General features: G+C 58.9%; 51 protein-coding genes (1 of these 51 only partly in view). 13 read left to right on the top strand and 38 right to left on the bottom strand.

Annotation, left to right across the window (positions count from 1 at the left end):
- Positions 1–132: 132 nt before the first annotated feature.
- Entirely contained in the window at positions 133–1,143 is a 1,011-nt protein-coding gene (locus V6F78_RS17020) for an MFS transporter (protein WP_332727929.1), read from the top strand.
- A 52-nt stretch (positions 1,144–1,195) separates the two neighbouring features.
- Here the strand turns inward: V6F78_RS17020 and V6F78_RS17015 are convergent, their stop codons facing one another.
- Positions 1,196–3,538, bottom strand: coding sequence for a bifunctional diguanylate cyclase/phosphodiesterase (locus tag V6F78_RS17015; protein ID WP_332727926.1), 2,343 nt, complete (start codon positions 3,536–3,538; stop codon positions 1,196–1,198).
- Positions 3,539–3,953: 415 nt separating this feature from the next.
- On the opposite strand from V6F78_RS17015, the gene lon reads away from it, so the two are divergent.
- From lon to cmoB, 7 genes are all read left to right on the top strand, one after another.
- Positions 3,954–6,383, top strand: coding sequence for an endopeptidase La (lon, locus tag V6F78_RS17010; protein WP_047278778.1), 2,430 nt, complete (start codon positions 3,954–3,956; stop codon positions 6,381–6,383).
- Between the two features lie 263 nt (positions 6,384–6,646).
- Positions 6,647–7,042: a hypothetical protein gene (locus V6F78_RS17005; RefSeq protein ID WP_241485533.1), complete on the top strand. Its 396-nt coding sequence runs from the start codon at positions 6,647–6,649 to the stop codon at positions 7,040–7,042.
- A gap of 89 nt (positions 7,043–7,131) precedes the next feature.
- Positions 7,132–7,524, top strand: a complete 393-nt coding sequence (locus V6F78_RS17000) for a protease inhibitor I42 family protein (protein ID WP_047282267.1) — start codon at positions 7,132–7,134, stop codon at positions 7,522–7,524.
- A 1-nt stretch (position 7,525) separates the two neighbouring features.
- Positions 7,526–8,161, top strand: a complete 636-nt coding sequence (locus tag V6F78_RS16995) for a lysoplasmalogenase (protein ID WP_047295417.1) — start codon at positions 7,526–7,528, stop codon at positions 8,159–8,161.
- An 89-nt stretch (positions 8,162–8,250) separates the two neighbouring features.
- Positions 8,251–8,760 (top strand): hypothetical protein, encoded by a 510-nt coding sequence (locus tag V6F78_RS16990; protein ID WP_047295419.1) that lies wholly within the window; start codon positions 8,251–8,253, stop codon positions 8,758–8,760.
- Between the two features lie 111 nt (positions 8,761–8,871).
- Positions 8,872–9,615, top strand: a complete 744-nt coding sequence (cmoA, locus tag V6F78_RS16985; RefSeq protein ID WP_047273899.1) for a carboxy-S-adenosyl-L-methionine synthase CmoA — start codon at positions 8,872–8,874, stop codon at positions 9,613–9,615.
- Positions 9,612–10,568, top strand: a complete 957-nt coding sequence (gene cmoB, locus V6F78_RS16980; RefSeq protein WP_332727921.1) for a tRNA 5-methoxyuridine(34)/uridine 5-oxyacetic acid(34) synthase CmoB — start codon at positions 9,612–9,614, stop codon at positions 10,566–10,568. Before cmoA ends, cmoB begins: the two co-directional genes overlap by 4 nt.
- Positions 10,569–10,584: 16 nt before the next feature.
- Here the strand turns inward: cmoB and tadA are convergent, their stop codons facing one another.
- The 7 genes from tadA to treP form a co-directional block, all read right to left on the bottom strand.
- On the bottom strand, positions 10,585–11,082 hold the full coding sequence (gene tadA / locus V6F78_RS16975; protein ID WP_047273895.1) for a tRNA adenosine(34) deaminase TadA: 498 nt from the start codon (positions 11,080–11,082) through the stop codon (positions 10,585–10,587).
- Complete coding sequence (locus tag V6F78_RS16970; RefSeq protein WP_094991326.1) at positions 11,082–12,458, bottom strand: multicopper oxidase family protein; 1,377 nt, start codon at positions 12,456–12,458, stop codon at positions 11,082–11,084. The genes tadA and V6F78_RS16970 overlap by 1 nt, the downstream gene beginning before the upstream one ends.
- Before the next feature lie 140 nt (positions 12,459–12,598).
- Positions 12,599–12,865: a PTS transporter subunit EIIB gene (locus V6F78_RS16965; protein ID WP_048374567.1), complete on the bottom strand. Its 267-nt coding sequence runs from the start codon at positions 12,863–12,865 to the stop codon at positions 12,599–12,601.
- Positions 12,866–12,867: 2 nt separating this feature from the next.
- Entirely contained in the window at positions 12,868–15,390 is a 2,523-nt protein-coding gene (gene ptsP / locus V6F78_RS16960; RefSeq protein ID WP_332727918.1) for a phosphoenolpyruvate--protein phosphotransferase, read from the bottom strand.
- A gap of 59 nt (positions 15,391–15,449) precedes the next feature.
- Entirely contained in the window at positions 15,450–16,673 is a 1,224-nt protein-coding gene (locus tag V6F78_RS16955) for a maltoporin (protein ID WP_332727916.1), read from the bottom strand.
- A 69-nt stretch (positions 16,674–16,742) separates the two neighbouring features.
- On the bottom strand, positions 16,743–18,389 hold the full coding sequence (gene treC / locus V6F78_RS16950) for an alpha,alpha-phosphotrehalase (RefSeq protein WP_332727914.1): 1,647 nt from the start codon (positions 18,387–18,389) through the stop codon (positions 16,743–16,745).
- Between the two features lie 85 nt (positions 18,390–18,474).
- A complete protein-coding gene (gene treP, locus V6F78_RS16945; RefSeq protein ID WP_332727912.1) occupies positions 18,475–19,917 on the bottom strand; it encodes a PTS system trehalose-specific EIIBC component in 1,443 nt (480 codons plus the stop codon).
- A 267-nt stretch (positions 19,918–20,184) separates the two neighbouring features.
- Between treP and treR the strand changes: the two genes are divergently transcribed.
- Positions 20,185–20,889 carry a trehalose operon repressor gene (gene treR, locus V6F78_RS16940; RefSeq protein ID WP_047295429.1) on the top strand — a complete coding sequence of 235 codons (705 nt, stop codon included), beginning with the start codon at positions 20,185–20,187 and terminating at the stop codon, positions 20,887–20,889.
- 143 nt (positions 20,890–21,032) lie between these two features.
- Here treR and guaA read toward each other — a convergent pair whose 3' ends face one another.
- The 4 genes from guaA to V6F78_RS16920 all read right to left on the bottom strand — a co-directional run bounded on the left by guaA (position 21,033) and on the right by V6F78_RS16920 (position 25,731).
- On the bottom strand, positions 21,033–22,610 hold the full coding sequence (gene guaA, locus V6F78_RS16935; RefSeq protein ID WP_047273880.1) for a glutamine-hydrolyzing GMP synthase: 1,578 nt from the start codon (positions 22,608–22,610) through the stop codon (positions 21,033–21,035).
- A 102-nt stretch (positions 22,611–22,712) separates the two neighbouring features.
- Positions 22,713–24,182 carry an IMP dehydrogenase gene (gene guaB / locus V6F78_RS16930; protein WP_047273879.1) on the bottom strand — a complete coding sequence of 490 codons (1,470 nt, stop codon included), beginning with the start codon at positions 24,180–24,182 and terminating at the stop codon, positions 22,713–22,715.
- Positions 24,183–24,333: 151 nt separating this feature from the next.
- Positions 24,334–24,882, bottom strand: a complete 549-nt coding sequence (locus V6F78_RS16925) for a hypothetical protein (RefSeq protein ID WP_047273877.1) — start codon at positions 24,880–24,882, stop codon at positions 24,334–24,336.
- 102 nt (positions 24,883–24,984) lie between these two features.
- Positions 24,985–25,731 carry a sulfite exporter TauE/SafE family protein gene (locus tag V6F78_RS16920; RefSeq protein ID WP_048374539.1) on the bottom strand — a complete coding sequence of 249 codons (747 nt, stop codon included), beginning with the start codon at positions 25,729–25,731 and terminating at the stop codon, positions 24,985–24,987.
- Between the two features lie 80 nt (positions 25,732–25,811).
- Here V6F78_RS16920 and xseA point away from each other — a divergent pair, with 80 nt between their 5' ends.
- From xseA to leuA, 3 genes are all read left to right on the top strand, one after another.
- A complete protein-coding gene (xseA, locus tag V6F78_RS16915) occupies positions 25,812–27,191 on the top strand; it encodes an exodeoxyribonuclease VII large subunit (protein WP_095008715.1) in 1,380 nt (459 codons plus the stop codon).
- A 3-nt stretch (positions 27,192–27,194) separates the two neighbouring features.
- Positions 27,195–28,019 carry a M23 family metallopeptidase gene (locus V6F78_RS16910; protein WP_047295432.1) on the top strand — a complete coding sequence of 275 codons (825 nt, stop codon included), beginning with the start codon at positions 27,195–27,197 and terminating at the stop codon, positions 28,017–28,019.
- Between the two features lie 330 nt (positions 28,020–28,349).
- Complete coding sequence (gene leuA, locus V6F78_RS16905; RefSeq protein ID WP_047273871.1) at positions 28,350–30,029, top strand: 2-isopropylmalate synthase; 1,680 nt, start codon at positions 28,350–28,352, stop codon at positions 30,027–30,029.
- Positions 30,030–30,130: 101 nt separating this feature from the next.
- On the opposite strand, the gene V6F78_RS16900 is transcribed toward leuA, so the two are convergent.
- From V6F78_RS16900 to trmJ, 21 genes are all read right to left on the bottom strand, one after another.
- Complete coding sequence (locus tag V6F78_RS16900) at positions 30,131–30,925, bottom strand: amidohydrolase (RefSeq protein ID WP_332727907.1); 795 nt, start codon at positions 30,923–30,925, stop codon at positions 30,131–30,133.
- Positions 30,913–32,061, bottom strand: coding sequence for a pyridoxal phosphate-dependent aminotransferase (locus V6F78_RS16895; protein WP_169838916.1), 1,149 nt, complete (start codon positions 32,059–32,061; stop codon positions 30,913–30,915). The genes V6F78_RS16900 and V6F78_RS16895 overlap by 13 nt, the downstream gene beginning before the upstream one ends.
- Before the next feature lie 123 nt (positions 32,062–32,184).
- Positions 32,185–33,654 (bottom strand): ribosome biogenesis GTPase Der, encoded by a 1,470-nt coding sequence (der, locus tag V6F78_RS16890; RefSeq protein ID WP_047273868.1) that lies wholly within the window; start codon positions 33,652–33,654, stop codon positions 32,185–32,187.
- Between the two features lie 140 nt (positions 33,655–33,794).
- The gene (gene bamB / locus V6F78_RS16885; protein ID WP_047273865.1) at positions 33,795–34,946 is read right to left on the bottom strand and encodes an outer membrane protein assembly factor BamB; all 1,152 of its coding nucleotides are present in this window, start codon (positions 34,944–34,946) and stop codon (positions 33,795–33,797) included.
- On the bottom strand, positions 34,939–35,580 hold the full coding sequence (locus V6F78_RS16880) for a tetratricopeptide repeat protein (RefSeq protein ID WP_047295434.1): 642 nt from the start codon (positions 35,578–35,580) through the stop codon (positions 34,939–34,941). Before V6F78_RS16880 ends, bamB begins: the two co-directional genes overlap by 8 nt.
- Before the next feature lie 41 nt (positions 35,581–35,621).
- Positions 35,622–36,911 carry a histidine--tRNA ligase gene (gene hisS / locus V6F78_RS16875; RefSeq protein WP_047295436.1) on the bottom strand — a complete coding sequence of 430 codons (1,290 nt, stop codon included), beginning with the start codon at positions 36,909–36,911 and terminating at the stop codon, positions 35,622–35,624.
- 22 nt (positions 36,912–36,933) lie between these two features.
- Positions 36,934–38,043, bottom strand: coding sequence for a flavodoxin-dependent (E)-4-hydroxy-3-methylbut-2-enyl-diphosphate synthase (gene ispG, locus V6F78_RS16870; protein ID WP_047273860.1), 1,110 nt, complete (start codon positions 38,041–38,043; stop codon positions 36,934–36,936).
- 3 nt (positions 38,044–38,046) lie between these two features.
- On the bottom strand, positions 38,047–39,042 hold the full coding sequence (locus tag V6F78_RS16865) for a RodZ family helix-turn-helix domain-containing protein (RefSeq protein WP_332727904.1): 996 nt from the start codon (positions 39,040–39,042) through the stop codon (positions 38,047–38,049).
- Positions 39,042–39,800: a type IV pilus biogenesis/stability protein PilW gene (gene pilW, locus V6F78_RS16860; protein WP_094990575.1), complete on the bottom strand. Its 759-nt coding sequence runs from the start codon at positions 39,798–39,800 to the stop codon at positions 39,042–39,044. Before pilW ends, V6F78_RS16865 begins: the two co-directional genes overlap by 1 nt.
- Positions 39,801–39,812: 12 nt before the next feature.
- The gene (gene rlmN, locus V6F78_RS16855; RefSeq protein ID WP_047273855.1) at positions 39,813–40,949 is read right to left on the bottom strand and encodes a 23S rRNA (adenine(2503)-C(2))-methyltransferase RlmN; all 1,137 of its coding nucleotides are present in this window, start codon (positions 40,947–40,949) and stop codon (positions 39,813–39,815) included.
- A gap of 28 nt (positions 40,950–40,977) precedes the next feature.
- Positions 40,978–41,403: a nucleoside-diphosphate kinase gene (gene ndk / locus V6F78_RS16850; protein WP_047273854.1), complete on the bottom strand. Its 426-nt coding sequence runs from the start codon at positions 41,401–41,403 to the stop codon at positions 40,978–40,980.
- Positions 41,404–41,497: 94 nt separating this feature from the next.
- The gene (gene iscX, locus V6F78_RS16845) at positions 41,498–41,698 is read right to left on the bottom strand and encodes a Fe-S cluster assembly protein IscX (protein WP_048374532.1); all 201 of its coding nucleotides are present in this window, start codon (positions 41,696–41,698) and stop codon (positions 41,498–41,500) included.
- 102 nt (positions 41,699–41,800) lie between these two features.
- Complete coding sequence (gene fdx / locus V6F78_RS16840; RefSeq protein WP_047273851.1) at positions 41,801–42,142, bottom strand: ISC system 2Fe-2S type ferredoxin; 342 nt, start codon at positions 42,140–42,142, stop codon at positions 41,801–41,803.
- 3 nt (positions 42,143–42,145) lie between these two features.
- Positions 42,146–44,008, bottom strand: coding sequence for a Fe-S protein assembly chaperone HscA (gene hscA, locus V6F78_RS16835; RefSeq protein WP_332727899.1), 1,863 nt, complete (start codon positions 44,006–44,008; stop codon positions 42,146–42,148).
- Positions 44,009–44,058: 50 nt separating this feature from the next.
- Positions 44,059–44,580, bottom strand: a complete 522-nt coding sequence (gene hscB, locus V6F78_RS16830; protein ID WP_047295442.1) for a co-chaperone HscB — start codon at positions 44,578–44,580, stop codon at positions 44,059–44,061.
- Positions 44,581–44,588: 8 nt separating this feature from the next.
- Complete coding sequence (iscA, locus tag V6F78_RS16825; protein ID WP_047273844.1) at positions 44,589–44,912, bottom strand: iron-sulfur cluster assembly protein IscA; 324 nt, start codon at positions 44,910–44,912, stop codon at positions 44,589–44,591.
- A gap of 62 nt (positions 44,913–44,974) precedes the next feature.
- A complete protein-coding gene (gene iscU / locus V6F78_RS16820) occupies positions 44,975–45,361 on the bottom strand; it encodes a Fe-S cluster assembly scaffold IscU (RefSeq protein ID WP_007929523.1) in 387 nt (128 codons plus the stop codon).
- A gap of 96 nt (positions 45,362–45,457) precedes the next feature.
- A complete protein-coding gene (locus V6F78_RS16815; protein WP_332727896.1) occupies positions 45,458–46,672 on the bottom strand; it encodes an IscS subfamily cysteine desulfurase in 1,215 nt (404 codons plus the stop codon).
- Between the two features lie 49 nt (positions 46,673–46,721).
- Positions 46,722–47,213, bottom strand: a complete 492-nt coding sequence (iscR, locus tag V6F78_RS16810; protein WP_047273839.1) for a Fe-S cluster assembly transcriptional regulator IscR — start codon at positions 47,211–47,213, stop codon at positions 46,722–46,724.
- Positions 47,214–47,471: 258 nt separating this feature from the next.
- Entirely contained in the window at positions 47,472–48,248 is a 777-nt protein-coding gene (cysE, locus tag V6F78_RS16805) for a serine O-acetyltransferase (RefSeq protein ID WP_048374529.1), read from the bottom strand.
- A 2-nt stretch (positions 48,249–48,250) separates the two neighbouring features.
- The gene (trmJ, locus tag V6F78_RS16800) at positions 48,251–49,021 is read right to left on the bottom strand and encodes a tRNA (cytosine(32)/uridine(32)-2'-O)-methyltransferase TrmJ (protein ID WP_048374527.1); all 771 of its coding nucleotides are present in this window, start codon (positions 49,019–49,021) and stop codon (positions 48,251–48,253) included.
- A gap of 143 nt (positions 49,022–49,164) precedes the next feature.
- On the opposite strand from trmJ, the gene suhB reads away from it, so the two are divergent.
- Positions 49,165–49,980, top strand: a complete 816-nt coding sequence (gene suhB, locus V6F78_RS16795; protein WP_047273836.1) for a type III secretion system regulator SuhB — start codon at positions 49,165–49,167, stop codon at positions 49,978–49,980.
- 130 nt (positions 49,981–50,110) lie between these two features.
- Here the strand turns inward: suhB and V6F78_RS16790 are convergent, their stop codons facing one another.
- From V6F78_RS16790 to tgt, 5 genes are all read right to left on the bottom strand, one after another.
- Positions 50,111–50,638: a glycine zipper 2TM domain-containing protein gene (locus tag V6F78_RS16790; RefSeq protein WP_047273835.1), complete on the bottom strand. Its 528-nt coding sequence runs from the start codon at positions 50,636–50,638 to the stop codon at positions 50,111–50,113.
- A 121-nt stretch (positions 50,639–50,759) separates the two neighbouring features.
- Entirely contained in the window at positions 50,760–51,674 is a 915-nt protein-coding gene (gene secF / locus V6F78_RS16785; RefSeq protein WP_047295447.1) for a protein translocase subunit SecF, read from the bottom strand.
- Positions 51,675–51,683: 9 nt separating this feature from the next.
- Entirely contained in the window at positions 51,684–53,552 is a 1,869-nt protein-coding gene (gene secD / locus V6F78_RS16780; protein ID WP_047295449.1) for a protein translocase subunit SecD, read from the bottom strand.
- A gap of 67 nt (positions 53,553–53,619) precedes the next feature.
- Complete coding sequence (yajC, locus tag V6F78_RS16775; RefSeq protein WP_047273832.1) at positions 53,620–53,955, bottom strand: preprotein translocase subunit YajC; 336 nt, start codon at positions 53,953–53,955, stop codon at positions 53,620–53,622.
- Positions 53,956–53,997: 42 nt separating this feature from the next.
- A protein-coding gene (gene tgt / locus V6F78_RS16770) for a tRNA guanosine(34) transglycosylase Tgt (RefSeq protein WP_047281236.1) crosses the window boundary here: on the bottom strand, positions 53,998–54,837 show its 3' portion. It continues 276 nt past the right edge of the window; only the last 840 of its 1,116 coding nucleotides appear in the window; the start codon falls outside the window, past its right edge; its stop codon occupies positions 53,998–54,000.

Raw genomic sequence — 54,837 nt, 5'->3', positions numbered from 1 at the left:
GAGCGTTCAGCGGAAAAAATGGATGGAATAGGCGGCAGACGTGATCGGTTTTGAACGGCTGCCGTTTTTTGAAAGCACCTATGGCTCAGCAGTCGAAAAATAGCGGCCTACTTCAGACCATCCTTAGTGGGCATGGCTGCACCCATGTTGATATGGGGACATTGGGGGGGGCGCTGGGGAACCAAAAAAGTGTTAATGGTTTCACTCCTTCTTTTCAGTCTGTGCAGCGCGTGGCTGGCGCAAAGCAATACGATCGGGACGTTTCTGTTTTTGCGTTTCTTTCAAGGGTTTGCTGCCAGCGGGATGTCAGTCATGGCACGCTCTTTGATCGCTCAGCGTTTCAAAGGTGCTCAACTCGCCAAGGCACTTTCCTGGTTATCCATTGCCTTCGTTATTTCTTTGGGCGTCGGGCAATACATAGGCGCTGTTTTAATCAATGCAGCGGACTGGACTGCCACGTTCTGGCTTCTTGCACTCGGCGCGTTATTTCACACAGGATTATTTTTTTGGTTCATACCGAATTCACAACACCCCGAACGTTCCTCCACTGGCTGGAAGCTGTATCTGACGCTAGTCAGACATGGCCCCTTCCTTACGCCGGCGCTGATGGGAGGATTGGGCTATGGGTTACTGATAGCGTTCAATACTGCCGCGCCCGCTATTTTTCAAACGGTTTATCAGTGGTCCGTCACGGATTACGGCAACTTTGGCTGGGCGATGAGTGTGGCTTATATGTCGGGATCGTTGAGCGTCAATCACTGGGTGATGAGTCTCGGGCAATCACGGTTCAACACTCTGGGCATTCGAATCATGATGGCCGGGAGTGCTGCCATGACGTGCGCAGTCATTGTTGCCCCCACCTATGCCCTGATGATGTGGCTCCCCTACTGTTTTATCGTTTTCGGTCAGGCGATCAACTACCCCGTCAGCTTGTCGCAAGCCTGTGAAAACGCCCCTATTGAAGGGCCTTATACAATGGCTATGTGCGGTTTCATTCATCAATTGCTGGCTGCTTTTATAGGTGTGACTGTCAGTCTGATTGACGCTAGAGAACCTGTGCATCTGGCTTTTATTTTCCTTTTATTAGCCTGTGTGATCGGAAAATTAAACTCGGTGAGTCAACATTGCATCAAGGCGAGTTAATGGGGTGATGCGATGTAACCGATGAGCCCGGCATGTCCACACCCCCCCCATTTCAGGCCGTTTCTTCCAACCGTGACAGCCATGCTTCTAACGCCGACGCCTCCAGCGGGCGGCTGATGAGGTAGCCCTGAGCCGTGTCGCATTGCCAACGCGCCAGCAGGTCAAGGGTGTGCTGGTACTCCACGCCTTCGGCCACGACCTTCAACCCCAGGTTATGGCTCATCTCCAGGGTCGAGCGCACGATGACTGCGTCTTCGCTGGTCTCGTCCAGGTTACGGATAAACGACTGGTCGATTTTCAGCTCTTGCACCGGTAGCCGCTTGAGGTGCGCCAGTGACGAGTAGCCCGTGCCGAAATCGTCCACCGACAGCCCTATGCCACCCTCGCGCAGTTTTTCCAGCACGCTGAGGGAATGCTCCGGGTCGCGCATGACCGCACTTTCGGTGATTTCGAAAATCAATTGCCCGGCCGATACCTGATAGCGCGAGAGCAAGGCGTCGACGCTCAACAGCAGGTCTTCGCCCTGTAAATCCGCCGCCGAGATGTTGAGGGACAGTTGCAGGTGCAGCCCTTTGCGATTCCACTCGGCCAGTTGGCGCACGCCCTCTTCGATGACCCAGTGGGTGAGCAACGGCATGCTGCCGGTGCGTTCGGCCAGCGGGATGAATTCGGCTGGCGACACCACGCCCAATTCGGGGTGACGCCAACGCAGCAGGGCTTCAGCCTGATGCACGTGGCCGCTTCTGATGTCGAGTTTGGGCTGGTACAGCAAAAACAGTTCGCCCTCGCTCGCCGCGCTGCGCACGTCGCGTATCAGCTGGATTTGCCGTTGATGGGCCAGGTCGCGGTCTTGCTGGTACACCTGCAAGTAACCCGGCAGCGCAGCGGCATCGCGTCGGGCAAGGGCGGCGCGGCTGATCAGTTCCTCGACGCTTTGCCCGTTGATCGGGTAGGCCGCAATGCCCATGCAGATTTCCAGCGACACCTCATGCCCATCGATGCTCAGCGGTCGTTTCAACAGCCGGTGGAGCCTGTCGGCCATGACCACCGCGGCATCGATCTGGGTGCTTTCCAGTAGCAATAAAAACTCATTGCCGGTGATGCGCGCGGCGGTGTCCCGTTCGTGCAAGGTGTCGAGCATGACGCGGCTGATTTCGCGCATGATCAATTCCAGGCCGTCCTGGCCGAAGCTTTCGTTGATCACCCGGTAGTTTTCGACGCCCAGATAAATCAGCACCACCTCCCTGCTCGCGCTGATGGCGCTGCCCAGTCGCTCCATGGCCAGCGCGCGGTTGGGCAAGCCGGTCAGCGCGTCGTGCAGCGCGTTATGCGCCAGTTGCTGTTCGCGCAGGGCGATACCGCTTTGCATCGCGTTGATCGCCTTGGCCAAAAAGCCCAGTTCATCCTTGCGCTTGAGTTCGACCGGCACCTGATAATTGCCGCGTCCGATTCGCTGGGCGGCCTCGGCCAGCAAGCTGACCGGGCGCGACACCGCACGCGCCAGCCACAGGGCGCCGAGCAACGACAGCAACAACGCGCCGAGGGATATCCACAAAAACTTGCGATCCAGTGAGTTGAACGCCTGCATCGTCTGGTCCAGCGGGCTTTGCAAGAAAGCCATCACGTGCCCGTTTTGCGGATCGTTTGAGGTGGTCAGTTGCAGCAACTGACCGAGAAAGCGTTTGTCCTGAAACTCGTTGAAATAGACCTGGGTGCCGACCGGGCGGTCCCTCATGAACGCGGCGATGCTGGTGTTCATGGCGTCAGGCAGGGTACTGCTGAGTACGCCACTTTCGCCCTGTTTGAGGGCCATGAATGACACTTCCAGGTTGCTCAACGAGCGCAGTTCGTGGGCAAACACGTCGTCCATCGGCATCCCCGACACCACACGCACGACGGGCAAGGGGGTGAGCACCACGCCCTGGACCATCATGTAGGGTCGATTGTCCAAAACGCCGATCAACATGGATTGCGCGTGGCGGCGTGCGAGCCTCAAGTCTTTGGCGTAAGGAAAGCGCTGTCCGGGCGGCAGGCCTTTGAGGGTGCTGGTGATGATGCGACCGTTGAGGTCCAGTACGAATAACTCACTGCCGCGAATGCTCGGTTCGAATTCTTGCAGGGCGGCTTCGATTTGTGCGGGGCTGCCGTTGAGTGCCGCCTGGCGAAAGCCCGAGTCATTGGTCAGCCAGTTGAGACCGTACTGAATCCGCCGCCAGCGTAAATCCATGAAGCGCTCGAACACTCGCGTGCCTGTGTGCAGCTGCTCTTCGGCCTGGTCTCTGGCAACGGTGATGGTCACGGTTTTAACCGCGAAATACACCACCCCCATGAGCAACAGCAGGAGCAACGCCAGAAACAGGCTGATACGGGCCTGAAAACTGTTGCGCAGCTTCATGGCGCGGCCTCGATCCACTGAGTCAATGCCTGCACCCACCTTGCGATGATTCCCTGAGGCATACGCGCTCCTTGTGCGCCCTGAAGGCAGCCACGCAAGCGGCTGCCCACTCCATCTTTATTGTTATGAATCGTAACTGTCGCCCAACAGAAGATCGCCTAATAATTTCGGGCCGTCTACCGTCAAGTTGTTGGCGACAAAGGCCTAGCGAATACGAGGGTGTACCCAGGTTTTATCAATCACTGGCAGAGGTTTTGCGCTGGCTGCCGGGCCCTTGCAAAAAGCCGTCCGGGCGCCATCGGCTACGCTACCGGCGCAGTCTTCGGCAGCGGCTAGAGGATGAAAAACGTTTCACCATTGAAACCACTGACACCGCGCCCCATCTAACCCCCATACCCCATTGCGCAGGTGCCCCATGAGCGACCAGCAAGATTTCCCGGATAACAGCACTGAATACGCAGACATAGAACACACCGAATCCGTACACAAACCCCACTCGGTCGGGACTGAACTGGCATTGCCGGAGCAGAATCTGCCGGACAAGGTGTACATCATCCCGATTCACAATCGCCCGTTCTTCCCGGCGCAAGTACTGCCGGTCATCGTCAATGAAGAACCGTGGGCCGAAACACTGGAACTGGTCAGCAAATCACCTCATCACTCGCTGGCCCTGTTTTTTGTCGATACGCCACCTGATGACCCTCGCCATTTCGACACCTCCAGCCTCCCGGAATACGGCACGCTGGTGAAAGTGCATCACGCCAGCCGCGAAAACGGCAAATTGCAATTCGTGGCCCAGGGCCTGACCCGTGTGCGCATCAGCATGTGGCTCAAACACCACCGCCCGCCTTATCTGGTGGAAGTCGAATACCCGCAGCAGCCCAAAGAGCCCACCGATGAGGTGAAGGCTTACGGCATGGCGCTGATCAATGCCATCAAGGAGCTGCTGCCGCTCAACCCGCTGTACAGCGAAGAGCTGAAAAACTACCTCAATCGCTTCAGCCCCAACGACCCGTCGCCGCTGACCGATTTCGCGGCCGCGCTGACCTCGGCAACCGGCAACGAGCTGCAAGAAGTGCTCGATTGCGTGCCCATGCTCAAACGCATGGAGAAAGTCCTGCCGATGCTGCGCAAGGAAGTCGAAGTCGCGCGCCTGCAAAAAGAAATTTCCGCCGAAGTGAACCTGAAAATCGGCGAGCATCAACGCGAGTTCTTCCTCAAAGAACAGCTCAAGGTGATCCAGCAGGAACTGGGCCTGACCAAAGACGACCGCAGCGCGGACATCGAGCAGTTCAAGCAGCGCCTTGAAGGCAAAACCCTCACGGCTCAGGCGCAGAAACGCATCGATGAGGAAATGAACAAACTGTCGATCCTGGAAACCGGGTCGCCCGAATACGCGGTCACCCGCAACTACCTGGACTGGGCAACGTCGCTGCCCTGGGGTGTGTTCGGGCAAGACAAACTCGACCTCAAGCATGCCCGCAAGGTGCTGGACGCCCACCATTCGGGGCTCGACGACATCAAAAACCGCATCCTCGAATTTCTGGCAGTCGGCGCCTACAAGGGGTCGGTAAGCGGTTCGATCGTGTTGCTGGTCGGCCCGCCGGGCGTGGGTAAAACCAGCGTCGGCAAGTCGATCGCCGAGTCCCTGGGACGACCGTTCTACCGCTTCAGTGTCGGCGGCATGCGTGACGAAGCCGAGATCAAAGGCCATCGTCGCACGTACATCGGCGCTCAGCCGGGCAAGCTGGTGCAGGCCCTCAAAGACGTCGAAGTGATGAACCCGGTCATCATGCTCGACGAGATCGACAAGATGGGTCAGAGCTTCCAGGGCGACCCTGCCTCTGCCCTGCTCGAAACCCTTGATCCGGAACAGAACGTCGATTTCCTCGACCATTACCTGGATTTGCGCCTGGACCTGTCCAAAGTGCTGTTCGTCTGCACGGCCAACACGCTGGACTCGATTCCGGGGCCGTTGCTCGACCGTATGGAGGTGATTCGCCTCTCGGGTTACATCACCGAAGAAAAGATCGCGATTGCCAAGCGTCACCTGTGGCCTAAGCAGTTGGAGAAAGCCGGGGTGTCCAAAAACAGCCTGAGCATCAGCGACAGTGCATTGCGGGCTGTGATCGATGGCTACGCCCGCGAAGCCGGTGTACGTCAGTTGGAGAAACAACTCGGCAAACTGGTGCGCAAAGCCGTGGTCAAGTTGCTGGAAGACCCCAAGGCGGTGATCAAGATCGGCCCCAAAGACCTCGAAGCGTCATTGGGCATGCCGGTGTTCCGCAATGAACAGGTCATCAGCGGGACAGGCGTGATCACCGGGTTGGCGTGGACCAGCATGGGCGGCGCGACCCTGCCGATTGAGGCAACCCGTATCCACACCCTCAACCGCGGGTTCAAGCTGACCGGGCAATTGGGTGATGTGATGAAGGAGTCTGCCGAGATTGCATACAGCTACGTCAGCTCCAACCTCAAGCAGTTTGGCGGTGATCCCAAGTTCTTCGATGAGGCGTTTGTGCATTTGCACGTGCCCGAAGGCGCCACGCCCAAAGACGGCCCGAGCGCCGGTGTGACCATGGCCAGCGCACTGCTGTCACTGGCGCGCAACCAGCCACCGAAAAAGGGCATCGCCATGACCGGCGAGCTGACCTTGACCGGGCATGTGCTGCCCATTGGCGGCGTCCGTGAGAAAGTCATCGCGGCGCGCAGGCAGAAGATTCACGAGCTGATCCTCCCTGAAGCCAACCGCGGCCACTTTGAAGAACTGCCGGACTATTTGAAAGAAGGCATCACCGTGCACTTTGCCAAACGCTTCAATGACGTGGCCAAAGTGCTGTTCTAAACCGCTGAAAGCCACGGGCTACAGCGCCTCCATGCAAACATGACGGCGCTGTAGTACTGCCCATGCGGGGCTACCCCTGTCATTTCTGTCAGTAGACACAACACCCGTTCCCGACACTAATAGGCCCCAGAACCGTTAGCGTTGGATGGGCTTGGATCATGGCACTACAGCACCCTGCATATGGAAACCCTGCCGTAATATGGCAGACAATTTTGGGTAAGCCTGCGTTCAACCCTAGAACGAAGGGTGAACTGAGAGCAGAGGTGTCCTGTCGGCATCTGTTCGAAGCCCAGGAAATCACTTTTGCCAGCAGCCAAAAAAAGATTGTCATCACCGCTGAGATCGAAGACTTCGGGTCGCCGCAGTATCGCTGCATGTCGCTGACCCTGGACGTCAATATCCAGTCCGGCATTTACCTGTACAAGCGCGGGCAACCCGGCCCGGTACGCGACATGTCTTACACAGAATGCGTCGAGAAGGATGGCGATCTGGTGTATCACCTGACCCAGGCTGATATTGGCACCCTGCACCTGTCCGTCATCGAAAGTTGCTACAGCGCACGCCTGTTCACCTTTGAAGGCACTGATCACCTCAGCGACCCGTTCGAGGTCTGCGGCGAATTCACCGTGACCCCGCCTCACGCCGCAATGAGTTATTGAGCACCACGGGCAACTTTAGCCGCGTGGCATAGCCCGATTGCCGTCTTGGGTTATGCTGCGCGCTTGTTCTTGTCCCGATGGAGCCTTCAATGTCCCCCGCGCGTCTTATCCCCTTGCTCAGCTTGACCTTGCTGGCGGCTTGCGCCCAGCAACCGGCGCACAACGTGATTGTGGAAGAACAGAGTGACTGCCCGATGCAATTGCACACCGGGCAAAATCTGACGCTGACGCTGCCCAGCAACCCCACGACCGGTTACCGCTGGGCCATTCAGGATTCGGCAGGCGGCGTGTTGCGCAGCCTCGGCCCTGAAGTCTACAAAAGCGCCGACAGTGGCCAGTTGCTGGGCAGTGGCGGGCAATCCACCTGGCGCTTTCAGGCCTTTGCACCGGGCACCGGTCGCCTGCGCCTGACCTATCAGCAGCCCTGGGAGCCTGAAGCAGAGCCCGCCCACGTGTTTGACTGCCCTGTCACGGTGAACTGACATGCCGTGGCTGATCCTCGCGGTCATGGGCGCCGCCGCCTACCTGTATGGCGTGCACATGCAGTCCACGCTGTTGTGCCTGCTGAGCAAACCCTTGCCCGTGCTGGCCTTGCTCGGTTGGCTACAAGACGCGCCGCCCAGCCTTTATCGGCGCTGGATCAGTATCGGTTTACTGTTTTCGTTGCTCGGTGACGTGCTCCTGGCCTGGCCCGTAGACCTGTTCGTGTTTGGCCTCGGGGCTTTTCTGCTGGCCCATTTGGCGTACCTCAAGGCCTACCTGGCCGATTGCCGACGCATCGCAGCGCTGCCTCTGCTACTGGCGCTGGCCGCCGGCGGCGGGTTGTTGAGCGTTATGGCCAGCCATGGCCTGGGGGATTTGCTGATCCCGGTCATCGTCTACGCCCTCACGATCAGCGCCATGCTGTGGCGCGCCCTCGCCCGATTGGGGACTGAGGTGCCTGAGCGCTCGGCCTGCCTGGCAGCGGCCGGCGCACTGGCGTTTGTGGTGTCTGACAGCCTGATCGGCATTGACCGCTTCGTGATCAAGTTCGGTGCCGCGCCCTACCTGATCATCCTCAGCTACTGGCTCGGTCAATGGGGCATTGCCGCATCGGTATTTAGCCAGCGCAAACGCTGACCCTCCACTGTCACTTATGACAGTAGACGCCATGCCCGTTGCCATCATTAATACCGTCTCTGCACACTCAAACAGTCAGCGAGGGTTCAATGATGGCCAATCACTTTTCTACGCGTGGCAAAGACAAAGTCAAAGGCACGCTCAAACCAAACCCCAAGCACCCGTCACGCTCCAAACAGGCACTGATCAGCGACGCCTCGGCCACCATTACGGACCGCGCCGATTTCAAGGCCGATGACATCATGTTGGGCAGCGGCCTCAAGACCCTGTCCATTGCGGCCTCGGCTGCAACCTTTGGCTCTTACGAATACCGGGTGATTAATTTCATTTTTGATCTGGGTATTAAAAGCGGTACACACACTTTTGAGCAGGGTGTATCCGGGCCGATCCAGGACTTGTCGTATGTGGAGTTCGCGGTCGTGGGCGGCAATGAAATCTATTACAACTGCGAAGGAATCAGCGGCTCTTTGACGCTGGACATCATCGACCACGCGTACTACATCCGTGAGTTCACGTTTACCGCACAGGACAGCGAACAGAAAAACATCACTCTGACCGGGCATGTGAGCGTCTCGTCCTCGTTGTGTGAATGCCCCTGACACCCTGTCAGCACATTCAGAATGCTGCGCGGTTTATCAGACAGACCGCGCACTCCAGCGTCAACTTGGCTAAAATGCCGCCCCTTTTGAATTTCCATCGCCGGAACCCTCGTGAGCAAAGAACCCGACCGTATTTTCGCCCAGCCCCTGGCCCAGGTGCCGGACTTCGCCTTTAACGAAGACGTGGTACGGGTGTTCCCGGACATGATCAAACGCTCGGTGCCCGGTTACCCGACCATTGTGGAAAACCTCGGTGTGCTGGCGGCGCAATTCGCCCAACCCCACAGCGTGCTTTATGACCTGGGCAGTTCGCTGGGGGCGGTGACGCAGGCGTTGCGCCGTCATGTGCGCAGCGAAGGGTGCAAGGTGATTGCGGTGGACAACTCGGCGGCGATGGTCGAGCGCTGCCGCGAATACCTCAACGGGCAGAACTCGATGTTTCAGGAGCTGTTGCCGGTTGAGGTGATCGAAGGCGACATTCTTGCGCTGCAATTTGAACCGGCCTCAGTGGTTGCGCTGAACTTCACGCTGCAATTCATTGCCCCCGAGCAACGGCTGGCCCTGCTCGGGCGCATCCGCCAGTCGCTGTTGCCGGGCGGTGCGCTGATCCTGTCAGAGAAGCTGCGCTTCAATGACGCTCAGGAGCACGCTTTGCTCACTGACTTGCACATTGCGTTCAAGCGCGCCAATGGCTACAGCGATCTGGAGATCGCGCAAAAACGCAGCGCCATCGAAAACGTCATGAAGCCCGACAGCCTCGAAGAACACCGCGAACGCCTGCTGGCCGCCGGGTTCTCGACCGTCGTGCCGTGGTTCCAGTGTCTTAACTTTGCCTCGTTGATTGCCTTGCCATGATTGATCTTTCCCCTCTTGCCCGGCGTCTGGCCGGCACGCCCCTGGCCGCATGGGCCACCACGCTGCAGGCTCAGCTCGACCTCAAAATGGAGAAAGGCCACGGCGACCTTGAGCGTTGGCAAAGCGCGCTGGATGCGTTGCCCGACGTCAAGCCTACCGAGATCGACCTGCTCAACGGGCTGACCCTGGACACCGACTGCGACGACGACACCCGCGCGCAGATGCATCAGGCGCTGATGGGGCTGTCGCCGTGGCGCAAAGGGCCATTTGACCTGTTCGGCGTGCATGTGGACACCGAATGGCACTCGGACTGGAAATGGTCGCGGGTCGCGCCGCACATCGACCTCACAGGCAAACGCATCCTCGATGTGGGCTGCGGCAACGGCTATTACATGTGGCGCATGTTGGGCGCCGGCGCCCACAGCGTCATCGGCGTAGACCCGAACTGGCTGTTTTTCTGCCAGTTCCAGGCCGTGCAGCGCTTCTTGCAGCAAGAAGCCGCGTGGCATTTGCCCTTCCCGTTCGAAGACCTGCCAGCGAACCTCGAAGGCTTCGATACCGTGTTTTCCATGGGTGTGTTCTACCACCGCCGCTCCCCCATCGAGCATTTGCTGGCGCTCAAGGACTGCCTGGTCAAGGGTGGCGAACTGGTGCTCGAAACCCTGGTGATTGAGGGCGACGAGAATCAGGTGCTGGTGCCGGAAGATCGCTACGCGCAGATGCGCAACGTGTGGTTCCTGCCGTCAATTGCGGCGCTGGAGCGCTGGTTGCGGCGCGCCGGTTTCAGCGAGGTGCGCTGTGTCGACGTGAGCATCACCACCGTGCAAGAACAGCGGGCAACGCCGTGGATGAAATTCCAGTCGTTGAGCGACTACCTCGACCCGAACGACCACAGCAAAACCATTGAAGGGTTGCCTGCGCCGATGCGCGCAGTGATTGTGGCCCGCAAGTGACCACACGCTAACCCGGCTACAACGGCTGTTTGGCGCGGCGGGCCTTGAAAAAGTCGCTCAGGATCGCGCCGCATTCGTCGGCCAGCACCCCGCCTTCAAACAGCACCCGGTGGTTGAGAAAGCCCTGGGTGAAGAACTGCCCCTGACTTTGCACAATCCCGGCCTTGGGCTCCAGCGCGCCATACACCACGCGTGACACCCGCGAATGCACGATCAGGCCCGCGCACATGCTGCACGGCTCCAGCGTGACGTACAGCGTGCTGCCCGGCAGGCGGTAGTTACAGGCAGAGGCGGCTGCGGCACGTATGGCGACCATTTCGGCATGGGCGCTGGGGTCGTGACCGCTGATCGGGCAGTTGAAACCGCGCCCGATAATCTCGCCGTTTTGCACCAGCACCGCACCCACCGGCACTTCCCCCAGGGCCGCCCCCTGAGCAGCCAGTGCCAGCGCTTCACGCATGTAGTCTTGATCGCGGCTGCGGTCGATGATCTGGGGTTGACGCCCTTGTCGCATCAGGAAACCTCAATGGCGGCCATTAGGCCGGTTTCCATGTGGTCAATCACATGGCAGTGGAACATCCACACGCCGGGATTATCCGCCACCAACGCCACGCGGGCACGTTCGTTTTTACCCAACAAATAGGTGTCGGTGAAATACGGGGTGATTTTTTTGCGATTGGACGCCAGCACCTTGAAGCTCATACCGTGCAAATGGATCGGGTGCTGGTACTGGGTCATGTTCTTCAATTCGAAGATGTAGCTCTGCCCCAGCTTGAGTTTGGCAATCGGCCGATCGGCGCAGGTCTTGTCTTTGATGTCCCAGGCAATGCCGTTGATTTGCCACAGGCTGGGGGGTTGATCGCCGTCTTGATTCTCGGACACCGAACCGACCCATTCAAAATTGAAGTTGAGCTTCTCGGCATTGGCCACATCCGGCTCGGCAATCGGGTTGGCCGGCAAGGCGGCAGGCCACTGGGTCGCGGCACCGGGGCTGGCCACCGCCCGCAACGTACCCAGGCGCACAGGCCCGTCACGTAGAGACAATTCTTCGCCTTCGGCGGGTGCCTTGATGGCCAGGCAAATGCGCATACCGGGGCCCAGCCAGTATTCCTTGCCCAGCGGCCGTGGCTCGATGGGGTTGCCGTCCAGCGCGTAGATCCTGGCTTCCACGCCCGGGATGTTGATGCGGTAGGTCAAGGTGTTGTCGAGGTTGAGCAGACGCACACGGGTGATTTGCCCGGCCGGCAGTTCGATGGTCGGCACATGGCTGCCGTTGATCGTGGACAGGCGCCCTGCCGTACCGCCGCGTGCGGCTTCGCGGGTGATGCTGAACGGCATGAACCCGCCCTCTTCATCCACATGCCAGTTTTTGATGCTCAAAGTGCGTTCGTGGACAAAACCGGTCGGCTCGCGCTCCTCGACAATCAGGGGGCCCACCAGCCCACGCCCCAGCTCTTCACTGCTGTTGACGTGCGGGTGATACCAGTAGCTGCCAGCGTCCGGCACGCGGAATTTGTAGTCGAAATACTCGCCCGGCAGAACCGGCAACTGGGACACATAAGGCACGCCGTCCATCTCCAGCGGCAGACGGATCCCGTGCCAGTGAATGGTGGTGGGCACCGGCAGATGATTGATAAAGCGCACCCGCAGCCAATCGCCCTGACGCACCCGCAGCTCGGTACCCGGTGCCGATGGGCCAAAGGCCCAGGCTTCGGTCTGATGCCCGGGCACCAGCTCGACGTCCAGCGGCGCGGCAATCAGCTCGTAATCGTGGCCGGCCTCGGCGTCGGCCATTTTCCCCAGCCAGTAACGCGAAGCGCCACCCGCTCCGACACCCACCACGACCAGGCCGGCCAAACCACCGAGTATTTGTCGACGGGTAAAGGACATGGGCTCAACTACCTCTCGTATCGTAAACGGGCTTACGCCCCGCAAAAGGCGAATACGATACACCTGCAGTTGAGAAACAGTAAGGCCGGGGTGGCGAAGGGCCGCACCCACGCCCGCAAGCCTGAACCTCGACGAGGCGTTTACAGCCCTACGAGCACATGCACCACGCCATTGGCCAAGGGCATGACGTTCGGTAATTGCTGCGCGTGCAGGGTCAGTTTCGAGGCATCGCACACTTGGACGCGCACGCGGGTAAGTGCGACTTTCTGTTCGGATGTAATGTTCTCGGCCCCGCCCAACGCCGCCAATACAGCACTGTCCAGCAACGACGAGGCCGGGCGGGTCACGTCGGGCATCAGATCCGGGGTCAGCGCTTTCCAGAACGCCTGATGAAGTTTTTCAAACATGTTCAATGCTCCAGCACTAACGATTGAGGCTGTAAGGTGGCCCGCACATGCTCGGCGCTTTCCAGCGCCAGCACCTTGTCGGCCAATGCCTTGCAGGCGGTCAATTGCACTTCGCGCACCCGTGCCTTGATGGCCGGGATCAGCGGCACGCTGACCGACAGTTCATCCACCCCCAGGCCCAGCAGCACCGGCACCGCCAACGGCTCGGAGGCCAGCGCGCCACACACGCCCACCCACTTGCCATGGGCGTGGGCGGCCCGGACCGTGTGAGCGATCAGGCGCAACACGGCCGGGTGCAAGCTGTCGGCCTGACGGGCCAGGCGCGGATGATCGCGGTCCATGGCCAAGGTGTATTGGGTCAAGTCGTTGGTGCCAATCGAGAAGAAATCCACCTCGGGCGCAAACAGGTCGGCCATCAAGGCCGCCGCAGGCACTTCGATCATGATGCCCAGCTTGGGCAACGCGCTGAGCCCCAGCCGCTGCGCCTCTTCCTGCAACATCTGCCGCGCGACCCGCAACTCGGACAAGTGCGTGACCATCGGCAACAGGATGTGCAGTTGCGTCAGCCCGGCACTGGCCAAAACGGCGCGCAACTGGTCGCGCAGCAACTGCGGACGTTCAAGGCACAGGCGAATACCGCGCATGCCCAGGAACGGGTTGAGTTCACTGGCCATTGGCACGTAGGCCAGCGGTTTGTCACCGCCCACATCCAGCGTACGCACCACCAGCGGGTGTTCAGTGCCCACGGCGCGGGCTATCTCGCAGTAGGTGGCCACTTGCTCTTCATGGGAAGGCGCGCGGCTGCGATCCAGATACAAAAACTCCGAGCGCAGTAGCCCGACGCCGTGGGCGCCCAGGGTCATCGCGTGTTCAGCCTCTGCCCGCGAGGCAATATTGGCGGTGATGTTCACCGGGTGCCCGTCCAGGGTGCAGGCCGCCAACGACGCGTGCTGCAAATCCCGTTGTAGACGGTCCTCACGCAACGCGCGCTGCGCACCCAATTGCTCCATCTGCCCTACATCAGGCTGCACGTGCAACTGACCTGCATCGGCATCCAGCAATACCGGCAGGCCACTGGCCAGCGCCAGCACCTGAGGTGACACCCCGCACAACGCCGGGATGCCCAAGGCACGGGCCAGAATGGCGACATGGCTGGTAGCACCGCCGCCCACGGTGACAACCCCCACGACTTTGCGGGTGTCGAGCCCGGCCGTTTGCGAGGGCGTCAGTTGTTCTGCCACCAATATCGCCTGATCGGGCAACGCCAGCGCACGGTCATCCACGCCGAGAATCCGTTTGAGCACGCGCAGCCCCACGTCTTCCAGATCCAGCGCCCGCTCAGCCAGTAACGGACTGCCCAGGCCCTTGAACAGCGCCGAGGTGGCTTCGGTCGCATTGCGCCAGGCAAAGGCTGCACTTTTGCCTGCGTTGATCAGCTCGGCGGCATGCTCCAGCAAGCTCGGGTCTTGCAACAACTGCTGATGCGCCCGAAAGATGTCGCGCTGCGCCGGGTTGGATGCGTCATCGCGCAGCCCCTGCAACTCATCGGCCGCCCGGGCCAACGCGTGTTGCAGCGCGGCGTGTTCGCGTTGCGCCTCGCTGGCATGTTCGTCCACCTCCAGCGCGCTGTGCGCCACCTGCACCACGTAACCGAACGCCGAACCGGTGGAGGCGCACACGCCGCGCAGCACATCCGACACCCCGTCACGGGCGACGGGGTCGGGGTCTGGGGCCAACACCACATGCTCAACCTCTTCGCCACAGCCTTGGCTCAGCAGCTCGGACAACTCACGCAGGGCCGCCTCGGCATCCGGCCCCGCCGCACTGAGGTAAACGCTGTCTGCATACGCGGTTTGCAACGCCATGATCGCCACCAGCGACTTGGCATTGGCGCTGTCGTGCTGGCGATGCAGTTGAACACGTGCCGCAAAGCCTTTCGCCGCCTGGGCCAACACCCCGGCCGGTCGCGCATGCAGGCCATTGGGGTTGGGCAGCAACACGGCCTGCGAATGCAACACCGGACTGTCTTCATGACCGGTTGCCCCCTCGTCTTTACCCGCGTGCACCTGCACGTGCAAAAGAGGCTGCCCGGTCTGGATGTGCGCCTTGCCGTGCGCCAGCGCCTGAAAACCCTCCCCGCTGATCACCAGCATCAGCGTCAGCAAACTGCGGGCATGCAGCGCCAGGTAGTCGGCATCGAACTCAATCAGCGGCTGCCCGGCCTCAACCCGCTGGCCTTCCTCAACCTGCGCGATAAAACCTTTGCCCTGAAGGTTCACCGTGTCCAGCCCAATGTGCAGCAGCACCTGCACACCGCTGTCGTGGGTGATGCTCAGGGCATGCCCCGTGTGTTGCAGGTTGCTGACCACCCCGGCCAGCGGGGCGCATAACATCTGTGACGTCGGGTCGATGCACACACCATCGCCCATCAGGCGACTGGAGAACACCGGATCAGGGACATCGTCGAGCGCCAGCACCACGCCTGACAGGGGCGCCAGCAGTTCCAGTTGTGAGGGTGTGACCATGACTTCACCTGCAAGAGAGAGTTTGAATGCCGAGGGCGTGCGCGCCTCGCCAGCGTCGCTTATTTCCACCAGTACTCGACCTGCAATCCCATATTTGAACCGTGCCGGGCCCTGCCAAACGCGCCGCTGTCAGATAACGCCGACCCGGCGTCCAATCGATTGGCGGCCAGTTGTGCGGCTTTGTTCCAGCGGGCATAGGTGTAATACAGGCGAATTTCGGGGCGCTCCCAAAAGCCGGGCCCCTTGGGCGACCAGGTGGGCGCAAAGGTAAATTTGCTCAAGGTGCGGGTGCCGTCGGCGGCCTTGACCTGATCGTGACCAAGTTCGGTGACCAGTTTGAACTGTTGACTGATCGCGTACGCCGGGCGCACACCCAGCGACAGCCACTCTTGATTGCCATCCTGAGGGCGAACGTCTTTTTGATAGACCGCCTCGACCTGTCCGCCGAAGCGCGGCGTCACTTGCCAGTCAAAAAACTCCACCAGCCGATACCGTTTACTGCTGTTGTCCAGCCGGGTGTTGCCGGTGTAGCCAAGCCCTGTCCCTGAACCCTCGCCGTATTGCAGGGCAACGGTGTTGCGGCCCCCCAAAAAGGCGTTTTGCACGTGCTGCGCCGTGATCGCCCAGCCGCTGTGGGCATCGGTGCGCCGGGGTTTTTCGAGGTAGCTCACACCGAACTCCAGCTCGCCTCCGGGGTTGGTCTTGAACCCGGCAACGTTGACGTCGTGACGGGTGACAGCCTGCTCCTGATAAAGGCTGTCTTTGCGCGAAAACGCATAGCTGTATTTCAAACCGCCGATCAGCACATCTTCGATGCCGCCGCCCGTGGCGCTCTGGTTCCAGTAGTAAAAGTCGGAGATGTGGATGTCATTGCGTTTGTAGTAGCGCCGCCCGGCCCACAGCGAGCCGCCATTAAGACGCGGCAGGTTCGACCATTGCGCGTACAGCTGAGGCATGCGCACCGAACCGTTCTCCCCTTGAAAGGTGAGCTGGTGGTTGTACTGGTTGTAAAACGAGGCCATGCCGTCGACGCTGAGCACCGAGCCGTCATCCAGGGTCAGGATGTCCTGGCGAAGTTCCAGCTCCGCGTACTGCTCGCACTCGTTGCCCAGCCGGTATTTGGTTTCAGCGCCGGGCAGTTTGAAACACGATTGTTTGCCCCCGTTGAGCGAGTTGCCGACGCCGCTGCGCAGGTAACCCGAGAATTCCAGCGCCTGCGCCGGGAGCGGTGCCAGCAGGCATAACGATGCGGTAAGCACGCAGCGGTTGAGTGGTGTGTTCATAAAAGATGACCTTTCTTATTGTTATGGGTAAATCACAACGGCTAAACCGCTGGCAGGGGTTAGCCCGCGTCAGTCCTGCACGTGCAAGGCGAACGATTCGTAGGGCCGTAACGTGATGCGCCGCGTTCGCTGCGGGCAGTCGTCGTAGTTACTGATGAGCACACGCTGTTGCCGGTGCTGGTCGATGACCTCAGCGGGCAATTCGACATCGCAGGGCGTGCCGTAAAAGTTGTTGAGCACCAGCAATCGCTCGTTATCGCCCTGACGCAGGTAGGCCCAGACACGTGGGTGGTCCAGCAGCAACGGGCGATATTCGCCGTGTTGCAGTAACGGCTCGGCACGGCGCAAGGCGATCAGGCGGCGGTAGTGGTGCAGCACCGACGACGGGTCGTGGCGCTGGTCTTCGACGGTGATGCGAGTGGCGTTGTCCGGCAGGTCTATCCAGGGTTTCGCGGTGCTGAAACCTGCATTCGGCTGGTGGTTCCATTGCATCGGCGTACGGCCGTTGTCCCGCGACTTTTGCATGATCGCGGCCATGCACCCGGCATGGGGTTCGCCTGCGTCGCGCTTGAGGCGGTAAATGTTCAGGGTTTCGACGTCGCGGTACTGCTTGATGTGCTCGAAGCCGGGGTTGGTCATGCCGAGCTCTTCCCCCTGATAGACAAAGGGTGTGCCTTGCAGGCCATGCAGGGCGGTGGCCAGCATTTTGGCCGACAGCACGCGGTGTTCGCCGTCATCGCCAAAGCGCGAAACGGCGCGCGGCTGATCGTGGTTACACCAGAACAGCGCATTCCAGCCGCCACCGGCCTGCATGCCCTGCTGCCACTCGCTGAGGATGCGTTTGAGCGCGAGGAAGTCGACGTCGGCGCGCACCCACTTTTGCTGGTTCGGGTAGTCCACCTTCAAGTGATGAAAGTTGAAGGTCATCGACAGCTCGCGGCGCTGCGGGTCGGAATAACGGATGCAGTGTTCAAGGGAGGTCGAGGACATCTCGCCGACATTGAGCAGGTCGTGCCCGGCGAAGACTTCGCGGTGCATCTCTTGCAGGTACTCATGCACCCGCGGGCCATCGGTGTAAAAACGCCGTCCGTCACTGTCATCCTGGGCAAAGTCCGCGGGCTTGGAGATCAGGTTGATGACATCCAGACGGAAACCGCCCACGCCTTTGTCGCGCCAGAAGCGCATCAACGTGTAAACCTCGGCGCGGACCTTGGGGTTGTCCCAATTGAGGTCGGCCTGGGTGTGGTCAAACAGGTGCAGGTAGTACTGGCCGGTTTGCGCCTCGTACTCCCACGCCGACCCGCCAAACTTGGAATGCCAGTTGTTTGGCTGGTCGCGCCAGATGTAAAAGTCTCGGTACGGGTTGTCGAGGCTGCTGCGGGCCTGCTGGAACCAGGGGTGCTCGATGGAGGTGTGGTTGACCACAATGTCGAGCATCAGCTTGATGCCCCTGGCACGGGCTTCGAGGATCAGCAGCTCGCAATCGGCCATGCTGCCGTAGCTCGGGTCAATGGCGTAGTAGTCGCTGATGTCATAGCCGTTGTCGCGCTGGGGCGAGCGCAGAAACGGCGTCAGCCACAGGTAATCCACCCCCAGCCATTGCAGGTAGTCGAGCTTGTCGACCACCCCCAGCAAATCGCCGGTCGCGTTGCCGGCATGGCTATGAAAACTCTTGGGGTAGACCTGATAGATCACCGAACGCTGCCAATCGTGCATGGGGGGAAGTTCCTTGTGTTGCCTTGGGTTATCGCGGTTGCGCTTTTCAGGAGGGGCAGCCTGCCGCCGCCCCTCAAGTGAGGGTTCAGGCCACGCGGTAACCGGGGCGGATGATTTTCATGCTCAGCACACACGTCAGGGCAAACGGCACGACGATGGCCACCAGCATCCCGATGACAAACATCGGGATGTGCCCGGGGGTGATCGAGATAAAACCGGGCAACCCGCCGACACCGATCGCCGAGGCCTGCACCTGATTGAGCGACAGGAAAATACTGCCCAGTGCCGACCCGGTGAGCGCCGCATAAAACGGGAATTTGTAGCGCAGGTTGATGCCGAACATCGCCGGTTCGGTGATGCCGAAATAGGCGGAAATTGCTGAGGTTGACGCCATGCTGCGCTCGCGCAGGTTGCGGCTCATGTAGAACACCCCGAGCGCGGCACTGCCTTGGGCCAGGTTGGACATCACAATCATCGGCCAGATAAAGGTGCCGCCCTGCGTGGAGATCAACTGCAAATCGACCGCGAGGAACATGTGGTGCATGCCGGTAATCACCATCGGCGCATACAGCACACCAAAGATCAGGCCGCCGATCACGGGCGCCAGGTCAAACAGCATCACCAGGCCCTGGGTAATCAGAATCCCCAGATGCCGGGTGACCGGGCCAATCACGGCCAGCGCCAGCACCCCGGTGATGACAATCGTGGTAATGGGCACCACCAGCAGTTGAATGGCATTGGGCACCCGCGCGCGCAGCCATTTCTCGATCATGCTCATCACGTAGGCAGCCAGCAGAATCGGCAGGATTTGCCCCTGATAGCCGACCTTTTCAATCTGGAACACGCCAAAGATGTCGAAGTACGGCAGGCTCTGGCCCTCCAGCCCCGCCACCGCCTTGCCGTAGTTCCAGGCATTGAGCAGGTCGGGGTGCACCAGCATCAGGCCCAGCACGATGCCGAGGATTTCACTGCCGCCAAAGCGCTTGGCCGCTGACCAGCCGACCAGCGCGGGCAGGAACACAAACGAGGTATTGGCCATCAGGTTGATCAGGCTCCACAGCCCGTCCAGCGAGGGATAAGCGTCGAGCAGGGTTTTGTCGGCAATGAACATGCCTTTGGCGCCGATCAGGTTGTTAATGCCCAACAACAGGCCCGCAATGATGAGCGCTGGCAGAATCGGCATGAACACATCCGAAAACACCCGCACCAGGCGCTGCAAGCCATTGCCCTTGTCGGCACCCTGCTGTTTGACGTCTGCGAGCGTCGAGGCCGCCAACCCGGTTTGCTCACGCAAGGCGGCGTAGACCTTCTCGACATCGCCGGGGCCGATCACCACCTGAAACAGCCCGCCGTTGAAAAAGGAACCTTTGACCAGATCGATCTGATTGAGGGTCGCGCTGTCGACCCGGTTTACATCGTTGAGGGCCAGGCGCAGACGCGTGACGCAATGCGCAGCCTGTTCGATGTTGTCGGCACCACCGAGGCTGGTGATCAGCTCGCTGGCGATGGAAGAGTAATCGTGGCTCATGCCGGATCTCCTGCCTGGAATTATTGTTATGGGGCGTCGTTGAGGCAGCACGCTGAAACGAAAAATACTCGTCTGCACCAGTTAAATCAACAACTGGTACAGACGAGTTAAAGTATTGTATGTTTCGCTCGCCAGCACAGGACCGGGACTGAAAGACAAATCTGAAGACTGCGTGTGATGGCTCCCAATCTTTTATGGGACTTGCGCTACCTGAACCCTGCACTTAAGGTTCGGGCCCAGAGCACCCATCGGCATCGAGCCCTCGCCATGACCAAATACAACCAGATCTACAGCGATCTGCTTGCCAGCATCACCAGCGAGCGCCTGCAACACGGCGCCCGCCTGCCCTCGGAAGCTGAATTGATGGCCACCTACGAGGCCAGCCGCGGCACGGTGCGCAAAGCAATTGAGCAACTGCAGGAACGCGGTTTTGCGCACAAGGTGCATGGCAAAGGGACGTTTGTGCTGTCCACCCACCCGATTGAGTTTCAACTGGGCGGCATCGTCAGCTTTCAAGAAACCTGGCCGCGGCTGGGTGAAAACGTCAGCACCGACGTGGTCGAATTCAGCCAGATTGCCCTTGAAGGCGCGCTGCACGCGCACATTGATGCCGAGGCTGGCAGTTCGATCACCCGCATCAAACGGGTCAGGCGCATCGATGGCAAACGCGTGATTCTGGACATCAACCACTTCGTGACCGACCTGATCCCGGGGTTGGACGAAGGCATCGCCCAGCACTCGATTTATGCCTACATCGAACAGCACCTGAAGCTGCAAATCAGCTACGCCCAGCGCACCATCGAAGCCGTGCCGCGCAGCCAAGACGATCAGCAACACCTGGACATGGACGGCCAAAGCCATGTGATCGTGGTCAGCAACCAAACGTTTTTGCAGGACGGACGGCAGTTTGAGTACACCGAATCGCGGCACACGCTGGACAAGTTTTACTTTTCCGATGTGGCACGGCGCTAGGTTCACTGGTTACGCGCAGCCTTGCGCTCGTCAGTGACCGCCACCCCGGTTAGCCGCACGGTGACAAAGCGCAGAAACAAAAAAGGCGGTCAACACTCAGTGTTGACCGCCTTTTTCACATCGAACCGGTTAACCGGCCAGGCTTATTCCCACTCAATCGTTGCCGGCGGCTTGCTCGACACGTCGTAGGTAACACGGGAGATGCCTTCGATTTCGTTGATGATGCGACCGCTCACGGTTTCCAGCAGTTCGTAAGGCAGGTGTGCCCAACGCGCAGTCATGAAGTCGATGGTTTCTACGGCACGCAGGGCAACAACCCAGGCGTAACGACGGCCGTCACCGACCACACCCACCGATTTGACCGGCTGGAACACCACGAACGCTTGGCTGACTTTGTGATACCAGTCGGCCTTGCGCAGCTCTTCGATGAAGATGTGGTCAGCACGACGCAGGATGTCGGCGTATTCCTTTTTCACTTCACCCAGGATGCGCACGCCCAGGCCCGGGCCCGGGAACGGGTGACGGTAGACCATGTCGTACGGCAGGCCCAGTTCCAGCCCCAGACGACGAACTTCGTCCTTGAACAGCTCGCGCAGCGGTTCAACCAGCTTGAGGTTCATTTCTTCCGGCAGGCCGCCCACGTTGTGGTGCGACTTGATGACGTGCGCCTTGCCGCTTTTGGCGCCAGCCGATTCGATCACGTCCGGGTAGATGGTGCCTTGGGCCAGGTACTTGATGTTGTCCAGCTTGCAGGATTCGGCATCGAACACGTCGATGAAGGTACGGCCGATGATCTTGCGCTTTTTCTCAGGGTCGGATTCGCCCGCCAGGTTGTTGAGGAACTGGTCCTCAGCGTTGGCGCGAATCACTTTGACGCCCATGTTCTCGGCGAACATGGCCATCACTTGCTCGCCTTCGTGCAGGCGCAGCAGGCCGTTGTCGACGAACACGCAAGTCAGCTGGTCGCCAATGGCCTTGTGCAGCAGGGCCGCCACGACCGAGGAGTCCACGCCGCCCGACAGACCGAGCAACACGTTGTCGGTGCCGACCTGGGCGCGGATGTTGGCGATTGCGTCTTCAGCGATCTTCGACGGCGTCCACAGGGCTTCACAGCCGCAGATGTCGAGGATGAAGCGCGACAGGATGCGGCCGCCCTGTTTGGTGTGGGTCACTTCCGGGTGGAACTGAACGCCGTAGTAGCCGCGTTCGTCGTTGAACATACCGGCAATCGGGCAGCTCGGGGTGCTGGCCAGAATGTGGAAGTCAGACGGCATTTTGGTGACTTTGTCACCGTGGCTCATCCAGACGTCCAGGCCGAACAGGCCGTCGGAGTCGATATGGTCTTCGATGCCGTCGAGCAGGCGGCTTTTGCCGACCACGTCTACGCGGGCATAACCGAACTCACGCAGCTCGGAACCTTCAACCTTGCCGCCCAGTTGCTCGGCCATGGTCTGCATGCCGTAGCAAATGCCGAAGACCGGTACGCCCAGATCGAAAACGGCCTGTGGCGCGCGCGGGCTGTTGGCTTCGTGAACCGACTCCGGGCCGCCTGCCAGGATGATGCCTTTAGGGGCGAATTCGCGGATCGCGGCGTCGTCCATGTCGAACGGGTGCAGTTCGCAGTAGACACCGATCTCGCGCACGCGGCGGGCGATCAGCTGGGTGTACTGGGAACCGAAGTCCAGGATCAGGATGCGGTGAGCGTGAATGTCGAGGGCCATGACAAAATCTCGATTAATTTCAGAAACGACACGGGGCTGAATCAAACAGCCCCGGTTACTTAATTCGCATCGCACCCGGCATTGGCCTGGGTGCGATTACTATCAACCTACGCGATAGTTTGGCGCTTCCTTGGTGATCTGCACGTCGTGGACGTGAGATTCAGCCATGCCGGCACCGGTGATACGCACGAACTCTGGCTGGGTACGCATTTGTTCGATGTCGGCGCTGCCGGTGTAACCCATCGAAGAACGCAGACCGCCCATCAGTTGGTGAATGATCGCTGTCAGCGAGCCTTTGTACGGCACGCGACCTTCGATGCCTTCGGGCACCAGCTTCTCGGCACCTGCGGAGGAGTCCTGGAAGTAACGGTCGGAGGAACCCTGGGACTGCGACATCGCACCCAGCGAACCCATGCCGCGATAGGCCTTGTAGGAACGCCCCTGGAACAGCTCGATTTCGCCCGGTGCTTCTTCAGTACCGGCAAACATCGACCCCATCATCACGCAGGACGCACCGGCCACGATGGCCTTGGACAGGTCACCGGAGAAACGGATGCCGCCGTCAGCGATCAGGGGAACGCCAGTGCCTTCAAGGGCAGCGGCCACATTGGCAATCGCGCTGATTTGCGGAACGCCCACACCGGCCACGATACGGGTGGTGCAGATCGAGCCCGGGCCGATACCGACCTTGACGGCGTCCGCGCCCGCTTCAGCCAGCGCCAGTGCCGCTGCGCCGGTGGCAATGTTGCCGCCAATGACTTGCACGTCAGGGAAGTTCTGCTTGACCCAACGCACGCGGTCGATCACGCCTTTGGAGTGACCATGCGCGGTGTCGACTACGACAACGTCAACGCCGGCAGCAACCAGGGCTGCAACGCGATCAGCGGTGTCTTTGCCGGTGCCGACCGCAGCGCCCACGCGCAGACGACCTTGGTCGTCCTTGCTGGCCAACGGGTAGGCCTTGGCTTTTTCGATGTCGTTGACGGTCATCATGCCTTTGAGGGCAAATTTGTCGTCAACGATCAGAACGCGCTCGATGCGGTGTTTGTGCAACAGCTCGCGGGCTTCTTCTTTGTCGGCGCCCTCCTTGACGGTGACCAGACGCTCTTTGGGCGTCATCACATCGCGTACGGAGGCTTCCAGACGGTTTTCAAAGCGCACGTCACGGGAAGTCACGATGCCGACCAGGTCGCCATTTTGCAGGACCGGAACGCCGGAGATGTTGTGCTGGCGGGTCAGTTCGAGCAGTTCACGGACGGTGGCATCCGCTTCGATCGTGATGGGCTCTTTGACCACACCGGCTTCGAAACGCTTGACCTTGCGGACTTCGTGAGCTTGCTGCTCGATGGTCATGTTCTTGTGGATGATACCGATACCGCCTTCCTGAGCCATGGCAATTGCCAGACGGGCTTCAGTTACGGTGTCCATTGCGGCGGAAACCAGCGGAATATTCAGTTCAATGCCACGGGTCAAACGAGTCTTGAGGCTGACTTCGTTCGGGAGAACCTCGGAATAACCGGGGACGAGAAGGATGTCATCGAAAGTGAGTGCTTCTTGGCTGATACGCAGCATCGCTGGGGCTCCCGAGCGGGAAAATGGAAGCGCGCCATTGTACTTAAAACACCTGTGCGGCTCAACGGAAACCTTTAGAGAGTTTTGCGCTAAGGGTCAATGATTTGCTGACTCTCAAGGCAGAAAAAATGCCCCGGCGCTGGCGCACGCGTTAAAGCTCCACCCTCACCCACGCCACGGGTTGATCCAGCCAGTCGGCAAACTCGTCCAGGAAGCTCTGTTTGAAACCCGCCTCGGCCCAATTATTGAAGATGAACCCCAGATTGGAGAACGCACAGGGCTGCAAGAACAGGAAACCATTGATGTCATCTTCATGGCCGCACAACGGGCACGTGAAGTTGTCGGTGCGCCCCGGCATCCAGTCTTCAAGGCTTTCGAACAGGGCCTCACCGACTTCCTTGCGACACTCGGCGCATCCGGCTTCTTCAAGAAACCCCTTGGCCGGGGTGTAGATGCAGCGCTTGGTAATGATTTCCAGACCATTGACCGGTTCACCGAACGGCAGCGCCTCGGGGTGCAGCACGACCTCGGCAGCGCCTGGCGCGATGGCATGGGCCATGCCGTTGCCGGTGCGACCGCAGGTGGTCAGGGCTTCTTCAATGATATTTTTGCGCACTAACCAGCGCACGATGGCGCGGGCGCGCGGCTCATGAACCGGCAAGGTGGAGATTTTGGGGACGATGATGCTTTGCGAATTCATGAAAAACGACACGTATAAAAAGAGAACAAAGCCAAAGGTGTAAACACTGGCGCAGACTGCAAGGGTTTCAGGGGGCGCAGCTTAAAGCCTGATCACCCGAGGTCAAGCGCTCAAGTAGCGCACGATCAGGGCAATGCCGCTGGCCAGCACCAGCCATGTCACCAGTCGCACAAAGGCCTCGCGGGACAATTTGCGCGTCAGTCGGCGTCCCGTCCATAACCCGAGTGCCATTGCCGGTAACAGACAGACGGCCAATAGCAGCAGCGCGCCATCGGCGTACACCCCGGCCATCACAAACAAGGTCAAGCGCACCACCGTGCTGCAACTGATCAACGCACTTTGCGTGGCCCGCGCCGCCTCTTTGGGCAAGCGTGCATTGAGGTACAGCGCATACAAAAAGCCGCCACTGCCAAACAGTGCACCAAACAACCCGCCGACCGTGCCGGCCGGAATCGCCCAACCGGCCGCCACCTGCCTTGGCCGTGCCTTCACGGCCAGGCTGTAGATCGCATAGGCGCTGATGAAAATCCCCATCATCAGCAGCAACACATCTGATTTGAGGTTCAGCAGAAACACCACACCGACCAGGCACCCCAGCGCCATGCAGGGCAGCAAGCGTAAGAGCTCGGCGCGTGCCACGTCGCGACGCGCGGGCAACCAATTCCCGAATGCCGCCACAAAATCGAGCAGCACCAGCAACGGGATGATTTTCGATAACGGCAGGCACAGGATCAACAGCGGGCCCGCCACCAGCGCGGTGCCGAACCCGGCCACGCCAAATACGATGTACGCCAGCGCGATGGCCAGCTCCAGCAACAACCACTCGCTCCCGGTGTAAGGCAGATCCATGGGGCAACTTCCTTGTTTTTAGTGCGCGGACTGTAACCAGATACGTGCAGTGATAACAATCCGCCCTTATGATGGCCGACATGATTAAAGACCCCTTTGCAAGACTCAATCTGGACCGCGAAGTCCTGACCGTCAGCCAGCTAAACGGCCGTGCCCGGGTGTTGCTCGAAGACGTGTTCAGCAACATCTGGGTCGAAGGCGAAATCTCCAACCTCGCTCGCCCGGCGTCCGGCCACGTGTATTTCACCCTCAAGGACAGCGGCGCCCAGGTGCGGTGCGCGCTGTTTCGCAACAACGCTGCCCGCGTACGCCAAGCCTTGAAAGATGGCCTGGCGGTCAAGGTGCGCGGCAAGGTGTCGTTATTCGAAGGCCGGGGCGATTACCAACTGATCCTCGATACCGTTGAGCCTGCGGGTGACGGCGCGCTGCGGATGGCCTTTGATGCGCTGAAAGAAAAGCTCAGCGCCGAAGGCCTGTTCAGCGCTGAACGCAAGGTCGCCCTGCCCGCCCACCCGCAGCGCATCGCAATTATCAGTTCGCCCACCGGCGCCGTGATACGCGACATCATCAGCGTATTTCGCCGACGCGCACCTCAGGTCGAGTTGACCCTGATTCCTACCGCCGTTCAGGGGCGCGAAGCCACTGCGCAAATCGTGCGTGCGTTGAAAATTGCCGATGCACGTGGCTTTGATGCGCTGATTCTGGCCCGTGGCGGGGGTTCGCTGGAGGACTTGTGGTGCTTCAACGAAGAGGCCGTCGCCCGCGCCATCGATGCCTGCGTCACCCCGATCGTGAGCGCTGTCGGTCACGAGACCGATGTCTCGATCAGTGACTTCGTGGCCGATGTGCGAGCGCCTACGCCGTCTGCCGCCGCCGAGTTGCTGGCCCCGGATTCCAGCGACTTGCAACACCGCATTGAAAGCCTGCACAGACGCCTGGTGATGCGTATACGTGACCGTTTGATGCGTGAGCGCCTGCGCCTTGACGGGCTCGCGCGTCGCTTGCGTCACCCCGGCGAGCGTCTGCGCCAGCAAGCACAGCGCCTGGATGACCTGGACATGCGCATGCGCCGCGCCTTTGAACGCAGCCTCAATACCCGTCGAGAGCGCCTGATTCGCCTGGAAACGCGCTTGGCCGGTCAACACCCCGGCCGCCAACTGGCCCTGCTGCGCCAGCGCCTCGACAGTCTGGCCGAGCGCTTGCCGCGCGCGATGCGCGAAGGCCTCAAGGCCCGTCGACTGCAGTTGCAAAGCCAGATGCAAACGCTGCACGTGGTCAGCCCGCTGGCCACCCTGGGACGCGGGTACAGCATCCTGCTCGACGAACGCGGTAACGCCATTCGCAGCGCCGGACAAACTCACAACGGCCAACGCCTGAAAGCCAAGCTGGGTGAAGGCGAACTCCATGTACGCGTCGAGGACAACCACCTCACGCCTGTCACCCTTTCATTACTGGATTGATCGATGCTGCGTTTCGCCTCTGCTCTTTTGTTGCTATGCCTGACCGTCAACGCGAACGCGGCTGACAGTTACATCACCCGCCTGCTCAACAAACCGGTGCCGGGCGGTGTGGCCGTGATTGAACTGGGCAGCGGCGTGCAAGCGCCCAAGGCCACCTATCAGGGCAAACCGGTGCTGGTGGTCAAGGAACAGGACACCTGGCGTGCCATCGTCGGTATTCCGTTAACGGTCAAACCCGGTACTCAATCCATCAGCGCAGGCGGCCGTGACCTGAATTTCACGGTTGGTCACAAAAAATACCCCGAACAGCGCATCACCCTGAAAAACCAGCGTCAGGTCAATCCGAACCCCGCTGACCTCAAACGCATCGACAACGAGCTGGCCATTCAGATTAAGGCCTACCGCACGTTCAGCCCCACGACGCCGAGCAACCTGTTGCTCGACAAACCGGTCAATGGACCGCTGTCGAGCAAGTTTGGCGTGCGGCGCTTCTTCAATGGCGAAGAGCGTAACCCGCACGCCGGTCTGGATTTTGCCGTGCCCGCAGGTACGCCAATCAAAACGCCCGCAGCAGGCAAGGTGATTTTGATCGGCAATTATTTCTTCAACGGCAATACGGTGTTTGTTGACCACGGCCAAGGGTTCATCAGCATGTTTTGTCACATGTCGAAGATTGACACCCAGGTCGGGCAGCAACTGGCACGGGGCGATGTGGTGGGCAGGGTCGGATCAACCGGCCGCGCTACCGGACCGCACATGCATTGGAATGTCAGCCTGAATGATGCGCGCGTCGACCCGGCGATTTTCATTGGCGCTTTCCAGCCGTAACATTTGCACCGAGCGCGCAGAGCACAAAACGCTGGCAGCACTCTTTGAAGCGCAATCAAAAGCAACAATAAAAGACGATTGCGCTATTTACCTTCGAAAACCATTCATTTACGAGCATTCCTCTCAAAGTTTTTTGGCCGCTTGCCATCCTTACTGCCAATGGTTAGGGTTGAGGCCATGAAAACCTCTCACACCCTCATTCTGCAACGTCAACATCGCAGCCTTTGCCTCGTCAGCGCACGACTGCAAAGCTGATTGCGGTGCCTCGCCCCTCTGCTTTGTATCTCCGGTTAGCCGCCTTTTTTCGGCTCGTACAATAAGGATTGCCTGATGACCATGCTCAAAAACCCGTCTTCCAAGTACCGCCCGTTCCCCGTCATTGATTTGCCTGACCGGACCTGGCCGTCGAAAACCATCACTCAAGCACCTATCTGGTGCAGCTCCGATCTGCGCGACGGCAACCAGTCGCTGATCGAACCGATGGATGCGGCGAAGAAGCTGCGCTTCTGGAAGACGCTGGTGAGCGTGGGTGTAAAGGAGATTGAGGCGTCGTTCCCGGCCGCTTCGCAAACCGATTTCGACTTTGTGCGCACCCTGATTGAAGACGGCCATATCCCGGATGACACGACCATTCAGGTCTTGACCCAGGGCCGCGAAGATTTGATCGCCCGCACGTTCGAGTCGCTTCGCGGTGCCAAAAAAGCCATCGTTCACTTGTACAACGCGACTTGCCCGGCCTTCCGCCGCATCGTGTTCAACCAGGACAAGGACGGCATCAAGGAAATCGCCGTCAGCGCAGCCAAGCTGTTCGTCAAATACGCGTCGCAACAGCCTGAAACCCAGTGGACATTCGAGTACTCGCCCGAGACGTTCAGCGCCACTGAGCTGGAATTTGCCAAAGAAGTGTGTGATGCCGTGATTGAGGTCTGGAACCCGACCCCTGAGCACAAGATGATCCTCAACCTGCCTGCCACGGTTGAGTGCGCCACGCCGAACATTTACGCCGACCAGATCGAGTGGTTCGGTCGCCATATCAACCGTCGTGACAGCGTGATCATCAGCCTGCACACCCACAATGACCGTGGCACCGGTGTGGCGGCCACCGAACTCGGCCTGATGGCGGGCGCCGACCGTGTCGAAGGTTGCCTGTTCGGCAACGGCGAGCGCACCGGTAACGTCGATCTGGTGACCGTGGCATTGAACATGTACACCCAGGGCCTGGACCCGCAACTGGACTTCTCGGACATCGACGGCGTGCGCAAAGTCGTCGAAGAGTGCAACCAGATTCCGGTTCACCCGCGCCACCCGTATGTGGGCGACCTGGTGCATACCGCCTTCTCCGGCTCGCACCAGGATGCCATCCGCAAAGGATTCGCTCAGCAGAAGCCAGACGCGTTGTGGGAAGTACCGTACTTGCCAATCGACCCGGCAGACATCGGTCGCAGCTACGAAGCCGTGATTCGCGTGAACAGCCAGTCCGGCAAAGGCGGCATTGCCTACTTGCTCGAGCAGGAATACGGCATCAGCTTGCCGCGCCGCATGCAGATCGAATTCAGTCAGGTGGTGCAACGTGAAACCGACCGTCTGGGCCTTGAGATGACGGCCCAGCAGATCCACAGCCTGTTGCACAGCGAATACCTGCAAGCCAACACGCCTTACGCGCTGGTGAGCCATCGCTTGCAAGAAGAGAACGGCCACAGTGCTGTCGACGTCGAGGTGTCTGCCAAGGGCGCGGGCGAAACCAACCTGCGCTGGAGCGGTAAAGGCAATGGCGCTTTGGAGGCACTGGTAGCAGGCTTGCCGGTCAAGGCCGAGATCATGGATTACAACGAGCATGCCATCGGTGCGGGCACCCACGCCAAAGCGGCGGCCTACATTGAATTGCGGGTCAACGGCGAGCGCGCCGTGCATGGCGTCGGCATCGATGAAAACATCACCACCGCCAGCTTCAAAGCCCTGTTCAGCGCACTGAACCGTGCCCTGAGCGAAGCCGAAGCAAAAGCCGCTTAACGCAGGTCAGCGACACAAAAGCCCCCATGGTGAAGGCCATGGGGGCTTTTTTTGCGCGCTACACCCTGAACGCCCTCACCGCCCGGTTGGACGGTGCGCCATCAGACTTGCAGTTCAAACGCATCGGCATCCAGATCCGCCGGAAATCGCTCACGGTAAGCGGCCAGTTCACCGGCGTTCAAGCTGACCTGGAACACGCCATCCGCCTCACCTGCGCTGAGCAGTGACTCGCCCTGAAAATCGAGAATATGGCTGTCACCCGTGTACATCAGTCCCTTGCCATCGGCTCCGACCCGGTTTACGGCGGCGACATAACACAGGTTTTCAATGGCCCGGGCAGGCAGCAGGCGATTCCAGTGCAGACGCCGCGCGCCCGGCCAGTTGGCGGTGTAAAGCAACAAATCGGTGTCATGGGGATCGCAACTCCAGACCGGGAAGCGCAGGTCGTAACAGATCAATGGCCTGATGCGCCAGCCCTTCACTTCGAACTGAACCTGACGTTCACCGGGGGTGAAGTGTTCGTGCTCGCCTGCCATACGGAACAAGTGACGTTTGTCATAGTGCTGCACGACACCGTCCGGGCGGGCCCATAACAGCCGATTACGATGGCTACCATCCGCCGCTTCAATGATGATGCTGCCTGTCACAACGGCATCGAGTTTTTTGGCTTGCTCGCGCAACCACGTGGTGGTCGGGCCATTTTCTGCTTCAGCCAGGGCTTTGGAGTCCATGCTGAAACCGGTGGTGAACATTTCAGGCAGTACCACCAGATCCGCGCCCGCGGCCTGCTGCAGCAGGTCGTCGAAATGATCGAAATTGGCCTGACGGTCATGCCAGGCCAGGGTGGTCTGAACCAGCGCTACAGTTAAATCGGGTAAACCACTTAGATCACGCATAGTTTTTCTGCTGCTTCACGCAGCGTCTCCTCGCGTTTTGCAAAACATAGGCGAACCAGCCGCTGCCCTTCGGGCGGGGTCTGGTAGAACACCGAAACCGGAATCGTCGCCACGCCATGTTCGCGGGTCAGCCACATGGCCATGTCGACATCATTAAGGTCCGGACGAATAAGGGAGTAATCAACCAACTGAAAGTAAGTCCCCGCCACCGGCTTGAAGGTAAAGCGCGATGGGCTTAACAAATCACAAAACAGGTCGCGCTTGGCCTGATAAAAAGCAGGCAGTTCTTCGACGTGCTGCGGGCAAGCGGCCATAAAATCGGCCAGCGCATATTGCAGCGGCGTCACCCCACAAAAACTGACGTATTGGTGCACTTTACGCAGCTCTGACGTCAGGGCGGGCGGCGCGACCACATACCCGGTTTTCCAGCCGGTTACGTGGTAGGTCTTGCCGAAAGAACTGACAACGAATGCGCGATGGTACAACTCGGGATGTGACAAAACACTGACGTGGGGCACCCCGTCGAACACCAAATGTTCGTACACCTCATCGCTGATGAGGTAGATGTCACGGTGTTCGATCAGTTTTGCCAACTGGTCCAGCTCCCCGCGGCTGATCAGCGCCCCGCTCGGGTTGTGGGGGCTGTTGAGGATAATCATGCGCGTACGTGGGCCAATGGCCTCACTGAGTTTTTGCCAGTCGATGGAGAAATCATCCAGTGCCAGCGGCACGTGAACGCAACGGCCACCGGCCAGCTCTACGGAAGGCTCGTAACTGTCGTAACAGGGGTCAAACACGATGACTTCATCACCAGGGTGAATAACAGCCTGAATGGCACAGAAAATGGCCTGAGTCGCACCCGGCGTGATGGTCACTTCAGCGTCCGCATCGACCGTTACGCCATAGCTGCGGCTTATTTTGGCGGCCACTTGCTGACGTAGCGCGGGCAAGCCGGTCATCGGGGCGTATTGGTTGTGACCACTGGCAATGTGTTGACCGACAGCATCACGCAAGGCTTGCGGGCCATCAAAGTCAGGGAACCCCTGAGACAAGTTGAGGGCGCCGGTTTCAGTCGCGAGCTGCGACATGCGCGTGAAGATGGTGGTGCCGACGTTCGGCAACTTGCTGGTGATCATGGCCGTTCCCTGTTGAGTTCCCGGCACTGACTGCGGCACAGGACCCACGGAGGATAGCCCAAACACCAGACACGAAAAAGGGCCCGTCAGGACCCTTTCTCATTACGCATGGAGGTTGCGCGATCAGCGCTTGTCTTTGCGTTTTTTCTCGGCTTTCTTGTGGTGCGACATCATGCGGCGCTTCTTGTTGACCTGACGGTCGGTCAACGAGTTTTTGTTCGCCTCGTACGGGTTCTCACCCCCTTTGAACTCGATGCGGATCGGCGTACCGACCAGCTTCAAGACACGACGGTAGGTGTTTTCGAGGTAACGGACATAAGACTTCGGCACCTTCTCAACCTGGTTACCGTGAATCACGATAATCGGCGGGTTGGCACCACCCAAGTGGGCATAACGCAGCTTGATGCGACGGTTGTTGACCATCGGCGGTGCGTGCTCGCCCACGGCATCTTCAAGGATCTGGGTCAGGCGATTCGTTGGCCAGCGGGTCACCGCCGACTTGAAGGAGTTCTGTACCGACTGGTACAGGTTACCCACGCCCGTGCCGTGCAGCGCCGAGATGAAGTGGATGTCGGCAAAGTCAACGAAGAACAAGCGGCGTTGCAGCTCGGTCTTGACGTAGTCGCGCTCGCTCGGGGTCATGCCGTCCCACTTGTTGATCGCGATGACCAGAGCCCGACCGGCCTCCAGCGCAAAGCCCAACAGGTTCAGGTCGTGATCCACAACGCCTTCGCGCGCGTCCATGACAAAGATCACCACGTTGGCGTCTTTGATCGCTTGCAGGGTTTTGACCACGGAGAATTTTTCGACTTCTTCGTGGATCTTGCCGCGCTTGCGCACACCGGCCGTGTCGATCAGCGTGTACTTCTCGTCGTTACGCTCAAACGGGATGTAAATGCTGTCACGGGTCGTGCCGGGCTGGTCGTACACGATAACCCGGTCTTCACCGAGCATACGGTTGACCAGTGTCGATTTGCCGACGTTCGGACGACCGATGATCGCGATCTTGATGCCGTCTTTCTCGCCCGGCCCAGGAATGCGCTTGGCTTCCTCGCCTTCAAGAACGATTTCCGGTTCGCCTTCTTCGGCATCGTCTTCGTCACGCGGGAACGAGGACAACGCCACTTCGAGCAACTGCGAGATACCGCGGCCGTGGGCACCGGCGATCGGAATCGCGTCGCCCATGCCCAACGGTGCGAATTCTGCGCGAGCCATGTCCGGGTCGATGTTGTCGACCTTGTTGGCAACCACGTAGGAACGCTTGTTTCGTTTGCGCAGGTGTTCGCCGATCATCTGGTCAGCGGCAGTGAAACCCGCCTTGGCATCTACCAGGAACAGCACCACATCAGCTTCTTCGATGGCCAGCAGTGACTGCTCGGCCATCTTTTCGTCCATACCGTGCTCGTCACCGGAGATACCGCCGGTGTCGACCAGAATGTAGGAACGCCCTTGCCACTTGGCCTCACCGTATTGGCGATCACGGGTCAGACCGGACAAGTCGCCGACGATGGCGTCACGTGTCCTGGTCAGGCGGTTGAACAAGGTGGACTTGCCGACGTTTGGTCGGCCCACCAGGGCGATTACGGGAACCATGCGGCTCTCCACTTCGTTATTTCAGAAAATACAAAAGCCGCTGCAAGGCAGCGGCCAGAGTTCGGAACAGCACAAAAATGTGCCGCAAACCTTGCCAGAGCAAGGCTGCCCGAGGCCCTAGAGCCTCAAGCATAGACGCCTTAGCGAATGGTCAGGGCTTCCAGTTTGCCGCTGTTACCAAACACGTAAATCATGTCACCGACCACCAGCGGGCGTGCCCGCAGGCCATCGCTGTCAATGCGGGTACGGCCTACGAAACGACCATCAACCTGGCTCAACAGGTGCAGATAGCCTTCCATGTCGCCGACCGCTACATAGCTGGAGAAGACTTCCGGTGCCGACAGCTGACGGCGGGCCAGGGAATCGTTGCTCCACAGGGCGGTGGTCGAACGCTCGTCGACGCCTTCAACAGTGCCGGACGCCAGGCTGACGTAGACGCTGCCAAAACCTTGTGCGACACCGGCGTAGCTGGAAGCATCACGCTGCCACAGCACACGGCCGCTTTCCAGTTCCAGTGCCGCCATGCGGCCCTGGTAACTGGCAACGTACAGCGTGCCACCGGACAGCAGCAGGCCACCGTCGATGTCAACAATGCGCTCCAGTTCGGAACGGCCTTGCGGGATGGCAACACGCTGCTCCCAAACGGGCACGCCATTGCGAGTGTCCAGCGCCACCACTTTACCGGTGGAAAGACCTGCCACCGCCAAATGGTTGGTGACTACAGGAGCCCCCGTACCCCGCAGGGTCAGAACACCCGGCGTGCTGTCGTAGGTCCAGCGCTGGTCGCCGGTCGAGGCATCCAGGCCGATCAGGCGGTCGTCCTGGGTTTGAACCACCACCACGTCACCGTTGGTGGCAGGCGGAGCCAGGACTTCGCTGGTCACTCGGGAGCGCCACTTTTCTTCGCCAGAACTGGCGTCAAGCGCAACCACTTCACCTTGCAAGGTACCCAGCAGGACCAGACCGTAACCCGCGCCAACAGCGCCGGAAACAGGCAGTTCAAGGTCCTTTTTCCATTTGACGTCGCCGTTCATGCGGTCCAGCGCCATCACGACACCGGTCACATCGGCCGCGTACAGGGTATTACCTTCAACAGCTGGCACCAGCATGTTGTAGGTTTTGCCCTGGCCGTCGCCAATCGAGCGGCTCCACTGCTTTTGCAAAACGACTTCTTCTTTGAAGTCGGTCAGCGCGGCCGGTGGTAGTTCTTTTTTGCTGTTGCTGCTGCAACCCGCGGCCAAAATGGCCAGAGCCAGCAATGCTGCATGTTTCCAACGAATCACGTTACGCATCCCCTTTGGCCAGGTCGTCGAGCTTGATTTGTAAGCCGCCGACTGCCGCCTCATCCGAGAGCGCCGCCTTGGCTTTTTCGTAGGCTGCACGTGCGTCATCAGTGCGACCCTGCTGAACCAGCAGGTCACCCTTGAGCTCTTCACGGCTGGCCAGGAATGCTTTGTCCGAATCACCTTCAAGCAGCTTCAAGGCTTCATCAACCTTGTTCTGTGCAGCCAGAACCTGAGCAAGACGCTGACGCGCGACTTCGCCCAACGTGGCATTGGCAGGCTTGTCGACGATGATTTTCAGCTCATTGGCCGCGTCATCCAGCTTGCCGTTGTCAACCGCCACCTTGGCAACAAACAGACCGCCAAATTGCGCGTAGGCGCTACCGCTGTATTCGTTCTTCAGCTTGTTGGCCAGATCAGCGACTTGCGCGGCATCAGGCTGGCCGCTCGGCGTCAATGTGGTTTCAAGCAGTTGTTGGTAGAGAATCGACGCACCCTGCGACTGATTGCTCTGATATTTGTGCCAAGCCTGCCAGCCGAACACCACCACCAGCGCCAGCAAGCCGCCAGTGACCAGGGGTTTGCCGTTGCGCTGCCACCAGTCTTTCAACTCGCCCAGCTGATCATCATCGTTACTCGACACCCCAACACTCCTTATTCGATAAATCGGCTGTTTTTACAGCTTCAATCCTGCACGACGCAGGTGGCCAAGTGCTCTGAAAGAGCATCCCAGGCAATAGTTTGTTGTTCACCCTGGCCACGCAGGGGTTTGACGCCTACCACTTGCCGGGCCAATTCGTCGTCGCCCAGGATCAGCGCATACAGCGCGCCGCTCTTGTCGGCCTTCTTGAACTGGCTTTTGAAGCTGCCCGCACCGGCATTGACTTGCAGGCGCAGGTTCGGCAACTGATCGCGAACACGTTCGCTCAAGGCCAGTGCGGCCAGTTCAGCAGCTTCACCGAAGGCGCACAGGTACACATCGACCTGGCGCGAGATTTCTTCAGGGATTTGCTCAAGGGTTTCCAGCATCAGGATCAGACGCTCGATGCCCATGGCGAAGCCCACGCCGGAGGTCGGTTTGCCGCCCATTTGCTCAACCAGACCGTCATAACGCCCGCCGGCACAGACAGTGCCCTGGGCCCCGAGTTTGTCGGTGACCCACTCGAATACGGTCTTGCTGTAGTAATCAAGCCCGCGAACCAGCTTCGGGTTGATGACGTAAGGAATGCCCGCCGCGTCGAGACGCGCCTTGAGGCCCTCGAAGTGCACGCGGGACTCTTCGTCGAGGTAGTCCACCAGCTTCGGTGCGTCAACCAGAACGGCCTGTGTGTCAGCGTTCTTGGTGTCGAGAACACGCAGCGGGTTGGACTTGAGACGGCGCTGGCTGTCTTCGTCCAGTTCGCTCAGGCGCGAAGTCAGGTATTCAACCAGCGCGGCACGGTAGCGGGCACGGGCCTCGCTGGTGCCCAGGCTATTGAGTTCCAGTTTGACCGCGTCACGAATCCCCAGCTCGCCCCACAGGCGCCAGGTCAGCACGATCAACTCGGCATCGATGTCCGGACCGTCAAGGTTGAACACCTCGACGCCCACCTGGTGGAACTGGCGATAACGGCCTTTTTGAGGACGCTCGTGGCGAAACATCGGGCCGACGTACCACAGTTTTTGCACCTGACCGCCGCCGGTGATGCCGTGCTCAAGCACAGCACGCACACAGGCCGCAGTGCCTTCGGGACGCAGGGTCAGCGAATCGCCGTTGCGGTCTTCGAAGGTGTACATCTCTTTTTCGACAATGTCGGTCACTTCACCGATCGAACGCTTGAACAGCTCGGTGAACTCGACGATCGGCATGCGAATTTGCTTGTAACCGTAGTTATCCAGCAGACGCGCGACCTTGCCCTCAAAGAAACGCCACAGGGGCGTCTGCTCGGGCAGGATGTCGTTCATGCCACGAATGGCTTGCAGTGACTTGCTCACAGAAAATCCTTAATTCGTTTGATTAGCCGCGCGCAATAACAGCTGCGTCGGCTTCGACCTTTTCGGCCGCTTTCTGGCGGATCAGTTTTTCAAGCTGGTCCACCAGATTTTCATTCGTTAATTTCTGCGACGGCTTGCCGTCGATGTAAATCAGGTTTGGCGTACCGCCGGTCAGGCCCACATGGGCCTCCTTGGCTTCGCCGGGGCCGTTGACCACACAGCCGATCACAGCAACATCCAAGGGGACCAACAGATCATCCAGGCGCCCTTCCAGCTCGTTCATGGTTTTTACCACGTCGAAGTTCTGGCGCGAACAGCTTGGGCACGCGATGAAGTTAATGCCACGGGAACGCAAACGCAGGGATTTGAGAATGTCGTAGCCGACTTTCACTTCTTCTACCGGGTCGGCGGCCAGCGAGATACGAATGGTATCGCCAATGCCCTCGGCGAGCAGCATACCCAGCCCCACGGCAGATTTCACTGTGCCGGAACGCAACCCGCCCGCCTCGGTGATTCCCAAGTGCAAAGGCTGAACGATTTCCTTGGCCAGCAAGCGATAGGCCTCAACGGCCATGAACACATCGGACGCTTTGACGCTGACTTTGAAGTCCTGAAAATTCAGGCGTTCAAGGTGTTCTACGTGACGCAGTGCCGACTCGACCAGTGCGGCAGGCGTCGGCTCGCCGTATTTCTTTTGCAAATCTTTTTCGAGGGAACCGGCATTCACGCCGATACGAATCGGGATACCCCGATCACGTGCTGCATCCACAACGGCACGTACACGGTCTTCGCGACCGATGTTGCCGGGGTTGATACGCAGGCAATCGACACCCAACTCGGCCACACGCAATGCAATGCGGTAGTCAAAGTGAATATCGGCGACCAATGGCACCTTGACCAGTTGCTTGATGCGGCCAAACGCTTCGGCAGCATCCATGTCCGGGACGGAAACCCGCACGATATCGACGCCTGCGGCTTCAAGGCGATTGATCTGAGCAACGGTCGCTGCAACATCATTGGTGTCACTGTTGGTCATGCTCTGAACCGCGATAGGGGCATCGCCACCTACCGGTACAGAGCCAACCCAGATTTTGCGCGATTCGCGACGTTTGATGGGTGATTCGCCGTGCATGACTTATTGACCTAGCTTCAGGCGAGCAGTCTCGCCACTGGTGAAAGGAGCCACATCCACTGCCTGACCGTTGTAGGTCACTTGCGCACCCCGGGCATAGCCCAGACGCAAGCTGAGTGGAGGCTTACCGCTCACTTCAAGATTGTCGCCCTTGCGCTTCAGACCGCCAAACAGCACTTTGCCATTCGCATCGGTGACCTGAGTCCAGCAATCGGCGGTGTACTGCACGCCCACCTTGCCAGCACCTGCCACCGCAGGTGCCGCTTCAGTGACAGGTGCAGCGGGAGCGGCCACGGAGGCAGGCGCCACCGGCGTTGGCATTGGCGCTGCTTGAGCCGCCGGCGCAGGGGTTGCAGGCGCGGGCGCAACAGCAACGGGCGCTTCGGGTACGCCAGGCAGTGCTAACGCAGTCGCGCCCGTCTGGTCGTCTGCGGGTTCGGCCGGGACAGCCGCATCGCCTTCGGTTTTGGCTTCAGCGACGGCCTGATCTTCCGGTTCGTCCAGCGGATGGATCTGGGTTGTGCCGTCCGCGCCTTCCACTTCAACGTGCTCAGGCGTGAGGCCAACAAGGTCTTTGGCGCGCATGGACGTCTGGTCCTGCCACCAGAGAAAGCCGCCGCCGATCACTGCCAGCAGCAGTAACAGGCTGACAATACGCAAGATGGTATGCGACACACGCACGGGCTCTTCGATTCGGCCAAGGCTGTGAACGCTGCTGCCGGTCGAATCCGTTCCTGTGTAGACATCAAACTCATGCACCAGCGCAGCCTGGTCCATGCCCAGCAATTTGGCATAAGCGCGGATGTAGCCACGGGCAAATGTATGACCCGGCAATTTGTCGAACGCGCCCGCCTCAAGATTACTCAAGGAGCTGACCGTGAGATTGAGCTTCAAGGCAACTTCGGCCAATGCCCATCCATTGCTCTCCCGGGCCTGACGCAAGGTCTCGCCGGGATTGACTCGTGTCACTGCTGGAACTTCGGGTTGCGCCGCTTTCATCATTGCTCCGACAGGTATTGCTGATATTCCGGCGTGCCGGGATAAAGTCGTTTTAGTTGCTGGCCAAACGTGGCAGGTGTGGCACGGTCATCGAAGACAGTCGCCAACCGCGCGCCGAGCAATAGACTACGTGCATTTTGCCCACTAAGCAGGCTAAAACGATCGTAATAGTCACGGGCTGGCACATATTGCCTGTCCTGATACGACAGCTCGGCCATCTCCAGCAAGGCTCGCGGCTGCTTCGGATTCAGACGCAGCGCTTTCACCAGATGCTGGCGCGCCACTTCGGGTTGCCCAAGCTTGAGCGCCGTTATACCCAAATTTTCGTAAACACGGGAGCGTTCGGGGTAAAGATTATCGGTCGAGGCTTTCTGAAACTGCGCAAAGGCCTCTTGATAGCGTTGCTGCTCGAACAGGAAACTGCCGTAGTTATTGAGCGTACGCGCGTCTTGGGCACGGGCGCTCAGCGATTGACGGTAACTGTTCTCCGCAAGCTCGGGTTCCATTTCGGACTGATACAGCAAAGCCAGTGCGGCGAGGGTGTCCGGGTCACGCTTGTCGAGTTCGAGTGCCTTACCCAGCGGGATCTTCGCCTGCTCGGCCAAACCTTGCTGCAAATAGCCGAGCCCCAGTTGCACATACGCCTGACGCGCTGCATCACGGCCCTTGTTGGTGCTCAAAGGGTTTGATCCACCCGATGAAACGCAGCCAGCCATTACGCTGACCAACACCACACAAAGCGCCGCGCGCAGGGTCATAGCGTTCCTCTCTTAAGGCCGGGCGGCGGCGTTTTGCGCCAGATCGGCTTCAATCGAAGCAATGTGGCGCTCGCTGCGGCGCGTCCGGTCATTGACCTGCCCCACCAACTGCCCGCACGCCGCGTCGATGTCTTCACCACGCGTGGTGCGCACGGTCACGTTGTAGCCCGCGTTTTGCAGCAGCTCCTGGAAACGGCGAATAGCGTTGTTGCTAGGGCGCTCATAACCGGAGTGAGGAAACGGGTTGAACGGGATCAGGTTGATCTTGCAGGGCGTGTCTTTGAGCAGTTCGATCATTTCACGCGCGTGATCGACATGGTCGTTCACGTCTTTGAGCAAGGTGTACTCAACGGTCAGAACGCGCTTCTCACCCAGGGTCGCCATATAACGACGGCAGGATTCCAGCAACATTTTGAGCGGGTACTTTTTGTTGATTGGCACCAATTGACTGCGCAGTGCGTCATTGGGTGCGTGCAGCGACAACGCCAGCGATACATCGATGTGCTTGGCCAGCTCATCGATCATCGGCACCACGCCAGACGTGGACAGGGTTACCCGGCGCTTGGAGATGCCATAGCCCAGGTCGTCCATCATCAGGTGCATGGCAGCGATAACGTTGTCGAAGTTGAGCAGCGGCTCGCCCATGCCCATCATCACCACGTTGGTGATGGCGCGGTCGATGGTTGCCGGAACGCTGCCAAAGGATTTGTTGGCAATCCACACCTGGCCGATGACTTCAGCGGCCGTGAGGTTGCTATTGAAACCTTGCTTGCCGGTGGAGCAGAAACTGCAATCCAGGGCACAGCCCGCCTGGGACGAAACGCACAAGGTGCCACGTTTGCCCTGGGGAATATAAACGGTCTCGACGCAGCTGCCGGACGCCACGCGAACGACCCATTTACGGGTACCGTCGGTGGATATGTCCTCGCTGACGACTTCAGGACCGCGAACCTCGGCAATGGCCTTGAGCTTATCGCGCAAGGCCTTGCTGACGTTCGTCATGGCGTCGAAATCATCGACGCCAAAGTGGTGAATCCACTTCATGACCTGACCGGCACGGAAACGCTTCTCCCCGATTGAGTCGAAGAATTTCTCCATTTCCGGTTGAGTCAGACCCAACAGGTTAGTTTTGCCAGTCGTTGCAATCATGTCTTCACCCTCACTCACAAGCCGATGCTTATCGAGTGGTTACTTCAGTAGCTGCGAAAAAGTAAGCGATTTCGCGAGCAGCGGCTGCTTCGGAGTCGGAACCGTGAACAGCGTTAGCGTCGATGGATTCAGCGAAGTCAGCACGGATGGTGCCAGCAGCTGCTTCTTTAGGGTTGGTAGCGCCCATCAGCTCACGGTTACGAGCGATAGCGTTTTCGCCTTCCAGAACCTGAACAACAACCGGACCGGAAGTCATGAAGGCAACCAGGTCACCGAAGAAACCACGTTCGCTGTGCTCAGCGTAGAAACCTTCAGCTTCGGCTTTGGACAGTTGCTTCATTTTCGAAGCAACAACGCGCAGGCCAGCGTCTTCGAAACGAGTAACGATCTTGCCGATAACGTTTTTAGCAACGGCGTCAGGCTTGATGATGGAGAAAGTACGTTGAACAGCCATGGTGTAACTCCAGAAACAGTGATTGAAGCGAAAAATTAAACCCGCGAATTATACGCGGGTTCAGGGGTATTGCATAATTACGTGCGTTGCAGGCTTAGTCAGCCTCTTCGATCCACAACCCCTGAATGGCTTCGAGGACCTTTTCCCCTCCGCGATCAGGGACGTCATCGAACTCTGGCAGCGCCATCACCAGATTGCGCAGCTTGACGAAATTCACCGTCAGCGGATCAACATCCGGATGAGCCTCAGCCAGCTGAATCGCGATTTCCTGTACATCAACCCATTTAAGGCTCATGACACTTCCTTTAAAAGCAGAGTCTTATACCGCTCAGAACCTTGGCGCGGCTGAAAAGAGGGAATGACCCGAATCAGTCAGCGCACCCCGGCAGCGATCGAATCAGTGCGGCGCTTCGGCAGCATGATTAAGCGAATACTTCGGGATTTCGACCGTCAGGTCTTCGGTCCCGACCTTGGCCTGACAGCTCAGACGCGAGTGTGCCTCCAGGCCCCACGCGCGATCAAGGTAGTCTTCTTCGAGCTCGTCAGCTTCTTCCAGCGAATCAAACCCTTCGCGAATGATGCAGTGGCAAGTGGTGCAGGCGCAGACGCCACCGCAGGCGCTTTCGATTTCGATGTGGTTGTCATGCGCCACCTCGAGGATCGACTTACCGGTCTCGGCTTCAACAACCATACCGTCCGGGCAATGCTCGGCGTGTGGCAGAAAAATGATCTGCGGCATCAGTTATTCCTCGATTTCATTCAGGTTGCGCCCGGCCAGAGCCGCCTTGACAGTCAGGTCCATACGGCGGGCAGCAAAGGCATCGGTCACATGCGACAGACGCTTGGTTTGCTGCTCAATGGCGTAACCATCGGTGCCTTTTAACAATTCGGACAATTGCTGCATGTGCAGCTCGATCACCTTGCGCTCTTCAGCATCAAGCAGACGGTCACCGTCCACCTCCAGCGCGGCTTGCACGGCTTCGATCAGGCGCCGCGCATCGACTTGCTGCTCACGCAACACGCGAGCCACTTTGTCGTCACCTGCGTACTGGAACGAATCCTTGAGCATTTTGGCGATTTCACCATCCGTCAGGCCGTAGGACGGCTTGACCTGAATACTCGCTTCAACGCCCGATCCCGTTTCACGGGCTGACACGCTGAGCAAACCGTCGGCATCCACCTGGAAAGTCACGCGGATTTTCGCGGCACCTGCGACCATCGGCGGTATGCCACGCAACTCGAAACGCGCCAACGAACGGCAGTCGCTGATCAGCTCGCGCTCACCCTGCAGTACGTGGATCATCATGGCCGTCTGGCCATCTTTGTAAGTGGTGAAATCCTGAGCTCGCGCGACGGGAATCGTGGTGTTGCGAGGAATGACTTTCTCCATCAGGCCACCCATGGTCTCAAGACCGAGCGACAACGGGATCACGTCAAGCAGGAGCAACTCCCCCCCCTCACGTTTGTTGCCCGCGAGCGTATCGGCCTGGATCGCTGCCCCAATGGCAACCACTTGATCCGGGTCGATGTCAGTCAACGGCTGACGGCCAAACATGTCGGCGACTGCCTCGCGCACCCGAGGGACGCGCGTCGATCCACCCACCATGACCACGGCCTGCACATCTTCGACTTCGATATTGGCGTCGCGCACGGCTCGGCGACAGGCTTTGAGGCTGCGGGCGACCATTGGCTCGATCAGCGCATCGAGCCTTTCGCGGGTCAGCTCGGCAGACCACTGGCCAAACGTAACCGTCACGCTCGATGCATCCGTCAGCGCTTCCTTGGCCGCGCAGGCGCTTTGCAGCAGTTGACGCTGAGTGCCGGGGTCCAGATCAGCCGACAACCCTGCCTGCCCGACTATCCAATTAGCAATGGCATGGTCGAAATCGTCACCACCCAGCGCACTGTCGCCGCCGGTCGCCAACACTTCGAATACACCGCCGGTCAGGCGCAGGATTGAAATATCAAACGTGCCGCCGCCCAGATCATAGATAGCGACAACACCTTCAGCAGACTGGTCAAGACCGTAAGCCACCGCAGCAGCCGTCGGTTCATTGAGCAAACGCAACACATTAAGACCAGCCAGCTTGGCCGCATCTTTGGTCGCCTGACGCTGAGCGTCGTCAAAATAAGCGGGGACCGTAATCACGGCACCGACCAATTCACCACCCAGTGTTTTCTCGGCACGCTCGCGCAATACCTTGAGGATTTCAGCCGAAACTTCGACCGGGCTTTTGGGCCCTTGAACCGTATCGATGAACGGCATGTGCGACTCACCGCCCACAAAGCGGTAAGGCAGTTGCTCGCCCAGTTGCTTTACGTCGGACAGACCACGCCCCATCAGGCGCTTGACCGACAACACCGTATTGAACGGATCGGCTGAAGCCGCCAGGCGCGCTGATTCACCCACCTCTACGCGGTCAGGGTGATAACGCACGGCTGAGGGCAAAATGACATTGCCGCTTGCGTCAGCCAGAGGCTCGGAAAGGCCACTGCGCAACGCAGCAACCAGCGAATTGGTGGTGCCCAAGTCGATCCCCACAGCCAGACGTCGCTGGTGCGGTTGAGGACTTTGGCCGGGTTCGGCGATCTGCAGTAGGGCCATCGTTATCAGGACTTATCTGTAATCAGGCGTGCAATCGGAAAAGCACGGAGTTAATCGTCGAGGCGCTCTTCTAGCTGGCGCACTTCGTAAGTGAGCTTGTCGAGGAACTGCATGCGCCGCATCAGGCGTTCGGCCTGTTCACGCTGCGCAACATCATCCCAACAAGCAGCGAAGCTGTCGTTCAAGGCTTGCTGAGCGTCTTTGAGTCGACGCTTGAAAGCTGCAATACCTGCCATGTCGGCGGTGTCGTGCAAGTCTTCAAGTTCTTCGCGCCACTGCATCTGCTGCATCAAAAACTCAGGATCGTGCACCGTTGCTTCCAGAGGCACGTCATTACCCTTGAGTTCGAGCAAATAACGCGCGCGCCTGGATGGGCTTTTGAGTGTCTGATAGGCCTCGTTAAGGCTGGCGGACTGCTCCAGCGCCATGCGCTGCTCCCGCTCGGAAGCATCAGCATAGCGATCCGGGTGAACACCGCGCGCCAACTCACGGTAGCGCGTAGCCAACTGATCGAGGTCCAGGCTGAAGCTCGGTTGCAGTTCAAACAAAGCAAAATGACAAGGAGTACCCACGACTGGCCTCAAATGTTGAAGCTCTCGCCGCAGCCACATTCGCCACGCACGTTGGGGTTATTGAACTTGAAGCCTTCGTTAAGGCCTTCCTTGACGAAATCCAGCTCGGTGCCGTCAAGGTAGGTCAGGCTTTTGGGATCAATGATCACTTTTTCGCCATGGGTTTCAAACACCTGATCGTCTTCGCCCACTTCGTCGACAAACTCCAGCACATAGGCGAGGCCGGAGCAGCCGGTGGTGCGAACACCCAGACGAATCCCCTCACCCTTGCCGCGCCCGTCAAGGGAACGGCGAATATGTCGGGCCGCCGCTTCTGTCATGCTGATAGCCATCGTGACTCCTTACCTGTTGCCAGTTTCTTCACCACATGTGCGCCATATTGGGACGCAATGGATCAGATCAAACCTTTCTTCTGCTTGTAGTCGCGAACGGCAGCCTTGATGGCGTCTTCGGCGAGTACAGAGCAGTGAATCTTGACGGGCGGCAGCGCCAACTCTTCAGCCAGCTGAGTGTTCTTGATGGTCTCTGCTTCGTCCAGAGTCTTGCCTTTCATCCACTCGGTCGCCAGGGAACTGGAAGCAATGGCCGATCCGCAACCGTAGGTCTTGAACTTGGCGTCTTCGATGATGCCCTGCTCGTTAACCTTGATCTGCAAGCGCATCACGTCGCCGCAAGCAGGCGCGCCGACCATGCCGGTACCGACATCCGGGTCTTCCGCGTTCATCTTGCCGACGTTACGTGGGTTCTCGTAGTGGTCAATGACCTTTTCGCTGTAAGCCATAGTACTAATCCTCACTCATCAGAGAGTCGCTCTTGAGCCACTGTAAACGCTGCTATTCGCTGCATTTACAGCGGCTGTCTGCGGCGACTTGAAATATCAGTGCGCCGCCCACTCGATTTTCGAGATGTCGACACCGTCTTTGTACATGTCCCACAGTGGCGACAGTGCGCGCAACTTGGTCACCGCCTCGCACACTTTCTGCGCGGCGTAATCGATTTCTTCTTCCGTGGTGAAACGCCCGAACGTGAAGCGAATCGAGCTGTGGGCCAATTCATCGTTACGACCCAGCGCACGCAACACGTAAGACGGCTCAAGGGAAGCCGAGGTACAGGCCGAACCGGAAGACACGGCCAGATCCTTGAGCGCCATAATCAGCGACTCGCCTTCAACATAGTTGAAGCTCAGGTTCAGGTTGTGCGGCACGCGCGCAGTCATGCTGCCGTTCACGTACAACTCTTCGAGGTGTTCAACCTGCTTGAAGAAACGATCGCTCAACGCCTTGATACGCACGTTTTCAGAAGCCATTTCTTCTTTAGCAATCTGGAACGCTTCACCCATGCCCACGATCTGGTGGGTCGCCAGCGTGCCGGAACGCATACCGCGCTCGTGACCGCCGCCGTGCATGGTGGCTTCGATACGCACGCGAGGCTTACGGCTGACGTACAGGGCGCCGATGCCTTTAGGGCCATAGGTTTTATGAGCCGAGAAGGACATGAGGTCGACTTTGAGCTTGGACAGGTCGATTTCTACCTTGCCCGTGGACTGAGCGGCATCAACGTGGAACAACACACCGCGCGAGCGAGTCAGCTCACCAATGGCAGCGATGTCGTTGATGGTGCCGATCTCGTTGTTCACGTGCATGACCGAAACCAGGATGGTGTCTTCACGCAGGGCCGCTTCAACCATGGCAGGCGTGACCAGACCGTCTTCACCCGGCTCGATGTAGGTCACTTCAAAACCTTCACGCTCCAGCTGACGCATGGTGTCGAGTACGGCTTTGTGTTCAATTTTGTCGGTAATCAGGTGCTTGCCTTTGGACGCATAGAAGTGCGCAGCGCCCTTGATGGCAAGGTTGTTGGCTTCGGTCGCACCGGAGGTCCAGACGATTTCACGCGGATCGGCGTTAATCAGATCTGCGACCTGGCGACGTGCGTTCTCGACCGCTTCTTCGGCCTTCCAGCCAAAAACGTGGGAGCGCGAAGCCGGGTTACCGAAGTTCCCGTCAACCAGCAGGCAGTCGCTCATTTTTTGAGCAACACGCGGATCAACCGGGGTGGTGGCTGAGTAATCAAGGTAAATCGGCAATTTCATGGACTATCTCCTAAATCAGGCTGGCTGGCGCACCGTCGTTTTTATGCAATCACTCGACGGCGGACGCTTCGATCTTATCCAGGTGCGGCGCTTTGCCATTACAGCGGCGCTGATCCTGACGCTGGGCTACTTCTTGTACCTCACGGCGAGTAACAAGATCAGCCAAGCTGATACCGCTGAGAAACTCGTGGATTTGCAGGCTCAGGTCGCACCACAAGTGGTGTGTCAGGCAGGTATCGCCAGCATGGCAATCGCCCAGACCCTGGCAACGTGTCGCATCGACAGACTCGTTGACTGCATCGATCACCTGGGCAACCTGAATACCTTGCATATCGCGCGATAGCTGATAGCCACCGCCTGGGCCACGCACACTGGAAACCAGACTGCTGCGGCGCAACTTGGCGAAGAGTTGCTCAAGGTAGGAAAGGGAAATGCCCTGGCGTTCGGAAATATCGGCCAGGGACACCGGCCCGTGCTGTGCGTGCAACGCCAAATCGAGCATTGCAGTTACGGCGTAACGGCCTTTTGTAGTCAGTCTCATGGACAGGTACCACGGAATTCGGAATGGGGGCGAGTATGCTATTCCCGAGTATTTAAGTCAACTATTAGACCTAGTACTTTAGTCGGGATTACCCGCAAAACAGCGCGCGCATTGTAGCAGGCTATGCGACGTAATGGCACACGAGCGATGCTGCGTTTTACAGCGCGCTCGTTGCCGCAAACCTCAAGAAAGCGTCAGGCCAATGATGCAAGCAGGTGGCGCCGCAACCCTTCACAACCACCTAGAACCACTATCGGCCTAACCGGGCTTGACTTCATCCTTGCCCTGAACACAGGCGAAATCTTCCTCGCGCAATGCGGGCAAGTCCTTGGCGCAGTAGGTACTGCCCAGCTCCTTCAGGGCCCCGCACATACCGTCCAGCTTGCCATCGACGGCTTGCAAATGATCCAGCAATTGTGCAATAGCCCGCGCCACAGGATCGGGCATGTCCTCGCTGACACCGTAAGCATCGAAGCCGATTTTCTCCGCCATCGCCTTACGCCTGGCTTCAACGTCCCCCTCGGCCTTGATGATAATTCGCCCCGGAATCCCAACAACCGTTGCACCCGCAGGCACTGCCTTGGTGACGACCGCATTCGAGCCCACCTTGGCGCCTGCACCCACCGTAAATGGGCCCAGCACCTTGGCGCCCGCACCGACGACGACACCGTTCTCCAGCGTAGGATGGCGCTTGCCTTTGTTCCAACTGGTGCCACCCAGGGTTACACCCTGATAAAGCGTGACGTCATCACCGATCTCTGCGGTCTCGCCGATCACAATCCCCATCCCGTGATCAATGAAGAAACGACGACCCACCTTGGCACCCGGATGAATTTCAATGCCCGTCATCCAGCGTCCGAAGTTAGAGACCAGCCGCGCCATCCACTTCCAGCCTGCATGCCACAACCACCCCGACAATCGATGAAGCCAGATGGCGTGCATGCCCGGGTAACAGGTCAACACTTCAAACGCATTGCGCGCAGCAGGATCGCGATGAAACACACTCTGGATATCTTCACGCAGACGCTCGAACATCTTCAATCCTTGCGCTTGAGCAGCTCGCCACGGGCTGCTTTTTGGGTTTCGGTCAGAATGCCACGCAATATATTCATCTCGGCACGACTTACCGAGCTACGACCATACAAACGACGCAGGCGCGCCATCAGGTGACGCGGTTTTTCAGGATCGAGAAACTCGATCGCCACCAAGGTCTGCTCCAGGTGCTCGTAGAAACGCTCGAGCTCATCCATCGTCGCCAACTCTCCACTTTTGGTGGAGGCAACTTCATCCTTCTCGACCTTGCTCGGCTGCCCCTGCGCAGCCAGCCACGACATGCGAATTTCGTAGCTCAGCACTTGCACAGCGGCCCCCAGATTCAGCGAGCTGAACTCAGGGTCCGACGGAATGTGCACATGATAATGACAGCGCTGCAACTCTTCATTGGTCAGGCCGGAATCTTCGCGACCGAAAACCAAGGCTATCTCGGCGCCTTGAGCCGCCTCATCCACGACCTTTTGCCCGCATTCGCGCGGATCCAGCAGCGGCCAGGGAATCCGGCGATCGCGCGCACTGGTGCCCAGGACCAGGTTGCAACCCACCAGCGCCTCTTCAAGGGTCGCAACCACTTGGGCACGTTCGAGGATGTCACCGGCGCCCGAAGCACGCGCATCCGCCTCGTGATGAGGAAACAGTCTTGGCTCTACCAGAACCAATCGCGACAAGCCCATGTTTTTCATGGCACGCGCAGCACCGCCGATATTGCCGGGATGACTGGTATTGACCAGAACGACACGAATATTTGACAGCAATGGAAGCGCTCACAGACCGTTAAGAGGGTGCAAATCTTACCTAAGCCCATCACCTTACGCCACGAAAGCTAACGCAAACCTTCATATGCCAAACTTTTCTGCTAGAATGTTCGGCTTTCTTTAACGACCTAGGTGAAACGTCCATGCAGCCCATGCTGAATATCGCGCTGCGCGCCGCCCGCAGCGCCAGTGAATTGATTTTCCGCTCCATCGAGCGCCTGGATACCATCAAGGTTGACGAAAAAGACGCCAAGGATTACGTCTCTGAAGTCGATCGTGCTGCCGAACAGAAAATCATCGACGCCTTGCGCAAGGCTTATCCGACCCACGGCATTCTCGGTGAAGAAACCGGCCTGCATGCGGGCAGCGGCGAAGGTGCTGACTACCTGTGGATCATCGACCCGCTCGATGGCACCACCAACTTCCTGCGCGGCGTTCCGCACTTCGCTGTCAGCATCGCCTGCAAATACCGCGGCCGCCTTGAGCACGCCGTCGTCCTTGATCCGGTTCGCCAGGAAGAATTCACCGCCAGCCGTGGTCGCGGCGCTCAACTGAATGGTCGCCGCCTGCGTGTCAGCGGCCGCACCAGCCTGGAAGGCGCCCTGCTGGGTACCGGCTTCCCGTTCCGCGACAACCAAATGGATAACCTGGATAACTACCTGGGCATGTTCCGCAGCCTGGTAGGCCAAACTGCAGGCATTCGTCGCGCCGGCGCTGCGAGCCTGGACCTGGCTTACGTCGCAGCAGGCCGCTTCGATGCATTCTGGGAGTCCGGCCTGTCCGAATGGGACATGGCTGCGGGCGCCCTGCTGATTCAAGAAGCAGGCGGCCTTGTCAGCGACTTCACTGGTAGCCACGATTTCCTTGAAAAGGGTCACATCGTTGCCGGCAACACCAAGTGCTTCAAAGCCGTACTGACTGCAATCCAGCCTCACTTGCCGGCCTCGCTGAAACGCTAAGCGAACCGCGCAAATCAAAAAAGCACCCCTCGGGGTGCTTTTTTTTGGGCCTACTTCAATACACCTTGATCGCTGCGCCCACCGATAAACGGCGAGAGGCCGAACTGACTCTACTGCCTCTAAAGCGGTATCAATTGAGTATGAGCTTGCCCTGCTTGTCGACGGCAATTTCGCTGCCCGGCTCGTGATCCATCCGAACCTTGCCTTCCTTACCGTCCAGCACGTAACGCACGTCGTAACCCACCACCTTGTCACTGATGTCGTTGACGGTATTGCAGCGGGTTTGAGTCGTGGTGTACGTATCGCGGTTCTGCATGCCTTCCTGAACCTTGTTACCGGCATAGCCACCGCCTACGGCACCCGCAACGGTCGCAATCTTCTTGCCGTTACCGCCACCCACCTGATTACCCAACAAACCACCCGCTACAGCACCAATGACACTGCCAACAATTTGATGCTCATCCTTAACCGCCGCACGACGCGTTACGGTTACGTCCTTACACACCTCGCGAGGGGTTTTAATCTGTTGCTTGACCGGCTGAACAGCCAGCACCTGCGCAGACTCAGGGGCTTTAACCAAGCTGTAAGTAGCAACAGCACCACCGGCAGTGACACCGACAGCACCCAAAACAGCACCTACCAGCAAAGATTTATTCACGTGAACCTCCAGGCCTTTCTACGCAGGAACAATCCCGCGCTAATCCCAGCCTTGGAGCATAAAAAAAGGCGCGAGTTCAATACTCGCGCCTTTTTAGTGACCATTGGCCATCAACGAACGGTCATGGACGGTCGTCGATTTCCTTTTCACTCGCCGCGGGCGGAATCAGATCCTCAGCATTGAGATTCAGCCAGATCAGCACCACGTTGGCGATGTAGATCGACGAGTAAGTACCCGCCAACACACCGACAAACAGGGCAATCGAGAAACCCCAGAGATTGTCGCCACCAAAGATCAGCAGCGCCGCAATGGCCAGCAACGTGGAGATCGACGTCGCCATGGTCCGCAGCAGGGTCTGTGTGGTCGAGATGTTGATGTTCTCGATCAGGCTCGCCTTGCGCAGCACACGGAAGTTCTCCCGCACCCGGTCAAACACAACAATGGTGTCGTTGAGCGAGTAACCAATGATCGCCAGCACCGCCGCCAGCACCGTCAGGTCAAACGTGATCTGGAACCACGACAACACGCCCATGGTCACGATCACGTCATGCACCAGCGAAACAATGGCACCGACCGCGAACTTCCACTGAAAGCGGAACGCGAGGTACAACATGATGCCGCCCAAGGCCATGAGCATGCCCAGACCACCCTGGTCGCGCAGCTCTTCACCCACTTGCGGGCCCACGAACTCGACGCGCTTGATCACGGCCGGGTTGTCGGTATCCGCCTGACCCAGCGCCGCCGCAACCTTGTTGCCCAGCAATGGATCATCGCCCGGCATGCGTACCAGCAAGTCAGTGGTCGCACCAAAGCTCTGCACGACCGCATCGTGAAAACCAGCCGTCACCAGCTCGTTGCGCACTTTGGTCAGATCAGCCGGCTTCTCGTAGGTCAGCTCGATGAGCGTACCGCCAGTGAAGTCCAGGCCGTAGTTCAGACCTTTGTGGAACATGCTGAACAAGGCCAGCACGGTAAGCAGCAAAGTGACGCCGAACGCAACGTTGCGAACGCCCATGAAGTTGATTGTACGTAACATGGCAGCCCCTTAAATCCACAACTTCTTGAAGTCCCGACCGCCGTAAACCAGGTTGACCAACGCGCGGGTCACCATGATGGCCGTGAACATCGAGGTAAAGATCCCGAGGGACATGGTCACCGCAAAGCCTTTGACCGGCCCGGTACCCATGGCAAACAGAATCCCGCCGACCAACAGGGTTGTCAGGTTGGAGTCGACAATCGCCGTGAACGCGCGATTGAAGCCTTCATTGATCGCCCGCTGTGGCGTCATGCCATTGGCAATTTCCTCACGGATACGCGAGAAGATCAGCACGTTGGCGTCGACCGCCATACCCATCGTCAATACGATACCGGCGATACCCGGCAGGGTCAGCGTAGCCCCCAGCAAAGACATCAAGGCCAGCAGCAGTACCATGTTGCCCGCCAGTGCCACCGTCGCAATCACACCGAAGAAGCGATAGATCGCGATGATAAAGATGGACACAAACAGCATGCCCCACAGCGACGCATCAATGCCCTTGGTGATGTTGTCAGCACCCAGGCTCGGACCAATGGTGCGCTCTTCAGCGAAGTACATCGGTGCAGCCAGACCACCGGCACGCAGCAACAGCGCCAGCTCGGAAGCCTCACCCTGACCGTTCAGACCGGTAATCCGGAACTGACTGCCCAGCGGCGACTGAATGGTCGCCAGACTGATGATTTTTTTCTCTTCCTTGAAGGCCTGGACCGGCACTTCTTTCTCGACACCATCGACCACTTGCTTGGTGTAGGTCGTCACCGGCTTCTGCTCGATGAAGATCACCGCCATGCTGCGACCGACGTTGCTGCGCGTGGAACGACTCATCAACTCGCCACCATGACCATCAAGCTTGATGTTCACCTGTGGACGACCATGCTCGTCAAAACCTGCCTGCGCATCCGTTACCTGATCACCGGTGATGATCAAACCACGCTCGATTTGCGCGGAAGGACGATTGCCTTCACGGAACTCGAACGTTTCGGAAGTGGCTTTGGAAGCGCCCGGCTCTGCCGCCAGACGGAACTCAAGGTTGGCCGTCTTGCCCAGAATACGCTTGGCTTCGGCGGTGTCTTGCACGCCCGGCAGCTCGACCACGATGCGGTTAGCACCCTGACGCTGAACCAAAGGCTCGGCAACACCCAACTCGTTCACCCGGTTACGGACAGTGGTCAGGTTTTGCTTGATGGAATATTCACGGATTTCCGCCAGCTTGGCCGGGGTCATCGCCAGACGCAGCACCGGCTGACCATTGAGGTCGGCAGCGGTAATGTCGAAGTCGTTGAAGTTTTTGCGAATCAGGCTACGCGCTTGCTCACGGATCGCTTCGTCGGCAAAGCCCAACTGAATGGCGCCATTGAGTTGCGGCAGACTGCGATAGCGCAGCTTGTCTTTACGCAACAGGCTTTTGACGTCGCTTTCGTACACTTTCATGCGCGCGTCAACGGCCTTGTCCATGTCCACTTCCAACAGGAAATGCACACCGCCGGACAAGTCCAGACCCAGCTTCATCGGGTGAGCACCCAGATTACGCAGCCATTGCGGCGTGGTCTGAGCCAGGTTCAGTGCAACGACATAGTCGTCACCCAACGCCTTGCGCACCACGTCTTTGGCCGGCAACTGATCGTCTTTGCTCGCCAGGCGCAACAAGCCGCCCTTGCCGTTCTGGGCCAGTGTCGCGCCTTTCACCGCAATGCCAGCATCCTTGAGCGCCTTGCTCGCACGCTCCAGGTCAGCATCAGTGACTTGCAGCGCCGTGCTCGCGCCCGACACCTGAATTGCAGGGTCATCCGGGTAGAGATTGGGAGCGGAATAAATAAAACCGATCGCCAGCACCGCCAGGATCAGTACGTATTTCCACAGAGGGTATTTGTTCAGCATCAATCACGCCGCCCGCTTAGAACGCGGGGCGCCTTGCGCGCCCCGTCGATTGTTAAAAGTTGAAACTTTAGATCGCTTTCAGCGTGCCTTTAGGCAACGTGGCGGCTACAGCGCCCTTCTGAATTTTCAGCTCGACAGTGTCAGACACTTCGATCACAACAAAAGCGTCAGTCACTTTGGTGATTTTGCCGGCGATGCCGCCAGTGGTAACGACTTCGTCGCCTTTTTGCAGGTTACCCAACAGGGCTTTCTGCTCTTTGGCGCGCTTGGCCTGCGGGCGCCAGATCATCAGGTAGAAGATGACCAGGAAGCCGACCAGGAAAATCCACTCAAAACCAGTACCGGCTGGGCCAGCAGCAGGTGCAGCAGCGTCCGCGAAAGCGGGAGAGATGAAAAAGCTCATTAAGCACTCCAGTTGCAAAAAGTGTTTCTTAGGGTCCGAAAATCAGTCCAGGGGCGGTACAGGCAACCCGCGCTTGGCATAGAAGGCATCGACAAAGGCGGCCAATGTACCCTGTTGAATAGCCTCGCGCAAACCAGCCATGAGCACCTGATAGTGCCGCAAATTGTGGATGGTATTGAGCATGCTACCCAGCATTTCACCGCACTTGTCCAGATGATGCAGATAAGCACGGGAGAAGTTCTGGCAGGTATAGCAATCGCAGGTCGGATCCAGCGGCGAATCATCATGGCGATGGAACGCGTTGCGGATCTTCAACACACCGGTGTCGATAAACAGATGCCCATTGCGGGCATTACGGGTTGGCATCACGCAATCGAACATGTCCACACCGCGGCGCACACCCTCCACGAGATCTTCAGGCTTGCCAACCCCCATAAGGTAACGAGGTTTGTCAGCTGGCATCATGGCGGGCAGGTAGTCCAGCACCTTGATCATCTCGTGCTTGGGTTCACCCACCGACAGTCCGCCAATGGCCAGACCATCGAAGCCGATCTTGTTCAACCCTTCCAGCGAACGCTCGCGCAGGTTCTGGTGCATGCCACCCTGAACGATACCGAACAGTGCCGCCGTGTTATCGCCGTGGGCGTTTTTGGAACGCTGAGCCCAGCGCAACGACAGCTCCATCGAAACACGGGCCACGTCTTCATCGGCCGGGTACGGGGTGCACTCGTCGAAAATCATCACCACGTCAGAACCCAGGTCACGCTGGACCTGCATCGACTCCTCCGGCCCCATGAACACCTTGGCACCATCGACCGGGGAAGCGAAGGTGACGCCCTCTTCTTTAATCTTGCGCATCGCGCCAAGGCTGAACACCTGAAA

It is taken from the genome of Pseudomonas sp. ESBL9 (genome assembly GCF_036668715.1).
Lineage (GTDB): Bacteria > Pseudomonadota > Gammaproteobacteria > Pseudomonadales > Pseudomonadaceae > Aquipseudomonas > Aquipseudomonas lundensis.
This window is presented reverse-complemented; position numbering and strand designations above follow the sequence as displayed.

Excerpts from the sequence above, each read along its gene's own strand:
- V6F78_RS16990 (WP_047295419.1), top strand. The coding sequence starts at position 8,251 with ATGATGGCCAATCACTTTTCTACGCGTGGCAAAGACAAAGTCAAAGGC.
- xseA (WP_095008715.1), top strand. The coding sequence starts at position 25,812 with ATGATTAAAGACCCCTTTGCAAGACTCAATCTGGACCGCGAAGTCCTG.
- V6F78_RS16920 (WP_048374539.1), bottom strand. The coding sequence starts at position 25,731 with ATGGATCTGCCTTACACCGGGAGCGAGTGGTTGTTGCTGGAGCTGGCC.
- ptsP (WP_332727918.1), bottom strand. The coding sequence starts at position 15,390 with ATGGTCACACCCTCACAACTGGAACTGCTGGCGCCCCTGTCAGGCGTG.
- yajC (WP_047273832.1), bottom strand. The coding sequence starts at position 53,955 with ATGAGCTTTTTCATCTCTCCCGCTTTCGCGGACGCTGCTGCACCTGCT.
- suhB (WP_047273836.1), top strand. The coding sequence starts at position 49,165 with ATGCAGCCCATGCTGAATATCGCGCTGCGCGCCGCCCGCAGCGCCAGT.
- V6F78_RS16995 (WP_047295417.1), top strand. The coding sequence starts at position 7,526 with ATGCCGTGGCTGATCCTCGCGGTCATGGGCGCCGCCGCCTACCTGTAT.
- cmoB (WP_332727921.1), top strand. The coding sequence starts at position 9,612 with ATGATTGATCTTTCCCCTCTTGCCCGGCGTCTGGCCGGCACGCCCCTG.
- V6F78_RS16895 (WP_169838916.1), bottom strand. The coding sequence starts at position 32,061 with ATGATCACCAGCAAGTTGCCGAACGTCGGCACCACCATCTTCACGCGC.
- V6F78_RS16900 (WP_332727907.1), bottom strand. The coding sequence starts at position 30,925 with ATGCGTGATCTAAGTGGTTTACCCGATTTAACTGTAGCGCTGGTTCAG.
- V6F78_RS16910 (WP_047295432.1), top strand. The coding sequence starts at position 27,195 with ATGCTGCGTTTCGCCTCTGCTCTTTTGTTGCTATGCCTGACCGTCAAC.
- fdx (WP_047273851.1), bottom strand. The coding sequence starts at position 42,142 with ATGCCGCAGATCATTTTTCTGCCACACGCCGAGCATTGCCCGGACGGT.
- ndk (WP_047273854.1), bottom strand. The coding sequence starts at position 41,403 with ATGGCTGTTCAACGTACTTTCTCCATCATCAAGCCTGACGCCGTTGCT.
- leuA (WP_047273871.1), top strand. The coding sequence starts at position 28,350 with ATGACCATGCTCAAAAACCCGTCTTCCAAGTACCGCCCGTTCCCCGTC.
- iscR (WP_047273839.1), bottom strand. The coding sequence starts at position 47,213 with ATGAGACTGACTACAAAAGGCCGTTACGCCGTAACTGCAATGCTCGAT.
- secD (WP_047295449.1), bottom strand. The coding sequence starts at position 53,552 with ATGCTGAACAAATACCCTCTGTGGAAATACGTACTGATCCTGGCGGTG.
- cysE (WP_048374529.1), bottom strand. The coding sequence starts at position 48,248 with ATGTTCGAGCGTCTGCGTGAAGATATCCAGAGTGTGTTTCATCGCGAT.
- V6F78_RS17000 (WP_047282267.1), top strand. The coding sequence starts at position 7,132 with ATGTCCCCCGCGCGTCTTATCCCCTTGCTCAGCTTGACCTTGCTGGCG.
- V6F78_RS16955 (WP_332727916.1), bottom strand. The coding sequence starts at position 16,673 with ATGAACACACCACTCAACCGCTGCGTGCTTACCGCATCGTTATGCCTG.
- treC (WP_332727914.1), bottom strand. The coding sequence starts at position 18,389 with ATGCACGATTGGCAGCGTTCGGTGATCTATCAGGTCTACCCCAAGAGT.
- treP (WP_332727912.1), bottom strand. The coding sequence starts at position 19,917 with ATGAGCCACGATTACTCTTCCATCGCCAGCGAGCTGATCACCAGCCTC.
- lon (WP_047278778.1), top strand. The coding sequence starts at position 3,954 with ATGAGCGACCAGCAAGATTTCCCGGATAACAGCACTGAATACGCAGAC.
- V6F78_RS16815 (WP_332727896.1), bottom strand. The coding sequence starts at position 46,672 with ATGAAATTGCCGATTTACCTTGATTACTCAGCCACCACCCCGGTTGAT.
- rlmN (WP_047273855.1), bottom strand. The coding sequence starts at position 40,949 with ATGATTGCAACGACTGGCAAAACTAACCTGTTGGGTCTGACTCAACCG.
- iscX (WP_048374532.1), bottom strand. The coding sequence starts at position 41,698 with ATGAGCCTTAAATGGGTTGATGTACAGGAAATCGCGATTCAGCTGGCT.
- guaA (WP_047273880.1), bottom strand. The coding sequence starts at position 22,610 with ATGGCCCTCGACATTCACGCTCACCGCATCCTGATCCTGGACTTCGGT.
- secF (WP_047295447.1), bottom strand. The coding sequence starts at position 51,674 with ATGTTACGTACAATCAACTTCATGGGCGTTCGCAACGTTGCGTTCGGC.
- V6F78_RS16970 (WP_094991326.1), bottom strand. The coding sequence starts at position 12,458 with ATGTCCTTTACCCGTCGACAAATACTCGGTGGTTTGGCCGGCCTGGTC.
- pilW (WP_094990575.1), bottom strand. The coding sequence starts at position 39,800 with ATGACCCTGCGCGCGGCGCTTTGTGTGGTGTTGGTCAGCGTAATGGCT.
- hscA (WP_332727899.1), bottom strand. The coding sequence starts at position 44,008 with ATGGCCCTACTGCAGATCGCCGAACCCGGCCAAAGTCCTCAACCGCAC.
- iscU (WP_007929523.1), bottom strand. The coding sequence starts at position 45,361 with ATGGCTTACAGCGAAAAGGTCATTGACCACTACGAGAACCCACGTAAC.
- guaB (WP_047273879.1), bottom strand. The coding sequence starts at position 24,182 with ATGCTGCGTATCAGCCAAGAAGCACTCACTTTCGATGACATCCTTCTC.
- iscA (WP_047273844.1), bottom strand. The coding sequence starts at position 44,912 with ATGGCTATCAGCATGACAGAAGCGGCGGCCCGACATATTCGCCGTTCC.
- V6F78_RS16965 (WP_048374567.1), bottom strand. The coding sequence starts at position 12,865 with ATGTTTGAAAAACTTCATCAGGCGTTCTGGAAAGCGCTGACCCCGGAT.
- der (WP_047273868.1), bottom strand. The coding sequence starts at position 33,654 with ATGGTTCCCGTAATCGCCCTGGTGGGCCGACCAAACGTCGGCAAGTCC.
- tadA (WP_047273895.1), bottom strand. The coding sequence starts at position 11,082 with ATGCGACAAGGGCGTCAACCCCAGATCATCGACCGCAGCCGCGATCAA.
- bamB (WP_047273865.1), bottom strand. The coding sequence starts at position 34,946 with ATGCGTAACGTGATTCGTTGGAAACATGCAGCATTGCTGGCTCTGGCC.
- V6F78_RS17020 (WP_332727929.1), top strand. The coding sequence starts at position 133 with ATGGCTGCACCCATGTTGATATGGGGACATTGGGGGGGGCGCTGGGGA.
- treR (WP_047295429.1), top strand. The coding sequence starts at position 20,185 with ATGACCAAATACAACCAGATCTACAGCGATCTGCTTGCCAGCATCACC.
- ispG (WP_047273860.1), bottom strand. The coding sequence starts at position 38,043 with ATGCACGGCGAATCACCCATCAAACGTCGCGAATCGCGCAAAATCTGG.
- V6F78_RS17015 (WP_332727926.1), bottom strand. The coding sequence starts at position 3,538 with ATGAAGCTGCGCAACAGTTTTCAGGCCCGTATCAGCCTGTTTCTGGCG.
- V6F78_RS16925 (WP_047273877.1), bottom strand. The coding sequence starts at position 24,882 with ATGAATTCGCAAAGCATCATCGTCCCCAAAATCTCCACCTTGCCGGTT.
- V6F78_RS16865 (WP_332727904.1), bottom strand. The coding sequence starts at position 39,042 with ATGAAAGCGGCGCAACCCGAAGTTCCAGCAGTGACACGAGTCAATCCC.